This is a genomic window from Comamonas trifloxystrobinivorans, from assembly GCF_043359985.1.
Classification (GTDB): Bacteria; Pseudomonadota; Gammaproteobacteria; order Burkholderiales; family Burkholderiaceae_C; genus Comamonas; species Comamonas trifloxystrobinivorans.
In genome coordinates, this window is sequence record NZ_JBHZGV010000017.1 from 3,399 (window position 1) to 59,045 (window position 55,647).

General features: G+C 63.1%; 53 protein-coding genes and 1 pseudogene (1 of these 54 cut by a window edge). 27 read left to right on the forward strand and 27 right to left on the reverse strand.

Translation table 11 applies throughout. The features are described from left to right. From rpsL to ACFIQF_RS19525, 6 genes and pseudogenes are all read right to left on the reverse strand, one after another. Positions 1-162, reverse strand: a pseudogene (rpsL, locus tag ACFIQF_RS19500) (30S ribosomal protein S12); the annotation flags it as partial. Positions 163-519: 357 nt separating this feature from the next. Next, on the reverse strand, positions 520-1,692 hold the full coding sequence (locus ACFIQF_RS19505) for a D-alanyl-D-alanine carboxypeptidase family protein (protein WP_393945302.1): 1,173 nt from the start codon (positions 1,690-1,692) through the stop codon (positions 520-522). A gap of 91 nt (positions 1,693-1,783) precedes the next feature. Further along, positions 1,784-2,422 carry an alpha/beta hydrolase gene (locus tag ACFIQF_RS19510; protein ID WP_393945303.1) on the reverse strand — a complete coding sequence of 213 codons (639 nt, stop codon included), beginning with the start codon at positions 2,420-2,422 and terminating at the stop codon, positions 1,784-1,786. Positions 2,423-2,516: 94 nt separating this feature from the next. Continuing rightward, positions 2,517-2,870, reverse strand: coding sequence for a (2Fe-2S) ferredoxin domain-containing protein (locus tag ACFIQF_RS19515; protein WP_393945304.1), 354 nt, complete (start codon positions 2,868-2,870; stop codon positions 2,517-2,519). An 87-nt stretch (positions 2,871-2,957) separates the two neighbouring features. Then, complete coding sequence (locus ACFIQF_RS19520) at positions 2,958-4,115, reverse strand: VanZ family protein (protein WP_393945305.1); 1,158 nt, start codon at positions 4,113-4,115, stop codon at positions 2,958-2,960. Position 4,116: 1 nt separating this feature from the next. Further along, on the reverse strand, positions 4,117-4,536 hold the full coding sequence (locus tag ACFIQF_RS19525; RefSeq protein ID WP_393945306.1) for a CopD family protein: 420 nt from the start codon (positions 4,534-4,536) through the stop codon (positions 4,117-4,119). A gap of 138 nt (positions 4,537-4,674) precedes the next feature. Here ACFIQF_RS19525 and hemB point away from each other — a divergent pair, with 138 nt between their 5' ends. Then, positions 4,675-5,682 carry a porphobilinogen synthase gene (hemB, locus tag ACFIQF_RS19530; protein WP_393945307.1) on the forward strand — a complete coding sequence of 336 codons (1,008 nt, stop codon included), beginning with the start codon at positions 4,675-4,677 and terminating at the stop codon, positions 5,680-5,682. Positions 5,683-6,040: 358 nt separating this feature from the next. Continuing rightward, the gene (locus ACFIQF_RS19535) at positions 6,041-7,282 is read left to right on the forward strand and encodes a magnesium transporter CorA family protein (RefSeq protein ID WP_393945308.1); all 1,242 of its coding nucleotides are present in this window, start codon (positions 6,041-6,043) and stop codon (positions 7,280-7,282) included. A gap of 24 nt (positions 7,283-7,306) precedes the next feature. On the opposite strand, the gene ACFIQF_RS19540 is transcribed toward ACFIQF_RS19535, so the two are convergent. Beyond that, positions 7,307-9,358, reverse strand: coding sequence for a bifunctional 2',3'-cyclic-nucleotide 2'-phosphodiesterase/3'-nucleotidase (locus ACFIQF_RS19540; RefSeq protein ID WP_393945309.1), 2,052 nt, complete (start codon positions 9,356-9,358; stop codon positions 7,307-7,309). 154 nt (positions 9,359-9,512) lie between these two features. Beyond that, positions 9,513-10,202 carry a dienelactone hydrolase family protein gene (locus ACFIQF_RS19545; protein WP_393945310.1) on the reverse strand — a complete coding sequence of 230 codons (690 nt, stop codon included), beginning with the start codon at positions 10,200-10,202 and terminating at the stop codon, positions 9,513-9,515. Positions 10,203-10,262: 60 nt separating this feature from the next. Here ACFIQF_RS19545 and ACFIQF_RS19550 point away from each other — a divergent pair, with 60 nt between their 5' ends. The 5 genes from ACFIQF_RS19550 to ACFIQF_RS19570 all read left to right on the forward strand — a co-directional run bounded on the left by ACFIQF_RS19550 (position 10,263) and on the right by ACFIQF_RS19570 (position 14,888). Continuing rightward, entirely contained in the window at positions 10,263-11,009 is a 747-nt protein-coding gene (locus ACFIQF_RS19550; protein WP_393945311.1) for an SDR family oxidoreductase, read from the forward strand. A 3-nt stretch (positions 11,010-11,012) separates the two neighbouring features. Next, positions 11,013-11,726, forward strand: a complete 714-nt coding sequence (creB, locus tag ACFIQF_RS19555) for a two-component system response regulator CreB (RefSeq protein ID WP_393945312.1) — start codon at positions 11,013-11,015, stop codon at positions 11,724-11,726. A 9-nt stretch (positions 11,727-11,735) separates the two neighbouring features. Then, positions 11,736-13,202, forward strand: a complete 1,467-nt coding sequence (creC, locus tag ACFIQF_RS19560) for a two-component system sensor histidine kinase CreC (protein ID WP_393945313.1) — start codon at positions 11,736-11,738, stop codon at positions 13,200-13,202. A gap of 88 nt (positions 13,203-13,290) precedes the next feature. Further along, on the forward strand, positions 13,291-14,697 hold the full coding sequence (gene creD / locus ACFIQF_RS19565) for a cell envelope integrity protein CreD (protein WP_393945314.1): 1,407 nt from the start codon (positions 13,291-13,293) through the stop codon (positions 14,695-14,697). Then, complete coding sequence (locus ACFIQF_RS19570; RefSeq protein ID WP_393945315.1) at positions 14,694-14,888, forward strand: hypothetical protein; 195 nt, start codon at positions 14,694-14,696, stop codon at positions 14,886-14,888. The genes creD and ACFIQF_RS19570 overlap by 4 nt, the downstream gene beginning before the upstream one ends. Before the next feature lie 77 nt (positions 14,889-14,965). Here the strand turns inward: ACFIQF_RS19570 and ACFIQF_RS19575 are convergent, their stop codons facing one another. The 5 genes from ACFIQF_RS19575 to ACFIQF_RS19595 form a co-directional block, all read right to left on the reverse strand. Then, a complete protein-coding gene (locus ACFIQF_RS19575) occupies positions 14,966-15,511 on the reverse strand; it encodes a hypothetical protein (RefSeq protein ID WP_393945316.1) in 546 nt (181 codons plus the stop codon). Positions 15,512-15,606: 95 nt separating this feature from the next. Continuing rightward, on the reverse strand, positions 15,607-16,275 hold the full coding sequence (locus tag ACFIQF_RS19580) for an ABC-type transport auxiliary lipoprotein family protein (RefSeq protein WP_393945317.1): 669 nt from the start codon (positions 16,273-16,275) through the stop codon (positions 15,607-15,609). Positions 16,276-16,299: 24 nt separating this feature from the next. Continuing rightward, positions 16,300-17,265: an MlaD family protein gene (locus ACFIQF_RS19585; RefSeq protein ID WP_393945318.1), complete on the reverse strand. Its 966-nt coding sequence runs from the start codon at positions 17,263-17,265 to the stop codon at positions 16,300-16,302. A 2-nt stretch (positions 17,266-17,267) separates the two neighbouring features. Further along, a complete protein-coding gene (locus ACFIQF_RS19590) occupies positions 17,268-18,107 on the reverse strand; it encodes an ABC transporter ATP-binding protein (RefSeq protein WP_393945319.1) in 840 nt (279 codons plus the stop codon). A 2-nt stretch (positions 18,108-18,109) separates the two neighbouring features. After that, complete coding sequence (locus tag ACFIQF_RS19595; protein WP_393945320.1) at positions 18,110-19,234, reverse strand: MlaE family ABC transporter permease; 1,125 nt, start codon at positions 19,232-19,234, stop codon at positions 18,110-18,112. A 246-nt stretch (positions 19,235-19,480) separates the two neighbouring features. Here ACFIQF_RS19595 and ACFIQF_RS19600 point away from each other — a divergent pair, with 246 nt between their 5' ends. The 3 genes from ACFIQF_RS19600 (at position 19,481) to ACFIQF_RS19610 (ending at position 23,233) form a co-directional block, all read left to right on the forward strand. Continuing rightward, positions 19,481-21,163 carry a GMC family oxidoreductase gene (locus ACFIQF_RS19600; RefSeq protein WP_393945321.1) on the forward strand — a complete coding sequence of 561 codons (1,683 nt, stop codon included), beginning with the start codon at positions 19,481-19,483 and terminating at the stop codon, positions 21,161-21,163. A gap of 485 nt (positions 21,164-21,648) precedes the next feature. Next, positions 21,649-22,407, forward strand: coding sequence for a sulfite exporter TauE/SafE family protein (locus ACFIQF_RS19605; protein WP_393945322.1), 759 nt, complete (start codon positions 21,649-21,651; stop codon positions 22,405-22,407). A gap of 109 nt (positions 22,408-22,516) precedes the next feature. Beyond that, positions 22,517-23,233, forward strand: a complete 717-nt coding sequence (locus tag ACFIQF_RS19610) for a DUF3053 family protein (protein ID WP_393945323.1) — start codon at positions 22,517-22,519, stop codon at positions 23,231-23,233. 321 nt (positions 23,234-23,554) lie between these two features. Here the strand turns inward: ACFIQF_RS19610 and mrdA are convergent, their stop codons facing one another. The 4 genes from mrdA to ACFIQF_RS19630 all read right to left on the reverse strand — a co-directional run bounded on the left by mrdA (position 23,555) and on the right by ACFIQF_RS19630 (position 28,194). Continuing rightward, positions 23,555-25,507 (reverse strand): penicillin-binding protein 2, encoded by a 1,953-nt coding sequence (gene mrdA / locus ACFIQF_RS19615; RefSeq protein ID WP_393945324.1) that lies wholly within the window; start codon positions 25,505-25,507, stop codon positions 23,555-23,557. 24 nt (positions 25,508-25,531) lie between these two features. Next, complete coding sequence (gene mreD, locus ACFIQF_RS19620) at positions 25,532-26,050, reverse strand: rod shape-determining protein MreD (RefSeq protein WP_393945325.1); 519 nt, start codon at positions 26,048-26,050, stop codon at positions 25,532-25,534. Positions 26,051-26,078: 28 nt separating this feature from the next. Continuing rightward, positions 26,079-27,023: a rod shape-determining protein MreC gene (gene mreC / locus ACFIQF_RS19625; protein ID WP_393945326.1), complete on the reverse strand. Its 945-nt coding sequence runs from the start codon at positions 27,021-27,023 to the stop codon at positions 26,079-26,081. A 124-nt stretch (positions 27,024-27,147) separates the two neighbouring features. Then, positions 27,148-28,194: a rod shape-determining protein gene (locus ACFIQF_RS19630; protein WP_393945327.1), complete on the reverse strand. Its 1,047-nt coding sequence runs from the start codon at positions 28,192-28,194 to the stop codon at positions 27,148-27,150. Positions 28,195-28,407: 213 nt separating this feature from the next. Between ACFIQF_RS19630 and gatC the strand changes: the two genes are divergently transcribed. The 7 genes from gatC (at position 28,408) to ACFIQF_RS19665 (ending at position 35,577) form a co-directional block, all read left to right on the forward strand. Next, the gene (gene gatC / locus ACFIQF_RS19635) at positions 28,408-28,707 is read left to right on the forward strand and encodes an Asp-tRNA(Asn)/Glu-tRNA(Gln) amidotransferase subunit GatC (protein ID WP_393945328.1); all 300 of its coding nucleotides are present in this window, start codon (positions 28,408-28,410) and stop codon (positions 28,705-28,707) included. Between the two features lie 144 nt (positions 28,708-28,851). After that, the gene (gatA, locus tag ACFIQF_RS19640) at positions 28,852-30,327 is read left to right on the forward strand and encodes an Asp-tRNA(Asn)/Glu-tRNA(Gln) amidotransferase subunit GatA (protein ID WP_393945329.1); all 1,476 of its coding nucleotides are present in this window, start codon (positions 28,852-28,854) and stop codon (positions 30,325-30,327) included. Between the two features lie 19 nt (positions 30,328-30,346). Beyond that, positions 30,347-31,801, forward strand: coding sequence for an Asp-tRNA(Asn)/Glu-tRNA(Gln) amidotransferase subunit GatB (gatB, locus tag ACFIQF_RS19645; protein ID WP_393945330.1), 1,455 nt, complete (start codon positions 30,347-30,349; stop codon positions 31,799-31,801). 122 nt (positions 31,802-31,923) lie between these two features. After that, positions 31,924-32,661 carry an excinuclease ABC subunit A gene (locus tag ACFIQF_RS19650; RefSeq protein ID WP_393945331.1) on the forward strand — a complete coding sequence of 246 codons (738 nt, stop codon included), beginning with the start codon at positions 31,924-31,926 and terminating at the stop codon, positions 32,659-32,661. Between the two features lie 173 nt (positions 32,662-32,834). Then, entirely contained in the window at positions 32,835-33,569 is a 735-nt protein-coding gene (locus ACFIQF_RS19655) for a hypothetical protein (protein ID WP_393945332.1), read from the forward strand. A 169-nt stretch (positions 33,570-33,738) separates the two neighbouring features. Then, positions 33,739-34,197 carry a DUF2846 domain-containing protein gene (locus ACFIQF_RS19660; RefSeq protein ID WP_393945333.1) on the forward strand — a complete coding sequence of 153 codons (459 nt, stop codon included), beginning with the start codon at positions 33,739-33,741 and terminating at the stop codon, positions 34,195-34,197. Positions 34,198-34,590: 393 nt separating this feature from the next. Continuing rightward, a complete protein-coding gene (locus ACFIQF_RS19665; RefSeq protein WP_393945334.1) occupies positions 34,591-35,577 on the forward strand; it encodes a putative Ig domain-containing protein in 987 nt (328 codons plus the stop codon). A gap of 40 nt (positions 35,578-35,617) precedes the next feature. Here the strand turns inward: ACFIQF_RS19665 and ACFIQF_RS19670 are convergent, their stop codons facing one another. Beyond that, positions 35,618-36,433: a hypothetical protein gene (locus ACFIQF_RS19670; protein WP_393945335.1), complete on the reverse strand. Its 816-nt coding sequence runs from the start codon at positions 36,431-36,433 to the stop codon at positions 35,618-35,620. After that, positions 36,433-37,248, reverse strand: a complete 816-nt coding sequence (locus tag ACFIQF_RS19675) for a hypothetical protein (protein ID WP_393945336.1) — start codon at positions 37,246-37,248, stop codon at positions 36,433-36,435. The genes ACFIQF_RS19670 and ACFIQF_RS19675 overlap by 1 nt, the downstream gene beginning before the upstream one ends. On the opposite strand from ACFIQF_RS19675, the gene ACFIQF_RS19680 reads away from it, so the two are divergent. The 4 genes from ACFIQF_RS19680 (at position 37,247) to ACFIQF_RS19695 (ending at position 42,024) form a co-directional block, all read left to right on the forward strand. Beyond that, on the forward strand, positions 37,247-37,642 hold the full coding sequence (locus ACFIQF_RS19680) for a hypothetical protein (RefSeq protein WP_393945337.1): 396 nt from the start codon (positions 37,247-37,249) through the stop codon (positions 37,640-37,642). The genes ACFIQF_RS19675 and ACFIQF_RS19680 overlap by 2 nt on opposite strands. Positions 37,643-37,652: 10 nt before the next feature. After that, positions 37,653-39,062 (forward strand): GntP family permease, encoded by a 1,410-nt coding sequence (locus tag ACFIQF_RS19685; RefSeq protein ID WP_393945338.1) that lies wholly within the window; start codon positions 37,653-37,655, stop codon positions 39,060-39,062. Between the two features lie 96 nt (positions 39,063-39,158). After that, a complete protein-coding gene (locus ACFIQF_RS19690) occupies positions 39,159-39,977 on the forward strand; it encodes an alpha/beta hydrolase (RefSeq protein ID WP_393945339.1) in 819 nt (272 codons plus the stop codon). A gap of 67 nt (positions 39,978-40,044) precedes the next feature. Beyond that, positions 40,045-42,024: an ATP-binding protein gene (locus ACFIQF_RS19695; RefSeq protein WP_393945340.1), complete on the forward strand. Its 1,980-nt coding sequence runs from the start codon at positions 40,045-40,047 to the stop codon at positions 42,022-42,024. Between the two features lie 20 nt (positions 42,025-42,044). Here ACFIQF_RS19695 and ACFIQF_RS19700 read toward each other — a convergent pair whose 3' ends face one another. Continuing rightward, entirely contained in the window at positions 42,045-43,247 is a 1,203-nt protein-coding gene (locus ACFIQF_RS19700; RefSeq protein ID WP_393945341.1) for a hypothetical protein, read from the reverse strand. After that, on the reverse strand, positions 43,247-44,584 hold the full coding sequence (locus tag ACFIQF_RS19705; protein ID WP_393945342.1) for a hypothetical protein: 1,338 nt from the start codon (positions 44,582-44,584) through the stop codon (positions 43,247-43,249). Before ACFIQF_RS19705 ends, ACFIQF_RS19700 begins: the two co-directional genes overlap by 1 nt. Before the next feature lie 230 nt (positions 44,585-44,814). On the opposite strand from ACFIQF_RS19705, the gene ACFIQF_RS19710 reads away from it, so the two are divergent. Further along, positions 44,815-45,255 carry a PaaI family thioesterase gene (locus ACFIQF_RS19710; RefSeq protein ID WP_393945343.1) on the forward strand — a complete coding sequence of 147 codons (441 nt, stop codon included), beginning with the start codon at positions 44,815-44,817 and terminating at the stop codon, positions 45,253-45,255. Positions 45,256-45,313: 58 nt separating this feature from the next. Then, positions 45,314-45,865 carry a nitroreductase family protein gene (locus ACFIQF_RS19715; protein WP_393945344.1) on the forward strand — a complete coding sequence of 184 codons (552 nt, stop codon included), beginning with the start codon at positions 45,314-45,316 and terminating at the stop codon, positions 45,863-45,865. An 86-nt stretch (positions 45,866-45,951) separates the two neighbouring features. Here ACFIQF_RS19715 and ACFIQF_RS19720 read toward each other — a convergent pair whose 3' ends face one another. From ACFIQF_RS19720 to serA, 6 genes are all read right to left on the reverse strand, one after another. Continuing rightward, positions 45,952-47,046 (reverse strand): ABC transporter ATP-binding protein, encoded by a 1,095-nt coding sequence (locus ACFIQF_RS19720; protein ID WP_393945345.1) that lies wholly within the window; start codon positions 47,044-47,046, stop codon positions 45,952-45,954. A 1-nt stretch (position 47,047) separates the two neighbouring features. After that, positions 47,048-47,896, reverse strand: coding sequence for a carbohydrate ABC transporter permease (locus tag ACFIQF_RS19725; RefSeq protein WP_393945346.1), 849 nt, complete (start codon positions 47,894-47,896; stop codon positions 47,048-47,050). Next, positions 47,886-48,899 (reverse strand): carbohydrate ABC transporter permease, encoded by a 1,014-nt coding sequence (locus tag ACFIQF_RS19730; protein WP_393945347.1) that lies wholly within the window; start codon positions 48,897-48,899, stop codon positions 47,886-47,888. The genes ACFIQF_RS19725 and ACFIQF_RS19730 overlap by 11 nt, the downstream gene beginning before the upstream one ends. A 12-nt stretch (positions 48,900-48,911) precedes the next feature. Next, positions 48,912-50,273, reverse strand: a complete 1,362-nt coding sequence (locus ACFIQF_RS19735; RefSeq protein WP_393945348.1) for an ABC transporter substrate-binding protein — start codon at positions 50,271-50,273, stop codon at positions 48,912-48,914. Between the two features lie 56 nt (positions 50,274-50,329). Beyond that, a complete protein-coding gene (locus ACFIQF_RS19740; protein WP_393945349.1) occupies positions 50,330-51,280 on the reverse strand; it encodes a TauD/TfdA dioxygenase family protein in 951 nt (316 codons plus the stop codon). Positions 51,281-51,879: 599 nt separating this feature from the next. Continuing rightward, positions 51,880-53,109 (reverse strand): phosphoglycerate dehydrogenase, encoded by a 1,230-nt coding sequence (serA, locus tag ACFIQF_RS19745; RefSeq protein WP_393945350.1) that lies wholly within the window; start codon positions 53,107-53,109, stop codon positions 51,880-51,882. Positions 53,110-53,359: 250 nt separating this feature from the next. Here serA and ACFIQF_RS19750 point away from each other — a divergent pair, with 250 nt between their 5' ends. The 4 genes from ACFIQF_RS19750 to ACFIQF_RS19765 form a co-directional block, all read left to right on the forward strand. After that, entirely contained in the window at positions 53,360-54,487 is a 1,128-nt protein-coding gene (locus ACFIQF_RS19750; protein ID WP_393945351.1) for an alkene reductase, read from the forward strand. Between the two features lie 83 nt (positions 54,488-54,570). Beyond that, positions 54,571-55,128, forward strand: coding sequence for a hypothetical protein (locus ACFIQF_RS19755; protein WP_393945352.1), 558 nt, complete (start codon positions 54,571-54,573; stop codon positions 55,126-55,128). A gap of 13 nt (positions 55,129-55,141) precedes the next feature. Beyond that, complete coding sequence (locus ACFIQF_RS19760; RefSeq protein ID WP_393945353.1) at positions 55,142-55,492, forward strand: hypothetical protein; 351 nt, start codon at positions 55,142-55,144, stop codon at positions 55,490-55,492. Positions 55,493-55,580: 88 nt separating this feature from the next. Then, on the forward strand, positions 55,581-55,647 hold the start of the coding sequence (locus ACFIQF_RS19765) for a hypothetical protein (protein WP_393945354.1). It continues 164 nt past the right edge of the window; 67 of the gene's 231 nt are visible here — the first part of the coding sequence; it begins with the start codon at positions 55,581-55,583; the stop codon falls past the right edge of the window.

Sequence of the window (55,647 nt, forward strand, 5' to 3'; positions counted from 1 at the left end):
CTTGGCCACCTTACGCAAAGCCGAGTTAGGCTTCTTAGGCGTCGTGGTGTACACACGGGTGCACACGCCACGGCGCTGTGGGCAGTTTTCCATAGCAGGGCTCTTGGATTTAACAACTTCGACCGTGCGGCCCTGACGCACGAGTTGGTTAATGGTTGGCATTAATAAACGTCCCTAAACGTGAAATTACCGTGATTTGCTTTATTGAAAAAGCGCAAACGTGAATCCCTTCGGAAATTCCGAAAAGCCCTCTACTGTATCACCTTGCCCGAAATCCAGCAAATTTTTACGGGAGAACCCGCAGCACCTGCCTCGCCCCGATTGGCATTTTGGGCGCCAGCGCCTTGACTGACGCGCGCTGACTGCTCCTGTTTTTTCTAACCCCGGAAACCACAAAGCGTGCCTGAAGCACGCTTTGCGAAGGGCGAAATGGGCTGCCGAACTGCTCAGCGCCGCCCCAAAAGCCGGGGGCAGTGCGCCAAAGCAGCCCTCAGCAGCCGGTCTGCGCAAGCCCGTGGTTTACTTGATCCACAGGCGGATGGCATCCCAGGCGCGGCCGAAGATACCGGCTTCGCCCACATCTTCCAGCGCCACCAGCGGCACTTCGGCCACTTGCTGGCCGCCGGCCATCACCTTCAGCGTGCCCAGCTTCTGGCCCTTGGTGAACGGCGCCACCAGCGGCTCCTGGCTCACCACCTGGGTTTCCACCTTGCCGCCCGTGCCGGCGGGCACGTTGATGACGATAGGCGTGGGGCTGCCCATCTTGACCGTGTCTTGCGCGCCCTTCCAGGCCTTGGGCGTTGCCACGGCCTGGCCGCCGTCAAACAGCTTGACGGTGTCGAACGCCGTGTAGCCCCAGTTCAGCAGCTTCTGGCTTTCGTTGGCGCGGTCCTTGTCGCTGGCAGCACCCAGCAGGATCGAGATCAGGCGGCGCTCGCCGGCATTGGGCACCTGGCGCTTGGCCGTGGCCACCAGGCAGTAACCGGCGGCATTGGTGTGGCCGGTCTTGAGGCCGTCGACGGTCGGGTCGCGGAACAACAAAGTATTACGATTGGTGCCGTTGGACTTGGGCGTGCCGGGGTAGAACCACTGCTTGGTGGAGTAGTAGTGCATGTACTCCGGGAAGTCCTTCATCAGGCGGTTGGCCAGAATGCTCAGGTCCTTGGCCGTGGTGGTGTGGCCGGCCTCGGTCAGGCCCTCCGGGTTTTTGTAGCCGGTCTTGGCCATGCCCAGGGCTTTGGCCTGCTCGTTCATCAGGCGCACAAAGTTCTCGGCCGTGCCGCCCACGCCTTCGGCCAGCGCCATGGTGGCGTCATTGCCCGATTGCACAATCATGCCGTGCAGCAGATCGTCTACCTTCACCTGCATCTTGGGGTCAATGAACATGCGCGAGCCGGGCATCTTCCAGGCGCGTTCGCTCACCGGCAAGGTTTGCTCGAGGTTGATTTTCTTGGCGCGCAGCGCGTCAAACACCACATAGGCGGTCATCAGCTTGGTGAGCGATGCCGGCTCGATCTGCGCCTCCGGGTCCTTGGCGGCCAGCACCTGGCCGGTGGTCACGTCAAACAGCAGGTAATTGCGAGCAGCGATTTCGGGGGGCACCGGCGCTGCCAGCTGGGCAAGGGCCAGCGTGGGCACCAGCAAGGCTGCAGCAGCCCAGGTACGCAGGGTGGGCATCAGGGTCGATTTCATGTGGTCCAACTCATTCCAAGAAATTGCCTGCCAGCGCCCGTCCTATGCGCTGCAGGCCATCAAAATCCGTAGCGGTACTATACGATGGCGCTCAAACCACCGCGCTCAGGTGGCGCATGACCAAGCCTTTGAGCAAGGGCAATTGTCCGTGGAAGAAATGGGCCCCATCAGGAATGACCGTAACAGGTAGTATCTGCGGCCGCGCCCAGTTCATCACATCCGACAGCGGCACCACATCGTCTGCCTCGCCGTGGATGACCAAGCTGCGCTCGTGCGCCTCGGGCGGCACGGCGGCTACTGCAAAGCGCGTGGCAGCGGTGCCGACGAAGACCGCTTTTTCGATCTGCCGCTGCGGCCACAGCTCGGCCAGCACATGGCTCATGACAAAAGAGCCGAACGAGAAGCCGGCCAGCGCCAGCGGGCCTTCGCCGGCCAGTTGCTGCACCACGGCCAGCATGTCGGCCTGCTCGCCCGTACCCTTGTCGTAGCTGCCTTGCGACGCGCCTACGCCCCGGAAGTTGAAGCGCACGGCGTTCCAACCAGAGGCCACAAAAGCGCGCGCCAAGGTCTGCACCACCTTGTTGTCCATGGTGCCGGAGAACAACGGGTGCGGGTGGGCGATGACGGCGGTGCCACGCACCTGGCCATCGGGGGCGGCGGCCAGATCGCGGGCGATCTCCAGCACGCCGGCCGGGCCATTGATCGTGAAGCGTTCAGTCTGCGCGTTCATACGCTATCAACTCCATAGCTGTCAGCGCTTTCCTGCAAACGCTGCTGCTCAAAATTTCAGTCTATTAGCCAGGGCAGATGGCCCTGCTCTGCGCTCAGCGGCCCACGTCGGGCGGCGTTACCAGGCGCTCCACCACCTGGCCGTTCTTCAGGTGCGATTCGATGATTTCGTCGATATCGTCATTGTCGATATAGGTGTACCAGACGCCCTCGGGGTAGACAGCCATGATCGGGCCGCCCGCGCAACGGTCCATGCAGCCGGCCTTGTTGATACGCACCTTGCCGGGGCCGCTCAGGCCTTCAGCCTTGATGCGTGCCTTGCAGTGGTCGAACATGTCTTTGGCGCCATGATGGGCACAGCTGTCCTCGCCGTTGACACGGTCGTTCAGACAGAAGAACACGTGGTGCTTGTAGTACTGGCCGTTGTTGCCGGTGTTTTGCTCGCTCATGCCAAGCTCTCTTCTCAAATGCGATGGCCCGTATTGTGGCAGCTTGGCGTTACGCCGCAGCTGCACAAGCCTTTCGGCGCACCGCGCTCAACTGCGCTGGCGGCGCCGCGCCACCGCGTCGGCGGGCACACGCGCCAGGCGCATCAGCACATAGACGATGACGGCAAACGGCCACAACCAACCCAGCCACTGGCCCAGACCAAAAAAACGGATAAAGCGCCCCTGCTCCCAGGACTGCAAGGCGGTGGCGTAGTACGGGCTGGGCGGCGCCTGGTTGAGCAGGTTCACGTCGATCATCACGCCCATCAGCAGCAGCAGCACACAGTAGCGGCGCGGCAAGCCCACTTGCAACAGCGCCAAAGCCAGCGCCAGCCCCAGGCCCAGGCGGGTGGACTGGTCCAGCCAATCCCAGGCGAACACCGGCCCGTAGCTGAGCGCCGAGGACAGCGCCGACACGCCAATGCCCACCAAAAAGATCAGCGCCACCATCAGCATGCGGCGCGACATATCGCTCATCACGCTGAAAGCCAGCCAACACGGCACCAGCAAGCCCAGCAGCACCACCACCAGCTGGCCGATGGGCGACAGCGGCTCGGCCGCCTGCGCGAACTGCGGCATCCACTCTTCAAAAGCCGTGTTCTCCAGAAAATCGACCAGCCAGCCCTCCAGCCGCTCGAACACCTGACCCAGGCCAAACGGCAGCGGCGGCGGGAAAAGCAGGGCCAGCGGCCACAGCAGCAGCAGCACAATGGCGCCCCGCGCATCGGGCTCGAACCAGCGGTCACGCACATCGCTCCAGCGCTGCAAAACGCCCAGCCACGCCAGCAGCGGCACCAGCAAAGCGCCCAGCCAGGTACCTAAGGCATTGAGCAACCAGTCGGTATTGCTGGAGACGCGCTGCGGCAGAAAAATCTGCAAAAACTCCATCGCCAGCGACAGCAAGGCGCCCAGCAGCAAAGCCCAAAGCCAACCGGTTTTGCGCCAGCCATGGCGCCAAAAGCCCAGGCTCAGCAACAAGCCCAGCGGCGCATAGCCGGCCACGTTGATGAGCACGTCGAACCAGGTCCAGTACGGTGGCGGAATCTTGGCCAGCAGAAACTCGGCGGGCGATATACCCTGCGTGCGCCAGCCTTCAAACGGAAACAGGCTCGCAAAGATGATCAGCGCCACATACACCGGCACCAAGGGCCAGGCGATGGTGCGGTGGTTATCTGCCGCAGGCGGTGACGCAGGCTGCTCTTGCATCTCAGAAAGGTTTCACCACCACCAGCACCACGGCCACGATCAGCATCAGCACCGGCACCTCGTTGAACCAGCGGTACCAGACATGCGAATGCCGATCCGTTCCATTGGCAATCTTGCGCAGCAACACCGCGCAGGCATGGTGGTAGCCAATGATAAGCAGCACCACAAAAATCTTGGCGTGCAACCAGCCGCCCGCGCCGCGCCACCAGCCCAGCCACAGCCACAGACCCAGGCCAATGGCCAGCACGGCGATCATCGTCATGAAGCGCAAGAGCTTGCGCGCCATCAGCAGCAGGCGCTCGCGCTCGGCGGTCGATCCCGGCGGCACCATGGCCAAGTTGACGAAGATACGCGGCAGGTAGAACAGGCCGGCGAACCAGCTGGCCACAAACACGATATGAAAGGCTTTGATCCACAACATCAGCATGTTGCACAGTGTAGTGGTTTGGGCTGGCAGGGCAGTCGGTCCGCTCAGATCGGCCCGCCAAACTGCTGCTTGCCTTGCTGTCTTGGCAGCGGGCGACAGCCTGGTTTTGCAATCTGGCGCACAATCTTGGCCATGCATTTGTCCAGCCCTACCCCGTTTCCGCACAACCGTCCCCGGCGCCTGCGCCGCGACGCGTTCACCCGCAACCTGGTGCGTGAGAATGTGCTCACGCCGCACGACTTCATCTACCCGGTGTTCGTGCACGAAGGGCAGAACAAGCGCGAAGCCGTGCCCTCGATGCCCGGCGTCGACCGCCTGAGCCTGGACCTGCTGCTGCCCGTGGCCGAGGAATGCGTCAAGCTCGGCATTCCCGTGCTGGCCCTGTTCCCGCAGATCGACAGCGCACTCAAAGCGCCCGACGGCAAAGAAGCGCTCAACCCCGAGGGCCTGATTCCCCGCGTGGTGCGCGCCCTGAAAAAAGAGTTTCCCGAGCTCGGCGTGATGACCGACGTGGCGCTCGACCCCTACACCAGCCACGGCCAGGACGGCGTGCTCGATGAGACCGGCTACATCCTGAACGACGAGACGGTGGAGATTCTGGTGGGCCAGGCACTCAACCACGCCGAAGCCGGTGTCGACATCGTCGCGCCCAGCGACATGATGGACGGCCGCATTGGCGCCATCCGCGAAGCTTTTGAGGCCCAAGGCCACATCTACACCCGCATCATGGCCTACAGCGCCAAGTACGCCAGCGCTTTTTACGGCCCGTTCCGCGACGCCGTAGGCACACGCGGCGCGCTCGGCAAGGCCGACAAGAACGTCTACCAGATGGACCCGGCCAACAGCGACGAAGCCCTGCGCGAAGTGGCGCTGGACCTGGCCGAAGGCGCCGACATGGTGATGGTCAAGCCCGGCCTGCCCTACCTCGACGTGGTGCGCCGCGTCAAAGACGAGTTCAAGGTGCCCACCTTCGCCTACCAGGTCTCGGGCGAATACGCCATGCTCAAGGCCGCCGCACAAAACGGCTGGCTGGACCACGACCAGGTGATGATGGAATCGCTGCTCGCCTTCAAGCGCGCTGGCGCAGACGGCATCCTGACCTATTTCTCGCTGGAAGCCGCTCGCAAGCTGAAAGCTTAAAAAAACAATAGCAAACACCACCCAACGGGCCTGCGCAACTTGCACAGGCCCGTTTTTACGACAGCCTGGTTGACGAAAAACTGCCCCGGTATTGAAATAGCGGCCGGAGCAGCGGAGCGGGCCTCGGAACTGCCGCCCAATGGCGAGATGGCTGCGTAGGCGCGACGCCGAGCTGCAGACAGTACCTGGGTACGGCAAAGCTCGGTAACAAAGCATACGCAGCCATATCGCCACCCAAAAACGAAGACTCGCAACGCACGCACCGCCCCGCGCCTCGTCACGCTGGTGGATCACCCCGGTATTCCATCAGACAATATGTTTGCCATGCTGGCGCGGATCAGCTTTTGAGGGACCCAGGGTGAGCACACCGAGCATCCGCATCTTCCACATCATCGGCAACGAAGCCAGCGAACTCGCTGCCGTGCCCTACCAGTTGCCCGACAAAGGCTTTCTCTGGCTGGCTTGCGCGCGCAGCTATTTCAGCGAGCAGCTCGGCAGCCTGCAACTGGCGCTGCAAAAACTCACGGGCGCGCCGCTGGTCGATCTGCACGTGTCTGATCTGCTGAACGCGCAACTGCCCTCGCATTACGACTACACCTCGCAATACGATCTGCTGGTGATCCGCCGCCTGGCCACCACGCCCGCCCAGGCTGGCACGGCAGCGCTCACAGCGGCGCGGCGCAGCGCGGCGGCCAAGCCCTTGCCAGATGCGGTGCACATCAACACCACACCGGTAGGCTTTGTCGCTTGGGAGCGGGTGCTCTTGTCCGTCCACCCCGAAGACTGCACGGTGCGCGACGCCTATGCCCGCCGTCTGCTGCAGTTTGCCAAGACCGAGAGCAGCGTGCCCGCGCCCGACGCGCCTGATCTGGGCCAGATCTCCGACGCCACGCAAGAGCGGCTGGCCCGCGAGGACAAGGCCTTCCGCGCGCCAGCCGCTTCGGCCGCCCCCGGCCAAGGCGCCGTGCAGCCGATCCGCTTGCCCGCTTCGCCCGCCGATCTGATGATGCGCATCGTCAACCTCATCGTCGACAACTATCTCGATCTGCGCCGCGAGCTCTCGCGCCACCTCGACCAATGGCAAAGCGCCCTGCTCTCGCCGCGCAAGCGCATCGCCAACTGGCAAGCCCTGATGGAGGCGCGCCTGGGCCTGCACCAGCTCGACGAAATCTGCGAAGACCAGCGCGCCGCCGTACAAGATTGGGTGGATGCCGTCGAAACCTGGCCCGTGCCCGAGGCCGGCAGCGCCCAGCGCGAGCTGGAGGCGCTGAAAGTGCGCAGCCGCGATGTGCTCGAACACATCGAGCGCGTGGTGCACCACGTACGCCGGCTGGAGCAGAACACCGAAACCGCCGTGCAAATGCACTTTTCGGTGCAGAGCAACCGCGCCAACGACATCATGCGCACGCTCACCACCATCACCGCCATCTTTTTGCCGCTGAACCTGATCGCCGCCATCTTCGGCATGAACTTCGAGTACATCCCCTGGATCCACACGCAGAACGGCTTTTGGTGGGCCATGGGCGTGATGGCACTGATCTCGGTGTCGCTGATCATCTTTTTTTCGTACAAGCGCTACCTCACCCGCACGGGCCGGTAGCGCCTGCATGCTGCGGGCGGCAGCTTATTGGCCCAGGTCGATGCGGTAAATGCCGCGCTGCGTGCCCGTGCCGTCGTCAGCCTGCTCCACGCTCACATTCGCCAGCCCGGCCGCCTGCGCCACTGGCAAGGCATTCGCTGCCGATCTGAACAAGACCTTGCCGGCCGTCGGCGTCTTGGCAAAGCGCCAGCTCTTGGCCGCGCCGTTGCTGGCGCGGCTGATGTTCGGGTGGGCCTTGATATAGGCAATCACCACATCGCGGTTGGCGTCGGGCGAAGCGTAGATGGTGGCGCGGCCGTCCAGCTCGGGCAAAAAGCTCTTGCCGCTGGTGGCGCGGTAGTTGTTGGTGGCAATCACAAACTCCTGCGCCGGGTTGATGGCGGCGCCCTGGTACTGCAGGCCGACAATGCGGCTGCCCACGGGCTGGGTCACGTCAATCTGGTACTGCACATCGGCGCTGGTGAACACGTCGAAGTTGTAGCCCGGAAAACTGCTGATCAGCCACTGGTCAGCCGTGGCCGCCGGGTCGATGCGGTTGAAGCGCTGCGCTGCCGCTTCCAGCCAGCTCTTGATCTGAGCGCCGTTCACCTTTACCGCGTAGACCGTGTTCGGGTACAGGTACAGATCGGCCGCGTTGTTGATGGCCAGCGGGCCGGCAAGCACGTCGGTGTAATCCGCGCCGCCCTGGAAGCCCGATTTGAAAGGCGCGCTGACCGACAGCACCGGCAGCTGCGCGTACTGCGGCAGATTGGCCTGGATGTAGCGCTGCACATAGTCCTGCTGCGCCTGGTTCACCAGCTGGATGGCGCCAGGGTCGCCCACATCGGCAAACTGCGTGCCCATGCGGAAATCGGTCTGGCCGATCGGCGTCTTCACGTAGCGGATCGCGGCCTGGTGCTGGCTCTCGACCACCGGCGCAATGCTGGCGTCAGGCGCCACATAGGTGGTTTTGCCCGCCGCATCTTTGCCGGTGCTGGTGCTGCGCAGCTCTGACTTGCTCTTGGCCTTGTCCACCGACCAGGCCTTGCCGTCCCACACCAGCGACAAAGCCACCACGCCCAGCGCCTTGCCCCAGGAGCTGGCCATCACCGCCGGCACGCCGTTGATGGTGCCGGCCTTGTTGTCCACACCCGCCATGCTGAAGGCCGGCTTTTCTGCCGTGTCGGGGAAAACGCTGTGCTGGTGGCCCATCACCATGGCATCAATGCCGGCCACCTTGCTCAGGTGCAGACCAGGGTTTTCCATATCGGCGCGGTAGTCCGAAGCATCGAGCCCGCCGTGCAACAACGCCACCACGATATCAGCGCCTTTGCTGCGCAGCTCGGGCACGTATTTTTGCGCGGCTTCTACCGCGCCAGTCACGCGCAGCTTGCCCTCCAGATGGCGCTTGTCCCAGTTCATGATGCCGGGCGTGGTAAAGCCGATCACGCCAATCTTGATCGGCAGCTTCACGGCCTTGCCATCTTTGTCGGTGGCGTTCAGTTCGCGCTCCAGCAGCACATAGGGCGCCACCAGCGGCGCCTGGGTCTTGGTGCTCAGCACGTTGGCCAGCGCCATCGGGAAACCGGCACCAGCGCACTTTTTGCTGGCGTCCACGCCCTCTACCTGCAGGCCGCCGCCGAGTACCTGGTTGAGATAAGGCAGGCCGTAGTTGAACTCATGGTTGCCCAGCGTGCCCGCATCGAACTTGAGCACGCCCATGGCCTTGTACATGGACAGTTGCTGCTCGCAGGCGATGGGCGCAATCTGCGCCTCGTAATCGGCCAGCGCCGAGCCCTGGATGGTGTCGCCGTTGTCCACCAGCAAGGTGTTGGCGAAATCGCTGCGCGCCTTGCGGATGAGCGCTGCCGTGCGCTCAAAACCGTAGGAGGGATCGTCGGCCAGCTTGAAGTAGTCGTAGCTGCGGATGTTGAAGTGCAGATCGGTCGTCTCCAGCACGGCCAAAGTCGCCGTGGCCGGCTTGCCGCCGTCAGAGCCACCGCCGCCACAAGCGCTCAGCAGCGCAGCACCGGCCAGCGCGGCCAGCGTCCAGCGCAACGGAGTGGCTTGCGCATTCAAAGAAAAAGCTCGCATCATGGCTATCGTTGGTAGTTGGCGATGCGCTGCATCTTCTGGGCGGGTAATGACGGTGGCATTACAACGCGCCGCCCCAAATGCAACAAAGCCTTGCTGGCGTTGCACCAACAAGGCTTTGAGAGGTGAGCAGCCTGCGCTGCGTTTTACTGCGCTATCAGCCTACATGCTTGGCAAAGAAGGCTTGCGTGCGGGCGCGGGCTGCGGCGGACGCTGCAGCGTCGTAAGAGCCGCGCTGGTCGCAGTTGAAGCCGTGGTCGGCCTCGTACACAAACACCTCGATCTCGGCGTGCTTTTGCTTGAAAGCCTCCACCGATTCCAGCGAAATCCAGTGGTCCTTGTTGCCAAAGTGCGCCATGGTCGGGCACTGGGGCTGGCGGGCCGCTTCTTCGGGCGTGGTCATGCCGCCACCGTAGTAGGTGACAGCCGCTGCCAGGCCTTTGAGCTCGCAAGCCGCGCGCCAAGTGAGCAAGCCGCCCCAGCAAAAACCGGTAATGCCCACCTTGCCGCCGGTGCGCTTGGCGCCTTCGTTGATGGCGGCCTGGATATCTTGCAGCACGCCCGGCGCGGGCAATGCATCCACCTCGGTCTTGAGCGCGAAGCCGGCTTGCATGTCGGCATCGGTATAGCCGAGCTCCACATTCGCTTTCACGCGCGCGAAAGTTGCCGGTGCGATGGCCAGATAACCGTTTTGCGCCACGCGGTCCGCCACCGAGCGGATGTGCGAGTTCACGCCAAAAATCTCCTGCAGCACCACGATGGCGCCGCGCGGCTTGCTGGCGGGTTCGGCCACGTAGGCGGGGAAAACAAAACCGTCCTGGGATTTCAGTTCAACAACAGTGCCCATTGCCAATTCTCCTTTGCGTTGCTGTAATGGATTCAATCTGATGAATGAGAATACTACGGGATGACTTCGATTGTTTTGATCACGGGCGCAAGTCGTGGCATTGGTGCCGCCACCGCCGTACTCGCTGCCCGCAACGGCTGGGATGTGGCCGTTAACTACAGCCACAACGCGCAAGCCGCGGCCGAGGTAGTGCAACAGGTGCAGGCCCTGGGCCAGCGCGCCATGGCCGTGCAGGCCGATGTGGCCGACGATGCGCAGGTAAAAACCATGTTCGCCCAGGTGGCCGAGCGGCTCGGTCGCATCCGCGCCTTGGTCAACAACGCCGGTGTGGTGGATCGCGCCCAGCGCCTGCAAGAGATGGACATGGCACGCTGGCAGCGCATGTTTGCCATCAATGTGCTGGGCAGTTTTGCCTGCGCGCGCGAAGCCGTGCTGGCCATGAGCACCGCCCACGGCGGCGCAGGCGGCAGCATTGTCAATGTCTCCAGCGCGGCAGCGCGCCTGGGCGCGGCCAACCAGTATGTAGATTACGCCGCCAGCAAAGCCGCCCTCGACACCATGACGCTGGGCCTGGCGCACGAAGTGGCCAGCCAGGGCATCCGCGTCAACGCGGTGCGCCCGGGCCTGATCGAAACCGACATTCACGCCAGCGGCGGCCAGCCCGACCGCGTGGCCCGCCTGGCACCTGGCGTGCCCATGGGGCGCGGCGGCACTGCCGAAGAAACGGCCGAGGCCATTTACTGGCTGATGTCGGACAAGAGCAGCTACTCCACTGGCGCCATCCTCGACGTGTCTGGCGGGCGCTGAAGCATGCACACACAACCCCATGTTCTGCTGCTGGAAGACGACCCGGCCATTGCCCGCACCGTCTGCTATGCGCTCGAGCGCGACGGTATCCGCTGCACACACAGCCTGCTGATCGTCGATGCACGCCAGCAATGGGCCAGCGGCCGCTACGACGCGCTCTTGCTCGACGTTGGCCTGCCCGACGGCAATGGCCTCGACTGGTGCCGCCAGCTGCGCGCCAGCGGCGTCACCGCGCCCATGTTGGTGCTGAGCGCACGCGGTGAAGAGATGGACCGCGTGCTCGGCCTGGAGCTGGGCGCCGACGACTACCTGACCAAGCCCTTCAGCCCGCGCGAGCTGGTGGCGCGCACACGCGCCTTGCTGCGCCGGGTGCAGCAGTTCTCTGCGCCAGCGCCTGCCGTCCAGCAACCAGCTTCGTCAAGTACTTCTGTGCTGCAGGTGGACGAAGTCGGCCAGCGCATTTTGCTGCAAGGCCAGACGCTCGATTTGACGCGGCGCGAATACCAACTGCTCGCCAGCCTGGTGGCGGCCAAGGGCCGCATCCTCAGCCGCGAGCACCTGCTCGATACCGTCTGGGGCAGCGACAGCGACAGCACCGATCGCACGGTCGACACGCACATCAAAACCCTGCGCGCCAAGCTGCGCGCCGTGCTGCCCGAGAGCGATTTCATCAGCACGCACCGCGGCATGGGCTACAGCCTGCGCCTGCCGCAGTAAGGCTGCGCCATGCGTCTGGGCATCCGGCTGCTGTTCGCCTTTTTCCTGATCAATGGCCTGGCGGCCTTTTTTGTGCTGCGCGTGTTCATGGTCGAGATCAAGCCCAGCGTGCGCAAAGTGACCGAGGACACCTTGGTCGAAACCGCCTACCTGCTCGCACCCTTTGCCGGCGACGACATGGCCAACGGCAGCCTGGCCAGCGCGCCCGACAGCAGCCGCTTTGCGCGCCACGTGCAAGCCGTGGCGCAGCAAAAGGTGCAGGTCTGGATCTGGGACACGCGCAAATCCACCCTCGATCTGCGTGTGACCGTGACCGACGCGCAAGGCCGCGTGCTCTTCGATTCGGCCGGCCAAGATATAGGCGCCGACTACTCGCGCTGGCGCAATATCGCCCGCACCTTGCAAGGCGAGTACGGCGCCCGCACCACGCGCGATGTGGCCACGGACGAAGCCACCAGCGTGATGTATGTGTCTGCCCCCATCTTGCTCAATGGCAAGATTGCCGGCGTGCTGACGGTCTCCAAAGCCGCGCACGCGGTGCAGGCCATCATCGACCGCGGCGAAAGCAAAATGCTGCGCGGCGGCCTGCTTTTTCTGCTGCTCTCGGCCGCCGTCGGCTTTGCCATCACCTGGTGGCTGGTGGCCCAGGTGCGCAAGCTGCGCAGCTACGCCCAGCATGTGCAAGCGCCCACCTTGCACGAGGCCGATGGCAGCCAGCCAGCGCCCGCCACGCCGCCCGTGCCCGAGGTCCCGGGCGAGCTCGGCGACCTGGCCCAGGCCATGGATTCCATGCGCCGCCGCCTTGAAGGGCGTGATTACATCGAAGGCTATGTGCGCGCGCTCACGCACGAGCTCAAAAGCCCGGTGGCCGCCATTCGCGGCGCCGGCGAGCTGCTGCAAGACGAGCTGCCGCCCGCCGACCGCCAGCTGTTTGCCCAGCAGGTGGTAGACCAGAGCCTGCGCCTGCAAAACCTGATCGACCAGCTGATGCAGCTGAGCCAGCTGGAGCAGCGCCCGGCGCTCGCCCCGGCCAGCTCCCCCGCCAGTACCAGCCTGCGCCAATGCGCCGAACAAGCGCTGCGCCAGCTGCAAACCACGGCCGCCCAAAAAGGCATTGCCCTGCAGTTGCAGGGCGAAGGCAGCAGCGGCGCCTGGGACGCGCGCCTGGTGGAGCTGGCCATCAGCAACCTGCTGGCCAATGCGCTGGATTTCTCACCCGCCGGCAGCCAGGTGCTGGTGCAGCTGGGCCCAAACAGCGTCACCGTGCAAGACAGCGGGCCGGGTGTGCCTGATGCACTGATGCACAAGCTGGGCGAGCGCTTTTTCACCACGCCGCGCCCCAATGGCGAGCGCAGCGGCACCGGCCTGGGTTTGTCCATCGTGCACCGCATCATGCAGCTGCACAACGGCCAGCTGCGCTTTGCCAACACCCAGCCCGGCTTGCAGGTGGTGCTGGATTTTTCGCCACACAGCTAGCGCATTTCACCCTGGCTTCACACGCTTCATGCCCGGCTCACCGGCGTTTTGCAGACTCGCTCCACCGAACTGACAACGAGGTGAGAGCATGAAGAACAGACTGGTACAAAAAGCCTTCACGCTGGCCATTACCGTGGCTTTGCTGATGGTGGGGCTGATGCTGATCAGCGACGTGGTGCGCGACCGCATCAACAACCGCGACCGCGCCGTGCAAAGCGTGGTCAACAGCACGGCGGGCTCGCAAACGCTGTACGGCCCGGCGCTGGTGCAGCAGTGCACACGCGAAGTCACCGGCAAAGACAGCGAAGGCCGCGCCGAAACCCGCGTGGTGAGCTTTCAGCGCTACGCGTTGCCCGACGAAGTCAAGCACAACGCCGCAGCGCAAATGCAGCCCCGCGCCCGCGGGCTCTACCAGGTCAACACCTTCGTGCTGAGCGACCAGCTGGTGGCACGCTTTGCCCCCGGCAACCAACTGCAAGGCAAGCCCGAAGGCCATGGCGTGCGCCAGTGCGACGCGCCCCGCCTGATGCTACCGCTGAGCGATCCGCGTGGCATCCGCAGCGCCAGCTTGCGCATTAACGGCCAGGCCGTGGCGCTGGAATCAGGCACCGGCCACCCGGCCTACACGCGCGGCCTGCAGTCCAAAGCTTTGCCCGCCGTGGCCGCAGACAGCGCCGCCCCGCTGGAAGTGCAGATGGCGCTGGAGCTGGTGGGCACCGAGCAAGTGGGCTTTGTGCCACTGGGCGGCAGCAACGAGGTGAGCCTGAAAGCCGACTGGCCGCACCCTTCGTTTGGCGGCAATTTTCTGCCTTCGCGCCGCAGCATCAGCGAGAGCGCGTTTGACGCCAGCTGGAACATCTCGGCGCTGGCTTCGTCGGCACGCCAAGGCTTTCTGGGCGGCAAGCCCTTGTGCTCGCCCGCCGATCCCGATGCCGGTTTTACGCAGGAAGGCAGCCAGTGCCTGGAGCAGTTCGGCACCACCTTCATCGACCCGGTGAACCCCTACACGCTGAGCGATCGCGCCACCAAATACGGCCTGCTGTTTGTGGTGCTCACCTTTGTGGCCGTGGCCATGTTTGAGGTGTTGAAGAAGCTGCGTGTGCACCCGGTGCAATACCTGCTGGTGGGCTCGGCGCTGTGCAGCTTCTTTTTGCTGCTGATCAGTTTGTCCGAGCACATCGGCTTTGCCCGTGCCTACGCGGTGGGCGCTGGTGCCTGCGTGCTGCTGCTCGGCTATTACGCCACCTACATCCTCGGCAGCTTACGCCGTGGCCTGCCGTTTGCCGCCTTGATCGCGGTGATGTATGGCCTGCTGTTTGTGCTGCTGCAACTGGAGCAGACCGCCTTGGTGGTGGGATCGCTCGCACTGTTCGTCGTGCTGGCCATTGTGATGGTGGCCACCCGCAAGGTCGACTGGTATGCCTTCGGCAAGGGCGAGAGCACGGCGCCCACCAACCCCGCCCCAGCCTGGCCGCTGCCCAAGGAGCCCGCATGAGCACGAACGCCATCACCCGACAGCGCCAGCTCTGGCAACAGGCCGTGCAGCAACTCACGCGCCAGCAACTGCGTGAGCTGCGCCAGGACTGGCTGGCGCGCGGCGAGCGCCTGCCGCTGCCGGCCAACGCCAGGCGCATGCAGTGGCTGCGACTGCGCTGCTCGCTGCTGCTGAGCCAGCGCCGTTTCTAAACCACAAACCGCCAACAACAAGAGCTGCCTCGGCAGCTCTTGTTTCGTTCGCGATGGCGCTTTCGCACCGAGCGAGGTCAGTCTTTGCGTGCCGGGCCACCGCTGGCGCGCTCGGCTGCGCGCTGCCGCGCCTCGGGCGATAGAGCCCGCATGCACTGCAAGTTGGCATCGCCCAGCAGGCTGTCGCATTTGCGGATGGCGGTGTCCAGATCGGCTTCGCGCTGGCGCTCGGCTTCGCTCTTGGGCGGCGTGGCTACCGATGCCTGGCCCGCTGCGTGCTGGTGTGCATCGCGCAGGCCGCTAAAGCGCTCGGTCTTGGCTTTGTCGTTGCACTCCTTGAGTGCGGCTTTGGCCTCTTTGTCGCTGCCCGCGTGTTTGGTTTTGCAAGTGTCTTGCGCCAGTGTGTAGCGCATCTCCACATCAGCGGCTACGGCCTTGTAGCTGTTGTTGGCGCTGGGGTGGTAGCGCGCCTCCAGCACCGCCAGATCGATACGGCGGCGCCCGTCGGCCTGCAGCTTGCAGCGTGGCTGCGCGGCACCGCCCTCGGTTTTGCAGTGCGCCAAGGCCTTGTCGTGACGGGTGTTGATGGTGTCCCGCGCTTCTACAAATTCCGCTCTCGTCATGGCCGGCGTCACCGCGCCTGCCACTTGCAGGCTGCACAGCCCAGCCAACACGAGCAGTGCTTTTGCAGTGGCGGCAACAGCAAAGCGGGGCATGCTCAGCGCCCCAGCTTGCGCAGCCAGGCATCGAGCTGCTGGGCCACTTGGTCGGTGGCGGCGCCCAAAGCCGCAGCGCCACCGGCGGCATCGGCGCTGGTGGCGGGCTGCTGCGCCGTGAACACCTGCTGCCCCAGCCAGACTTCGCCCTTGGGCGTCACCTCGGTGAGCGTGGCACGCAGGCGCAGCACGCCGTGGCTGGAGGTGGTGGATTCAAACACCTGGTCGAACTCTTCCACATCCAGGCGCAGCATGGCTGGCACGGCGCCCCGGTTCAGGGCTTGCATGGCACCATCGTCCCCCAGCACCACGGCGCGCTGCGCACTGAGTGCATCGCGTACGCGCTGCTGGATCAGTTGGTCGAACTGCATCGTCCAGCGCGCTTGCGTGTAGGGGCGCAGCTCGCGCACATCGGCATACGCCAGGCGGTAGTGGATGGCCGTGCTGGAATCGGGCACACCGGCAGAGCGCACATTGGCCAGAATCAGCGGCATGGTGTTGGCTGGCACGGCCGCGTCGCTGGCTTGGCGCAATTGCGGGCCAAAGTCGTAGCGCGCCACCGGCGCCGGCTTTTGCGGCAGAGCCGAACAGGCCGCCAGCAGCGCCAGCGCTGCCGTGGCAACAGCCCAGCGGCCACAGCGCTGGACGAGGGGGGAAGCGGTTTCAAACATGGTGTCTTCCTATCGCTCTTGGCTTCAACGGGCGCCGGCCGCGGCCGGTGGCGCCACAAAGCCCTGTTCACCGGGGCCCGGCAGCGCAGTCGAGCTGCCGTAGATCAGCGACTGCGGGTTGTTCTTGAAATTGTCGGCCGTCTCGCCCAGGCGGCGAGCCGAGCTGCTGACATCGCCCATGGTGCGGTTGAGGTTGGGCAAGGTGCCACGGTTGAAGTTGTCCGCCGCATCGCTGACTTTCTCGACCGCCGTGCCCATCCGGTCGACCACGCCGCCCTTGGCGGACAGGCTGGTCATGGCCTTGCTGACATCGTTGGAGGTGTGCTGAATGCTGACCAGCGTTTTGCGTGCATCTTGCGCCACAGCAGGCAGCGAGGCCAGCGCCGGATCGAGCTTGGTCTCTACCGTCACCTGCATGCGCTTGCTCAGCGCGTCCAGGCTTTGTGCGGCCTGGCCCAGGCTTTGTACCGTGGCCATGAGCTGGCGCTGGTTCTCGGTGCCCAGCAGGTCGTTGACCTTGCGCGTGGCGTCTTCCACCTGCTGCATGATGACCGGGCCTTGCTCAGCAATCTGGCCAAACGGCGAAGGCCGCATGGGCAGGCGCGGCAGGCCGTCGGGGCCGGGCGGCAAGGGGGTGGTGATGTTGCTGTCATCGTCGAGCTGGATGTGCGCCAGGCCAGTCACGCCTTGGAAACCCAGCATCGCGTAGGTTGAAGGCGCAATCGGCGCTTCGGCGTTGACGGCAATCCGGATCAGCACCTGGCCGTTTTTCTCGGGGTCGAACTCGATGCCCACCACCTTGCCCACCGGCACACCCTTGTAGCGCACCGCCGCTTGCAGCTGCAAGCCACTGACGCTCTCTTGCGTGGACAGCTCGTAGCGCGTGTAGGCCGTGGTGTCCCGGCCCAGCCACAGGCTCAGCCCGATGACCAGCGCCATCAACACCACCACAAACAAGCCGGCCGCCAATGCATGCGATTTGTTTTCCATAGCTATTCCTTTGCTTCTGTCGCTGGCTGAGGCGCTACCGGCGCCATGGCGCGCCGACCGCGCTCGCCCAGGAAGAAATGTTCGATAAACGGGTGCTTGAAGTGCACCACCTCGGCGGGCGTGGCGCTGATGATCACTTTTTTCTCTGCCAGCACCGCCACCCGGCTCGACAGCGCGAACAAGGTGTCCAGATCGTGCGTGACCATCACCACCGTCAGGCCCAGCTCGCTGTGCAGGTTTTTGAGCAGTTCGCAAAACTCGTCCGAGCTGTTCGGATCGAGCCCGGCGGTGGGCTCGTCGAGCAGCAAGAGCGGCGGGTCCATGATGAGCGAGCGCGCCAGTGCCACGCGCTTGATCATGCCGCCCGAGAGATCGGCCGGCATGCGCGTGGCATGCTCGGGCTTGAGGCCCACCATCTGCAGCTTGACCATGGCCGCATCGCGCACCACCGATGCGGGCAGGGTGCCTTGTTCGTTGAGCGGAAAAGCAATGTTCTCCAGCACATTGAAGGCCGAGAACAAAGCCCCTTGCTGAAACAGCATGCCAATGCGCGAGGCAGCGCCCTGGCGGCTGAGCTCTTGCACCGGCGTGCCTTGCACCAGCACCTCGCCCTTGGCCGGTTGCAGCAGGCCCAGAATCTGGCGCAGCAGCACCGATTTACCGGTGCCCGAGCCGCCCACCAAGGTGAGAATCTCGCCCTGGTAGACGTCCAGATCGAGGTCCTGGTGGATCGAGAAAGCCTGATCGCCGCGACCAAACACGGTCCAGAGTTTGCGGATCTGCACCACCGGCTTGGCGGCAGCTGCGGGGCGGGTGGCGGCAGTAGCGGTGGCGGCAAGCATGGCTAGAACCCTACGTGGCGGAAAGCGATGGCAAAGATCGCGTCCAGCACAATCACAGCGGTGATCGAGATCACGACCGACGAGGTGGTGCCGCGGCCCAGGCTCTGGGTATTGGGCTCCACCTGCAAACCCCAGTGGCAGGCGATCAGCGCAATGGCCACGCCAAAGGTCACCGATTTGGCCAGCGCCAGGTACAGGTTGGCGATGTTCACCGCATTGGGCATGGCCTGGATGAAATACGCGGGCGATACGCCCATGGCCGCATCAGCCGCCAGCATGCCGCCCACCAGCGCGCACATCGTCGTCCACACTGCCACCAGCGGCATGGCCACCGCCAGCGCCAGCGCGCGCGGCATTACCAGGCGAAAGCCTTTGGGGATGCCCATCACCTGCATCGCGTCGAGCTCTTCGTTCACGCGCATCACGCCAATCTGCGCCGTGATGGCCGAGCCCGAGCGGCCAGCCACCAAAATTGCGCCCAGCAGCGGGCCCAGCTCTCGCACCAGCGAGATGCCCAGGATATTGACGATGAAGGCATCCGCGCCAAACTGGCGCAGTTGCAGCGACATCAGATAGGCCAGCACCACGCCAATCAAAAAACCGACCAGCGCGGTAATCGGCAAAGCCGTGGTGCCGGTGGAGTAGAGGTTGCCCGAGAAATCGCGCCAAGGCCCGCGCACCGGGTTGCGCAGCAGGCGCAACACATCGATCAGCAGCTGGCCCACCATCTCGACCATGGCGCGCACATGGCGGATAAAGCCCAGCAGCACCAGGCCCAGCTGGATCAGCCAGCCCAGCCAATTGACCTTGGGCGCCGGCGGGCAGGCAATGGTGAGCGCCGCAATGCGCTCAAGCATCTGCTGCTGCACGGGCGTCATGCGCAGCTGCGCCGGGCGCTGCTGGCGCCAGTGCTCCCACAAGAGTTGGGCGCCCACGTGGTCAAGCCAGTCGGCGCCCGTCAAATCCCAGCCCTGGTCGTCGGCTGCCGGGTGGGCGCGCAACTGGGCCCGCGCCTGCTTCCACTGCTTGCGGTCGCCCAGCTCAGCCGCGCCCCAGCGGCCGCGCAGCTGCGCCCAGCGCTGGCCTGCGTCGTTGGCATCGGTGATATGAGGTGCTGAATCCGCCATGGAGTAAGCGTGCTGTCTGTATTGTTGTGTACGCAATACGCGACTATAGCCGGAGTGTCGCCCAGGCGCAGCCTGCCCGTGTGCAGCAACCACAGCGCCCACTGTAGGTAAGCGTGCCGATTGTCTGCAGTGCCCTGCCCTGCATCGGTCTTTACCCGGTTGGCAAGTGCGGCCGCATTTCGCACACTGCAAGCTGTTTATCAGCATTGGGGGCGGCACCGGAGGCCCGAGGTATTGATTCAGAAAATGACACCCGGAGACAACACTTCTTTCGATTACATCGTCATCGGCGCAGGCACGGCTGGCGCCTTGCTGTGCAACCGCCTCTCAAAAAACCCGCGCAACCGGGTGCTGCTGATCGAGGCCGGTCGGCGCGACGATTACCACTGGATCCACATCCCCGTGGGCTACCTGTACTGCATTGGCAACCCGCGCACCGACTGGCTCTACAAAACCGAGCCGGATGCCGGCCTGAACGGCCGCAGCCTGCTCTACCCGCGCGGCAAAACGCTGGGCGGCTGCTCCAGCATCAACGGCATGATCTACATGCGCGGCCAGTCGCGTGATTACGACCACTGGGCCGAGCTGACCGGCGACGCCCGCTGGCGCTGGAACGAAACCCTGGGCTACTTCAAGCGCCACGAAGACCATTGGCGGCTCGACCACGAAGGCACGGCCAGCCCCAGCTTTGCACAATTGCACGGCAACCGCCGCACCGGCAGCGGCGGCGAATGGCGTGTGGAAAAGCAGCGCCTGCGCTGGGACATTCTGGATGCGTTTGCCGAGGCCGCGCAGCAAGCCGGCATTCCTGCCACCGACGATTTCAACCGCGGCAGCAACGAAGGCGTAGGCTATTTCGAAGTCAACCAGAAAGCCGGCTGGCGCTGGAACACGGCCAAGGCCTTTTTGCGCCCGACCTGCTACGGCCGCCCGAACGTCGAGATCTGGAACAACGCCCAGGTCAGCCGCCTGGTGCTCGCGCGCCAACCCGACGGCCAGCTCGCCTGCACTGGCGCCGAGGTCTGGACCGGCACCGAAACCATCACCGTGCAGGCCGACAAAGAAGTGATTCTGAGCGCCGGCGCCATCAACTCGCCGCAAATCCTGCAGCTCTCGGGCATTGGCCCCGGCGATCTGCTGCGCGAGCACGGCATTGCCGTACAGCACGATCTGCCCGGTGTGGGCGCCAATCTGCAAGACCATTTGCAGATACGCGCGGTCTACAAAATCGACGGCGCACCCACCTTGAACATGATGGCCAACAACCTGCTGGGCAAGGCGCGCATCGGCCTGGAATACGTGCTCAAACGCAGCGGCCCGATGAGCATGGCGCCGTCACAGCTGGGCGCCTTCACCCGCAGCAGCCCCGACAAACCCTACCCCAACATCCAGTACCACGTGCAGCCGCTGTCGCTCGATGCCTTTGGCCAGCCGCTGCACAACTTTCCGGCCTTCACTGCCAGCGTCTGCAACCTCAACCCCACCAGCCGCGGCACGGTGCAGATCAAGAACGCCGATTTCAAAACCGCACCCGCCATTGCACCCAACTACCTGTCGACGGACGAAGACCGCCAGGTTGCGGCCGACAGCCTGCGCGTCACCCGCCAGATCGCCGCGCAACCGGCGCTGGCCAAATACCACCCGGTCGAGTGGAAGCCCGGCGCGCAATACCAGAGCGACGAAGAGTTGGCGCGCCTGGCTGGCGACATTGCCACCACCATCTTCCACCCGGTCGGCACCACCAAAATGGGCGCAGACAACGACCCGATGGCCGTGCTCGACAGCGAAATGCGCGTGCGCGGCGTGCGCCGGCTGCGCGTGGTGGATGCCGGCGCCATGCCCACCATCACCAGCGGCAACACCAACTCGCCCACCTTGATGATGGCCGAGCGCGCCGCCGAATGGATTCTGGCCAGCCACGGGCCATGATGGTGCAGGCCCCGGTTTCAGCGCGGTTACCAAAGGCCGCGCTGCCAACCGGGCTCAGCAGCGCACCAATCCAGGCCATTTGCAGCCCAAAACCACAGATTCACACCAATTTCGTGCGCAACAACTGGGCAACTGCGCCGTTGTAAGACAAATTCCTGTCCCAAAACGGGTTTTGGCCGACTTTACACATTCCGAGTTACCTTGCGGGTAAATCCTGATGCACCATGCCGGTGCCATCGCCTATAGTAGAGGCACTCGAGGCACTGAAACAGTGCTCTACGAGAGGACCGAGGAGACATCTCGATAACTCAAACATATTGATAAAGCATCACAAAAAAAGAGATGCCCCTTCCAAAGCGCCTACGGGCGCTTTTTGTTTTTCTGGTGCAGCAGCATCGCCCGCGCCCGCTGTTCTGCCCGCCACCCCGCATTTAGCGCCTCTGGTACACAGGGTTACGCCCTGTTGCGGTGCGACAATCGCGGCCATGGAATGGATTTTTGTCACGCTGGCTTCGATGTTCGCCGGCTTTGTCGACGCAATTGTCGGGGGCGGTGGCCTCATTCTGGTGCCAGCGCTGTTTGGCGCTTTTCCTTCTGCGCCGCCGGCCACCTTGCTGGGCACCAACAAGAGCGCCAGCGTCTGGGGCACCATGATGTCGGCGCGCCAATACGCCAAACGGGTCGATATGCGCTGGGCCGCTATTGGGCCCGCAGCACTGGCCGGTTTTGCCGCATCGCTGCTGGGCGCCTGGACGGTCACCGTCATCGACCCGAGCATGCTGCGCAAGGCCTTGCCCATCATTTTGCTGGCCGTGCTGGGCTACACCTTGTACAAAAAGCAGCTGGGCCAAACGCATGCACCACGCTACAGCGGCCGCGTCGAAGCCTGGGTGGCCTGCGCCATTGGCGCCAGCATCGGTTTTTATGACGGCTTTTTCGGCCCTGGCGCCGGCAGCTTTTTTGTCTTTCTGTTTGTGCGCTGGCTCGGCTACGACTTCTTGAACGCCTCGGCCAGCGCCAAGATTTTGAACATCGCCACCAATGTTGCCGCGCTGATTCTGTTCACCGCCAAAGGCCATGTGTGGTGGCATTTTGCGATTCCGCTGGCTGTGGCCAATGTGCTGGGCAGCATGCTGGGCACCTGGATGGCACTCAAAAAAGGCTCGGGCTTTGTGCGCGGCATGTTCATCGTCGTGGTGAGCGCGCTGATCTTGAAAACCGGCTACGACGCATTTATCCGCTGAGAGCGCAGCAGCACGGCTGACGCCACCGCACAACGCCCACCGCGATCTTGTTGGCCGCTCGTCAGGCAGTGCGGCTACGATGCATGCATTGCAACTATCGGTTTGCGGCATGCATTCAATTCACCAATCTCGCTTTTTGCGCCTGCTGGCGTTACTGTGGTTCAGCGCCGCGCTGCTGGCTGCCTGTTCGCAAGAGCCCAAGCAGCGCGCCGCCTTCATCGGCTTTTTGCAAACCCGGGTCATCGATGTGAAAGGCCCCGTGCTGCCGCTGCTGACCAAGCAGGACCGCGACACGCTGGGCGACGATTACGCCAAGCAGTACGAGGTGATCCAGAGCTTCCACCAGGAGCTCAACCAGGTGATCAACTCCCCCGCCAACAAGCTCACATCCATGGGCAACCTCGGCTCGCTGAGCGCCATCGTCCAGCGCCGTGGCGATCTGCAAGGCGCCCGCGAAAACCTCAAGCAGCTGCGCAGCACCTTGGACGCCAGCCTGGCCAAGGCCGACGCGGCACGCGCCAGCTTCCAACAGCCCGAAGACCTCAAGCCGGTTTACGACAAGGCCTACGAAAAGTCGGTGAGCAAGCCGGCCGCCGCCTTCAAGGAAATGCTCCCGCTGCTCGACGAGATGTTCACCAGCGTCGACAAAGTGGCCGATTACGCCGAGCAGCACAAAGAGCAGATCAAGATGCTGGGTTCCATCTTCCAGGTGAGCGATGCCAAGGTGCTCATGGAGATCAATGCGCTGATCGACGAGTCCAACAAAAAGGGCCAGGCCGTCATGGCTGCACAGAGCAAGTTCATGCAAGTCATCAACGGCGGCTGAGGCAAACCCAATTCCTTTGCATCACGGGTTTCCTAGAGGCGCAAGCGCGGTGACAAAGCCAGCTGCACGCCGGTGTTGAGAGTCTTCGTTTCGAGGTGGTGATATGAACCCGTATGCGTTGTTGCTGGGCCTTGCCGTACACGTGTACTGTCTGCGCCCCAGACGCCTAGCCTACGGGTCCATCTCACCATTGGGGTAAGCATTCCCAATGCCCGCTTCACTGCGAAGTGGTGCTGTTTGAATACCCAATATTCCGAGAATATCCCAGGAAAAAGCCGCTGGCGTTATTCACACGCCAGCGGCTTTTTTGAGCGTGCGGCCTTACTGCGGCGGCTCGTTCAGCGGCTGCATGGGAATGTCTTGCACCCGGCGCGGCGTGCCAATCGGCGCCGTCGCCTGGCCGCGCTGCATGGCGGCCATGTCGGCTTCGCTGGGGTAATCGCCCAGCAACCAGTAGTCGATGATGCGGCGGGCAATTGGCGCTGCGCTACCCGCGCCGAAACCGGCGTTTTCCACGATTACGCCCACGGCAATCTTGGGGTCGTCAGCAGGCGCGAAGGCGATGTAGAGCGCGTGGTCGCGCTGGCGCTCGGCCAGCTTGGAGGCGTTGTACTTTTCCTTCTGGCCAATGGTGATGGCCTGCGCGGTCCCCGTTTTGCCGCCCGCCGAATAGCGTGCGTTGCCAAACGAGCCACGGCCTGTACCGCCCGTCACCACCGACACCATGCCGCGCTTGACCGCGTCAACATTGCTTTGCTTGTAGCCCAGGTTGTTGGGCGGAGGCTGCTCTATCGGGTGACGCGCGGCGGTCACCGGGTCGATCAGCGCACGGCCCACGTGCGGCACGCGGCTGTTGCCGTTGTCCACCAAGGTGGCCAGCGCATGCGTCAGCTGCAAGATGGTGAAGTTGTTGTAACCCTGGCCAATGCCCAGCGAAATGGTCTCGCCAGCAAACCACTTTTTCTGCTCGGGGCGCTTGTAGGTTTCGCGCTTCCAGGTGGTGCTGGGCAGCACGCCGCGCACTTCGCCGGGCAGGTCGATGCCGGTGATCTGGCCAAAGCCCAGCGGCTTCATGAAATCGTGGATCGCGTCCACGCCCATCTCATTGGCCAGCGTATAGAAGTACACATTGGACGAGTGCTGGATGGCGCGGTTCAGATCGACCGGCCCCAGCGCGTGGCCCGAGCGGAAGGTATGGCCGCCAAAGGTCCAGCTGCCGCCGTCCTGAATGATGGACGATGGCGTGCGCTTGCCCGTCTCCAGCCCGGCCAGGCCCATGAAGGGCTTGTAGGTGGAGCCGGTCGGGTAGGTTCCGCGCATGGCGCGGTTGAGCAGTGGGCGGTCAATAGATTCGTTCAGCGCTTTCCAGCTCTCCTGATCGATCCCTTCGACAAACAGGTTCGGGTCATACGTGGGCTTGCTCACCATGGTGAGCAGCTCGCCGCTGCGCGGGTCGATGGCAATGGCCACGCCCCGGCGCTCGCCATACAGCTCTTCCACCATTTTTTGCAGCTTGATGTCGATCGACAACACCACGCTCTCGCCCGGCGTGGCGGGCGCGCTGCCCAGCTTGCGCACGGCGTGGCCGCCGGCCGAGGTCTCCATGCGCTCCACGCCAGTCTGGCCGTGCAGCTCTTTCTCGTAGCTGGCCTCGACGCCGGTCTTGCCGATGTATTCGGTGCCGCGGTAGTTGGCAGAGTCGTCCGAATCGTCGATGCGCTCTTTCTCGCGCTGGTTGATGCGGCCGATGTAGCCAATGATGTGCGCGCCGGTTTCGCCCATCGGGTAGGTGCGGAACAGGCGGGCCTTCACATCCACGCCCGGGAAACGGTAGCGCTGCGCAGTGAACTTGGCCACTTCCTGGTCAGTCAGGCGCGAGCGGATCGGCAGCGAATCGAAGTTGCGCGAATCCTCGCGCAAGCGCTTGAAGCGGCGGCGGTCACGCTGCGTGATGTCGATGATCTCGGACAGCGCGTCAATCGTCTCCTCCACATCGCTCACCTTGTAAGGGGTGATCTCCAGCGTATAGGCCGAGTAGTTGGTGGCCAGCAGCACGCCGTTGCGGTCGTAGATCTGGCCACGGTTGGGCACGATGGGCACCACCGCCGTGCGGTTGCTCTCGGCCTGGGCCAGCAGATCGTCATGGCGCTCCACCTGCAGCACATACAGACGCGAGACCAGAATGCCAAAGCAGATGAGCACCACCAGGCCGATCACCACCACCCGCAGCTTGAACTGGCTGAGGTCGCGTTCGGAGTTGTGGATCTCGGTCATCGCGTTGGGCTGCTGGCAGCGGGCTTACAAAGGCCGGTTCTCGTCGTGGTCGGGCGGCTGGCGTTGCGGCAGCAGCAGCAACCAGCTCACCACCGGCCAGAGCAAGGCGCACCACAGACTAGGCGTGATAAAGCCCCAACCCGGGAAGCCGCCGCGCAGCAGCATGCGCATAAGCATCTGCACCACATCGGCGGCCATGAAAAGCGGCAGCACCTGCACCGCCTGCGCCAACACGCTCAGCCAGGTGATGCGCCGGCGCAGCATGGCCACGCCATACATCACGCCCGAATAGACCAGCGCATGCTGGCCCAGCAACGAAGACTGGTGCACATCCATGCACAGCCCCAGCACAAAGGCCCAGGCCATGCCCACCTTGCCCGGCTCGTGCACGCCCCAGAACACCAGCACCAGCAGCAGCATGTCGGGCAGCCACACACCGCGGCCCAGCGGCAGCAGGTTGAACATCAGCGCCAGCAAAATGCTCAGCGCGATAAACCAGGGGTTGACCGGCAGCAGCAGCGGCTGCCCACGCGGCATGATCATCGCTGCTCTCCTTGTGTCTGGCGTATCGTCATCCGCGCTTGCCCTTTCGCGGCGTCGAGGACGGGCCTTCCGGTTTTTTCGACGTATCGGGCGCAGGGCGCGGCGGCAGCGCGTCTTCGGGCAACGGGTCGATCACCATCACAAACTGCGCGCCATACATCTGCGCCAGCGGTTCGCAATACACGCGTGAGAAGGGCGAATCCGCACGGCGCTCAATCTTGATGATGCGAGCAATCGGCAGGCCGGGCGCATACACGCCGTCCACACCGCTGGTGGTGAGCAGATCGCCCTCTTGGATATCGGCATTGCTGGGCATGAAGCGCAGCTCGATGCCGCCGCCATAGGAGCTGGTCGGGTCGCCATAAGCCACGGCGCGGGCGCCGGTGCGCGGGTTGAGCACGGGAATCGCCTGCTCGCGGTCAGTCAGCAAAGTCACCTCGGCCGACATCGGGAACACCCGCGTCACTTGGCCAAGCACGCCGCCTTCGTCCATCACTGGCGAGCCGCGCTTGATGCCGGCCACCTCGCCTTTGTCGATCACCACACGGCGGTTGTAGGCATCGGCGGTCTCGTACACCACCTGCGCTGGCGTGCCCTTGGTGGCCAGGCGCGGCGTGAGATTGAGCAACTGGCGCAGGCGCTGGTTTTCGTGGTCCAGCGTCTCTACCAGGTTGGCGCGTTGCGCCAGCTGCACGGCTTTTTTCTCGGCCTCGGCAGCGGCCGTCTGCGCGGTATGCAGGTCTTCAAAATACTTGCTGCCGTGCTGCACCATTTGCACCGGTTGCAGCATCACCCATTGCAGCGGGTACAAGGCCGTGCCCACCACTTTGCGCAGCGGCTCGGTGAGCTTGAAGCGCACGTCCGCCACCATCAGAAAAACGGCCAGCGCCACACACAAGGCCAAGCGCACATTGGGGCTGGGGCCTTGCGGGCGGAACGTCGGTACGCCGCTATCGAAGGAATTGCTGGACATGCTGGAGCCGGGTTGGAAAGCGCCCGCCAGAGGCTAAAACACCAATGGCGAGCATGCAGCTTGCTATGTTAAACATAGTAGCTGGCGCTCGCCATTATTGCGCAAACCGCTGTTTGGGTGGTTTTTATTCGCTGGTGAAGATGGTGACGCCCTTGCGATCGAGCGTTTCGAGCGCCATACCGCAGCCGCGCACCACGCAGGTCAGCGGCTCTTCGGCCACCAGCACGGGCAGACCGGTTTCTTCGGCCAGCAGGCGGTCCAGATCGCGCAGCAGCGCGCCGCCGCCGGTCAGCATCATGCCGCGCTCGGCGATGTCGGCGCCCAGCTCGGGCGGGGTTTGCTCCAGCGCATTCTTCACGGCCGAGACGATCTGGTTGAGCGGCTCGGTCAGCGCTTCCAGCACCTCGTTGGAGCTGATGGTGAAGCTGCGTGGCACGCCTTCGGACAGGTTGCGGCCCTTGACCTCAATCTCTTTGACCTCGGAGCCGGGGAAGGCCGAGCCGATGCTTTTCTTGATGAGCTCAGCGGTGGGCTCGCCAATCATCATGCCGTAGTTGCGGCGGATGTAGTTGATGATGGCTTCGTCGAACTTGTCGCCGCCCACGCGCACACTGCCCTTGTAGACCATGCCGCCCAGCGAGATCACGCCCACTTCGGTGGTACCGCCACCAATGTCGACCACCATCGAACCCGAGGCCTCGGACACCGGCAGGCCAGCACCTATGCCGGCGGCCATCGGCTCTTCGATCAGCTCCACCTGCGTGGCGCCGGCCTTGAGGGCGGCATCCTTGATGGCGCGGCGCTCAACCTGGGTCGAACCGCAGGGCACGCAGATGATGATGCGTGGGCTGGGCGACAGCAGGGTGCGCGGATGCACCATCTTGATGAACTGCTTGATCATCTGCTCGGTGATCAGGAAATCGGCGATCACGCCGTCCTTCATCGGGCGAATGGCTTCGATATTGCCGGGCACCTTGCCCAGCATGGCCTTGGCTTCGCGGCCGACGGCCTGGATCACCTTGCGGCCGTGGGTGCCGCCTTCGTGGCGGATGGCGACTACCGATGGCTCGTCGAGCACAATGCCTTTGTCACGGGCAAAAATCAGCGTGTTGGCCGTGCCAAGGTCAATGGCCAGATCGGTGGAAAAGTAGCGACGGAACGCTCCGAACATTCAGATTTCCTCTAGGGCATGGGCCGCGCTTCGACGATCCATCGCCCGTCATTGGGGGTAAGGGGGTGGCTAGCAGGGGTTTTCGATGCGCAATGACCGACGTTGCAGTGTTATTGCGTCAAAGACGGGATAATACCGCATCCCCTGTGAATAACTTGCAGGGCAACGCTTTCCAGCCTCGTTTTTTTACGACTGGTTTACATACCTAGTTCTATGGCACTGACTAAAGACGACATTGCCCGTATTGCCAACCTGGCGCGGCTCGAATTATCAGACTCCGAGAGTGAGCGCATGCTCTTGCAGATGAATAACTTTTTCGGCATTGTGGAAAAAATGCAGGCTGTGGATACCACCGGCATCACGCCGCTGTCGCACCCGGTGGCCGCCATCGAAGACATCGCCCTGCGCCTGCGCGACGATGTGGTGAGCGAGCCCAACAACCGCGAAGCCAACCAGCGCAGCGCCCCTGCCGTGGAAAAGGGCTATTTCCTGGTGCCCAAGGTCATCGAGTAATTCACAGCATTTTCCATGCTTCCCCGGCGCAAGTGCCCTGGCAATCCAGACCAGCCGCTATCACAGATATAGCAGCCGCTGGTGGCGCCCAGCCCGCACCACGCCCCTCCCCTTTACCGAGATCGCCAAGATCGCGAGATTTGCATGAGCACTCCTACCGAATTGCATGACTTGAGCCTGGCCCAGCTGGCCGCCAAGCTCCAAAGCCGTGAAGTCTCCTCTGTCGAGGCTGCACAACACTTTCTGGCCCGCGCCAAGGCCCACCAGGATCTGGGCGCCTTTGTCCACATCAACGAAGCCGTCACCCTGGCCCAGGCCCAGGCGGCAGACGCCGCCATTGCCGCCGGCACGGGCGGCAAGCTCGCAGGCGTGCCGATTGCGCACAAAGACCTGTTCGTCACCAAAGACTTCCCCACCACCGCCGGCAGCAAGATGCTGGCCGGCTACCAGTCGCCGTTTGACGCCACCATGGTCAGCAAGCTGGCCGCTGCTGGTGCGGTGACGCTGGGCAAGCTGAACATGGACGAATTCGCCATGGGCTCGTCCAACGAGAACAGCGCCATCGGCAAGGTGAGCAACCCCTGGGACAAAACCCGCGTGCCCGGTGGCTCGTCCGGTGGCTCGGCCGCCGCTGTGGCTGCGCGCCTCACGCCCGCTGCCACCGGCACCGATACTGGCGGCTCCATCCGCCAGCCCGCCTCGTTCTGCGGCATCACCGGCATCAAGCCCACGTACGGCCGCGCCAGCCGCTACGGCATGATCGCCTTTGCCTCCAGCCTCGACCAGGCCGGCCCCATGGCCCGCAGCGCCGAAGACTGCGCGCTGCTGCTGTCCGAGATGTGCGGCCCCGATCTGGACCGCGACTCGACCAGTCTCGACAAGCCGGCCGAAGACTTCAGCCGCCACCTCAACGACAAACTCGACGGCCTTCGCATCGGCGTGCCCGCCGAGTTCTTTGGTGACGGCCTGAGCGCCGACGTGCGCGCCGCCGTAGATGGCGCCTTGAAAGAGTACGAAAAGCTCGGCGCCAAGCTGGTGCCCATCAGCCTGCCGCGCACCGAGCTGTCGATCCCCGTGTACTACATCATTGCGCCGGCTGAAGCTTCGTCCAACCTGAGCCGCTTTGACGGCGTCAAGTTCGGCCACCGCGCCAAGGACTACAGCGACCTGGTCGACATGTACAAAAAGACCCGCGCCGAAGGCTTTGGCGACGAGGTCAAGCGCCGCATCATGACTGGCGCCTACGTGCTCTCGCACGGCTACTACGACGCCTACTACCTGCAGGCGCAAAAAATCCGCCGCATGATCGCCGACGACTTCCAGGCCGCGTTCAAGGATTGCGACATCATCGCCGGCCCGGCTGCGCCTACCGTCGCCTGGGCCTTGGGCGGCAAGAGCGACCCGCTCGCCAACTACCTGGCCGACATCTACACCCTGCCCGCATCGCTGGCCGGCCTGCCGGGCCTGAGCGTGCCCGCCGGCTTTGGCGAAGGCGGCATGCCCGTGGGCCTGCAGCTGATCGGCAACTACTTTGGCGAAGCCAAGCTGCTCAACGCCGCGCACCAGCTGCAACAAGCCACCGATTACCACCTGCGCCAGCCCGCTGGCCTGAGCCAGTAAGCAGGGAGAACAACAAACCATGACCGAAACAAGCATCAAGCTCATCAACGGCTACGAAGTGGTGATTGGCTTTGAAACCCACGCCCAGCTGGCCTCCAACAGCAAAATCTTCAGCCGCGCCAGCACCGCCTTTGGCGCAGAGCCCAACACGCAAGCCTGCGCGGTGGACCTGGCCCTGCCCGGCACGCTGCCGGTGATGAACAAAAAAGCCGTCGAATGCGCCATCAAGCTCGGCCTGGCGCTGGGCTCGCACATTGCGCCCGTCAGCATCTTTGCGCGCAAAAACTACTTCTACCCCGACCTGCCCAAGGGCTACCAGATCTCGCAGTTCGAGATTCCGGTGGTGCAAGGCGGCGAGGTGAGCTTCTTCGTCGGTGACACCAAGAAGACCGTGCGCCTGGTGCGCGCCCACCTGGAAGAAGACGCCGGCAAATCCGTGCACGACGAATTCATCGGCCAATCGGGCATCGACCTGAACCGCGCCGGCACGCCGCTGCTGGAGATTGTGACCGAACCCGACATCCGCAGCACCGAAGAAGCCGTGGCCTACGCCAAAGAGCTGCACAAGATCGTCACCTGGATCGGCATCTGCGACGGCAACATGCAAGAAGGCTCGTTCCGCTGCGACGCCAACGTCTCCGTGCGCAAGCCCGGTGCGCCGCTGGGCACTCGCCGCGAGATCAAGAACCTGAACTCGTTCAAGAACATGCAGATCGCCATCGATTACGAAATCCGTTGGCAGATCGAAGAAATCGAAGACGGCCGCGCCATCCAGCAGGCCACCGTGCTCTTCAACCCCGACACGGGCGAAACCCGCGCCATGCGCACCAAGGAAGATGCGGCCGATTACCGCTACTTCCCCGATCCCGATCTGCCGCCGCTGGTGGTTGCCGACAGCTGGGTGCAAGCCGTCAAGGCCGACATGCCCGAGCTGCCACGCCACCGTGCGCAGCGCTTTGTCGATGACTACCAACTGCCCGAATACGACGCCACCACGCTGACGCAAAGCCAGGCCATGGCCGACTACTTTGAGGCTGCCGCCAAGGTCTGCGGCCAGCCCAAGCTGGCCTCCAACTGGGTGATGGGCGAAATCTCGCGCCGCCTGAACATGGAAGAAATCGGCATGGACCAGGTCAAGGTCAGTGCCGAGCAGCTGGGCCAGCTCATCGCCCGCATCCATGGCAACGTCATCAGCAACAACGCCGCCAAGCAGGTGTTTGAAGTGCTGTGGAGCGGCGAAGGCTCGGACGTGGATGCCGTCATCGAGGCCAAGGGCCTCAAGCAGATGAACGACACCGGCGCACTCGAAGCCATCATCGACGAAGTGATCGCCGCCAACCCCGGCAACGTCGAGCAGTACAAGGCCGGCAAAGACAAGGCCTTCAACGCCCTGGTCGGCCAGGTCATGAAAGCCTCCAAGGGCAAGGCCAACCCCGGCCAGGTCAATGAGCTGTTAAAGGCAAAACTCGCCTGAGATTGCTCTAAGCTCTAGCCCCGTGTCATTGGCCGCAGGCAGCACATGCCTGCGGCCTTGTTGTTGTTGCTACTTGCCTTTGCCTGTTAACCGCCTGCGCGGCCCGCGCAGCACCACTGCCTGTGATCTTCTCGAACGCCTCCCTCATCGAATCCGAAAAAGAACGCAACCTCTGCACCAAGTTCTTTGCCGGCTACTTCTTCAATGAATTCACGGCCGGCTATGCCAAGCGCATCGTGCAGTTCAACCGCTACCTGCAGGAAGTCACGGGCCGCGACGACCTGGCCCTGCAAACCCCCAACGTCTCCTTCGACACGCACGCCTACCTGTGCCACGAGCGCCTGCGCAGCAAGCTCTCCGACGTGCTCGTCTCCGACCCGGCGCGCCAGGTGTTTTTGTTCATCGAAACCAAATACCTCACCAACTGGAGCTACGCCGCCGACGTGGCCAAGGCCCAAGAGCGCCTGGGCAAAATCTTCGACGCCGAGAAAAAGCCGCATCTGGAAAACGCCAAACAGCACTACTTTGTGCTCACCTCCAAACGCAAAGAAGAAGCCGCCGGTCGCCCCATCAATCCCTGGAGCACGACAGCGACCGCAGCGCCCACTGATCTGGCTCAGCCCGCCGATGGCACCGTTGGCCCAGACAGCTCCCAGACCACCGAGCCAGACGCCCCAGCCGAAGTGCCAGCGCCCAAAAAGCCCGCACCGCCCAGCTTCACCAGCCTGCTCTACTGGGAAGACCTGGCCCAAATGTGCGACCGCTCCGAAGTACGCCAGTACATGGAAGCCCGCCTCAAGCTCTGCATCAGCAGCAGCCGCAATCAACACAAATCGGGGTATTTTTTGCCGGGGGTGTGAGCAGAGGGCTGAGCATCTCCATGCAAAGCGCATTGCGCTCCCATGCAAGCACCACCGCTCGTGGTGTAACCCCGGGGATACCCACAGCCTGACCTGATGGCCATTGGCATCTACGCTCCTGTACATTTAGATACATAGCTTGCCCATGATCAGGGCGAGCGCCCAGGGGAACCATGCCGAAGATCTACGCCCAGAGCCTTATCGCCATCACAAGCACCATGCTTTTGAACGGCTGCATCCAAACCATCCCCAATGCGGATGGCACCACCACGCTTCGGGTCGGCCCAGCAGCCACGATGCGCCAGGAAGCAAGCGCCCCCCATCCTGCGCCAGCGAGTAACCCGGTGCCGGTCAACAACCCACCGGCCCAGCCCGCAGCCGCCGCGGAAGTGACTGCGCCCAAAGCCAAAACATCGACCAAGCAAGTGCTGGATGGTGTGGACTGGACGCCGCTGTTCAAAGGCATGGAAAAAGGCTGCGAATCCAGCACCGCTTTGAACGCATTGAGAGAACAGATCGAGCGCACACGCGAATCCAAAGAATCCGGCAGCAAGCGCTTCACCTCGGCATTCAACATCAACAACGTCGCGCGCCCCTACCGGACGGCAGTAGACAAAAAAGTCGCTATTACTCAGTCCAGTGATTCCCTGCTCTTCACCTTGCCGGTGAAAAAAGGTTCTTACTACGGCATGCCGGTCAACAACATCTTCAGCTACCAGGGCCTCGAAAACGGCATCAACGGCTATGGCTTGGTGCTGGACATCAGTCCGGACCAAGCCAGAAAGCAGCTCAGCGCCATCCGCTTCCGTTCATCAATCGATGGATGCAGTGAAAGCAAGATGGAAATCAAGCCCATCCGCATCAACTCCAAGCCGATGACCCGTATGGTTTGCGATAGTTCTTGTTAACCGCTTAACAGCCCAAGAAGCCATTCCTGCATGGGCTCTGACTACCGTGGCGATTAATGCCTTGGTCACCCAAAGCACACTGCAAGCACGAAGCAATCTGCTTGAATGCCTCAAGTCGCATTGAATTTTGTTACACTTGTTAACAAGACAACTTATTCAAGCAAACTTCATGTCCAGCAAAATTATTTTATCGCTCGCATTGGCATCGGTGCTGACCGGATGCGCTTCCGTGAATATGGCATCCAAAGCGGAATCTGCCCAAGCCAAAGCCTTCAACGCGCCCAGCAAAGGCAAGGCAGCCGTGTATATTTATAGAAATGGTGCCTTTGACGGGTCCTCCAAAAAAGATATTTTCATCAATGGAAAATGCCTGGGCGAAAGCGTTGCCAATGTATTCTTCTATACGGAATTAGAAGCGAATAAAACGCACAAGATTGAGACAGAATCCGAATTCTCGCCCAATGGTATTGATTTGCCCACCCAGCCAGACGCCACCTATTTTGTTCGCCAGTATATAAAAATGGGGGCTTTTGTTCCTGGTGCCAATTTGGAAATTGTTTCTGAGGCACAAGGCAAGGCCGATATTGCTCCATTGGAAATGGCCCAGCCAGGCCAGTGCGGAGGCTAAGCCCCGCTGCGGCCCAGCGCACTGGGCCGCTCACAAGGGGCGGGCGCCTTGCCGAGCCGCCCCACACAGCCAAAGCCGCTCGAACCCACTACTCCCCTGCCACCATCAGTCTCGCTGCAGAGATGTCACCGCGCTGCGGGCGCAGCATTTGCCCGCAAGCACCAGCGGACTGCCAACACCCCCCAACAAATCCCCATTGCGCCCCAGCCAACACCATGGCGGACAAGGCACATCAAATATTGCGGACACAGGCATTCCAACAAAAACACTTATTGCGGCATATCAAAAAACGCCTCACTTTCGAACTTAGGATAAATCCAGCGTCGATTATCTATTGATAGAAATATCATATGACGCTATTGGTTTTAAATATTTATCCAGGAGTTCAAAGCCGTGAAGAAGCATATACCGCCACCCAAAGCTGTATTCAGCGCCTTGTGTTTATCGCTGGCACTCAGCAGTGTTGCCCATGCACAGGTATTTGATTTTACTGATTTTGAAACCCAGGGCAAGACTTGGTCGGCCGAGCTGGAAAGAGGGGCGCCCGCCAATCGTGTGGAAGTCTTGGATGATGTGACTATTGAGCGCTTTGAACTCTTCACCAACAGCCGGGTAGATCACCAGCTTCGTTTCTTTATTTACGATATTAATAATGACATCTGGATATATAAAAGCAACCCATTAGAGATGAAAGGCTCCAATTATTTCCATTGGAGATCCTCCGAATCATTCTCGCCCATCACCTTAAAAGCCGGTGGTGCTTACTATATGGGCGCCATCCCTTCGCAAGGGCCAACGATAACGCCTTACCAGGACATGGCCTGGCCCTACACGGGGAAGAGCAAGATGCCGGAGTTTGCACAAGGCAACTTCAAACTGGTGGCGGCCAATGCCGTGGTCAAGAACCACCTGGATCCCTATATCGACGCCACGGCTTCCGCCATATTTCCACTGCGCTTGTACGAGCCCCTGGCGGTTACCACCACCGCGCTGCCAGATGCCGCGCAAAACGAGGATTACGGCCCTGTTACGCTCAGCACCAACGCCGACAAATCCTGGCTCGCCAAAACCTGGACCCTGCTCTCCGGGCCTGCGGGTTTGACGCTTACGCCAGAAGGCGTGCTGAGCGGCACGCCCACACAATCGGGCTCGCTCAACGTGGAGGTCGAGGTGTCGTTCACGCAAGGATCAGGGGTCGTTGCCACCACCCGAGAAAGCCTGCCTCTCAACGTGAATCCCGTGCCGCCGGTCAATCCCCCGCCGCCATTGCCAGGCACCACCGCGCAGCCCGTTCCCTTGCTTGGGAAGGCTGGGCTGGCTCTGCTGACGGGCCTCAGCCTGCTCGCCGGGCTGTTCAGCATCCGCCGCCGCCAGCGCTGAATCTGCACTGCCGCGCCAGCGACCAGCCGCTCTCAAAAACCTACGCCGCCTCGTCCGCCCAATCGGCCATGTTCTCGGTGTAGCCCAGCAGCAAGGTGCAGCGCGTTGTGAGCAGCTCCGCCAACGCGGACCAAGCGGGGTTTTGTAGCACCTCTTCGTCCTTGTCGGTGGCATACAAATCGCGCAACTCCGCTACCAGCTGTGCCGCCTGCTCGCTGTTCAGCGGCGTGGCGCGCACAAAGCCCATCCAGGCCGCCCCCATGCCAAAGAAGCGGTAGCCCCATTGTGTGGCGAGGTGACCGATGACAGCGTGGTTTTGGAACGTGTCCCAATCGTCGCCGAAGTAGCCGTTGGGCTGGCCGGCAATCATCAGCTCGTCGCTCGGCACGGGCAGGCGCTGGATGTAGATCACCTCGTCGAGCAGCTGATCAGGCTCGCGGTTGGCCGCCAGCAAGCCACTCACGGTTTCGGGCGCTACCCACAGCGTGCCGCAAACACTCGCCCAGTTTTGCACCACATCGGGATTGGCCAGTTGCTGCGCACGGTGCTGCAGGCAATCCAGTTCCCAAGTGGCCAGTTTCGCCGGGTCGTCCCAATCCATGTCTTCGGGTGCATCGAACTCCAAGCGCTCATCTTGGCCCGCATGGCCGCTGGTGTAGCTGCATTGCGCAGTGTCGTCCAAGGTGCACAGGTAGCGGTGGCCCGGGTCGGCTGCGCGCAGGGCATCCAGGTGCGCCAGCAGAGCGTCCAGGCTGTCGGCGTTTTCTACCCATTCGTAGGCAAAGGCGTAGTTCAGGCGGCGGAAGGGCGCGCCATCCTGCGACTGCCCGGGTTCGGGGAAGCGTCCGGTTTGCATCAGCGGCTCTCCTGTTTTTTGCCAGCTTTGGCCAAATCAGGCCGCTGCAAAGGGTTCTGGTTGCGCGCCAGGTAGGGCAGAAAAATCTCGCCCGTGGCCACGCCAAATACATGCGGGTCGCCTTCGGCGCTTTTGAGCAGTGCTTTCCACACCGGCGCAATGAACAGCTGGCTCGCCTGCGCATGGCTCAGCGTGTTGGGTTCGTCCGATCCCAGGTGGTAGCGGGCCGTGAGCTTTTTACCGAACGACATGGAGTGGTCGGAGTTGTAGACCATATACGCCTGCGTTTGCCCGCCTACGCGCAGCGCGCCATGGTTGTAGTCGCCCACCAGCAGGTTGTGTACCGTCAGGTTGCCGGCAATCTCGACCCAGGAGCCGCCGAAGAAGGCGTTGTCTGCCGTGAGGTTGCCTTGGAAAACCAGGGTCGGGCCGTAATCGGATTCGGGCTGGATCAGGTTGCCCTGCATCTGCACATCGCGCAAAAAGATGATGGTGTTCACCTGGTGCTGCGCGGCCAGCGCATCCACGTCCAAGCTGCCCAGTGTGACTGCCTGCGGGTACACCAGCACCTGCGCCAGTGAGCGCGGAATCAGGTCTTTGACCTCCAGCTTCAGCGGCGCCCCATAGGTTTTGAGGTACTGGCTGTAGCGCATTTTGATTGGCTGTGCGGCTGCCTTGGCTGGTTCGGATTTGCTGGCCACGCCGGCTGCGGGTGCAGCGGCGTGCTCCGCTGGAGCGCTTTGTGCATGCGCAGCCAGCGCCCATGCTCCCCAGCATGTGCACAGTGCAAGCGTTTGTGCAAATCCCAGACCCATGCCACATTCCTCCGACAATGATTCGCCTGCCATTCTGGTGGCAAATGCGGCCCGCGCCAGTTGCTCTGTCACTGGCTTTGCAACCAAAGGCTGCAGCAAAAAATACAGTGCCGCCCGGCTGCATGCCAGCGCCGTGACCGTAGGAGCCAGCCGCAAAATATCTGCTGACAGCGCTGACCAAGGGCGTACCCAGCGAAAAAACACACGGCCTGCAATCCGCTACTGCTATCAAAACAATAGTGTATTCTCTGCCAATCCGTCGGCTTTTGGCTGGACTGCACGCACAAGTTTGGCTATGGTCTGGCACTCAACCATTGCCGCCCACCACCAACAACACTTACAGCGCGGCAACGCTCTAACCCGGCACCGCGTCTGGCGCGTGTCAAAACAATAGGAGACCTGCCTTGAGTACCTTGGCAATTGTTCTGTCCCTGGCGCTGCTGATGTTCTTTGCCTACCGGGGCGTTACCGTGCTGCTGCTGGCGCCGCTCATGGCCGCCGTGGCGGTCATTTTGTCGGGCGATATGGGCCAGATGCTGCCCATCTATACCGACACCTTCATGCGGGCGCTGGGCAACTACATCCTGGCCTTCTTCCCGATCTTTTTGCTGGGCGCGCTGTTTGGCCAGTTGATGGCCGATTCGGGCGCAGCCACGGCGATTGCCAAGTGGGTGGAGCGCACGCTGGGCACCAAGCACGCGATTTTGACCGTGGTGCTGGCCTGCGGCATCTTGACGTATGGCGGCGTGTCGCTGTTTGTGGTGGCGTTTGCGATTTACCCGATTGCCAAGACGCTGTTCCGCGATGCCGATATCCCCAAGCGCCTGGTGGCGCCCGCCATTGCGCTGGGCTCGTTCACCTTCACCATGACGGCGCTGCCCGGCACGCCGTCGATCCAGAACGCCATCCCCATTCCTTACTTCGGCACCAACACGTTCTCGGCGCCATTCCTGGGTTTGCTGGGCGGCGCGATCATGTTCACGCTGGGCATTTTGTGGCTGCGCTCGCGCGAGAAGCTGGCACGCGCCCATGGCGAAGGCTACGGCGACCACCCCGATGACGAAACGCCCGCCGGCCAGGTGGGCGAGGCCGACATGAGCGGCGACGCCAACCGCACCATGCCGCTGCTGCTGGCATTGCTGCCGCTGGTGCTGGTGATCGGCATCAACGCACTGTTCACCTATGGCGTGTTCCCCGGCATGAGCTGGGATTTTCTGCAAGAGCGCTTTCCCAACCTGGATGCGCGCCGCCAGACCGGCATGTGGGCGCTGATCATTGCGCTGTCGGTGGCCTGTCTGACCTTGGTGCTGGTGCGCCTGGGCCATTGGCAGAATCTGCAACAAAGCATCAACAAGGGCTCGCTGGGCTCGATGCTGCCCATTTTCAACACCGCCTCCGAAGTGGGCTACGGCGCCGTCATTGCCAGCCTGGCCGGTTTTGCACTGATTCGCGATGCGGTGCTGAACGTGTCGAGCAACCCGCTGATCTCCGAGGCCGTGGCCATGAACGTGTTGGCCGGCATCACCGGCTCGTCCTCGGGCGGCATGTCGATCGCGCTGGCCACGCTGGGCGCAGATTACCTGCGCATGGCCCAAGAGGCGGGCATCAGCCCCGATCTGCTGCACCGCGTGGCGGTAATGTCGGCAGGCGTTTTCGACACGCTGCCGCACAGCGGCGCCATCATCACCTTGCTGTCCATCTGCAAGCTCACGCACAAGCAGTCCTACGGCAATATCGCGATGATGACGATCGTGGTGCCGCTGTTCGCGCTGTCCGTGGTGATCACGCTGGGCACGCTGTTTGGCTCGTTCTGACGCAGCTCTCGCATCGCCGCCATGTCAGCCCAGCCCATGCTGGGCTGCTTCGTTTTTGGGACAACCTTTGCCCGGCCAATCCGCTATAAACAGTGCATGACCAATCTGTTTGCCAAGATCGCGGTGTGGGGCGTGGCGCTGGCGGCCCTGCTGTATGTGGCCGTTTGCGCGCTCATGTACTTCCAGCAACGCAGGCTGATGTATTTTCCGCAATTCACCCGGGTGGAGGCAGCGCAAACCAATTTTGCTTTGCAGCGCGACGGCCTGACGTTGCGCGGCTGGCAACAGCACCCGGGCGCAGCCGCTGCTCCGGCGGGCGAGGCTCTCATTTACCTGGGCGGCAATGCCGAGCGGGTAGAGCAAGCCCTGCCGCTGCTGCACCAATGGTTGCCCACGCACAGCATTTACAGCCTGGCCTACCGCGGCTATGGCGCCAGCGAGGGCCAACCGACCGAGGCCGCGCTGGAGCAAGACGCCTTGGCGCTGTACGACGCGGTGCAGCAACTGCACCCGCAAGGCCGCATCACCGTGATGGGCCGCAGCCTGGGCACGGGCGTGGCCGCTGCGGTGGCGGCGCAACGCCAGCCGAGTCGTCTGGTGTTGGTTACACCTTTTGACAACATGACCGCCACCGTGCGCGACCACTACGGCTGGCTGCCCGTCGCGTTGTTGCTGCGCGACCGTTATCCCTCGGTCGAGCGCCTGGCGCAGTACCGCGGCCCAGTACTGGTGATGCGCGCAGGGCGCGATACGCTGGTGCTGCCCGCCCGCACCGACGCCCTGGAGCAAAGCCTGGCCCGGCGCCAGCAAGGGCGCTTGCAGGTGCACAACGAGCCGGCGGCCGACCACATCAGCATCTTGCAGGCCAGCGGTCTGGGGGCGGCGCTGCAAGCATTTGCGCAAGCCGCGCCATAGCGATAAGCTGACGCCCTATCAGCACTGATAGCAATCTGTCCGGCGCCAGCAGCCGCAGAAAAAAACCATGCTCGAGCACACGACTGCCCCCAGCGCCCTGACACCACAGCAAGCCACGCAAGCGGCCTTGATCGCCATGGCCGAGAGCATGGAGAAATACTCGGTACCGTATGCCTGCATCGATCCGCAAAGCGGCCAGATCGCCTTCATGAACCAGGGCTTTCGCGAGCAGCTGCGGGAGCTGGGCGACAGCAACGGCCAGCGCTTTCTGAGCGACGACGCCGCCACCGCGCAGGCTTTGCAGACTTGCTTGCAAAATCGTGACCCGGTCTCGGTCGTCAACCACCTGATTGGCCGCGTGGTGCAACTGGTGCCCATGCTGGACGGCGAGCAGCTGCTGGGTGTGCAGTGCTTTTTGTTCACACACACCGGCACCCAGCATCCGCCTGCGGCCGCGCCCGGCCTGAGCCATGGGCTGGGCCACGGCCTGGCCGATTTTCAGCTGGTGCTGCAACAGCTGCCGGCCATGGTGTGGCTGTCGCTGCCCAATGGCGATGTGTTCTGGATGAACGCGCTGCTGCGCGAGTTTCTCTACGAGGACCCAGCCCATGCCGACGCCAGCGATGGCCGCTGGATCGAGGCCATCCACCCCGAGGACATCACGCGCACCAACTCCTGGTTTTTGCAGTTTCTGATCAACCAGGTCGAAGGTGGCGTGGAATACCGCCTGAAAAATCGCCAAGGTATCTACCACTGGTTCCACACCACGGGCCGCGTGTTCAAGCAGGGCGAGCAGGTCTATATCGCCGGCATCAATGTCGACATCACGGCCTACAAAGAGCGCGAGCTACACAACCAGCGCGCACTGGAGCAGGAGCTGCGAGCCCACGAGCAGCAGCTCAAAGACATGCAGACGGTGCAGCAGGAGCTGGTGCGCAACCAGAAGGTGGAACTCGTCGAGAGCATTGCCGGCGGCATCTCGCACGACCTGAACAACCTGCTGTTCGTCATCAACCTCAACACCAATCTGCTGAAAAAACACCTCGCCAACGACCAGGCGCGTGGCTACCTGGATGTGATCAGCAAAACCATCAAACGCGCCAACCGCCTGTCTTCGCAGCTGGTGGCTTTCAGCGGCCGCAAGCCGCAGTCGACGCAGGCCTTCCAGCCGCTGGAGCTGATTGACGATATCGAAGAGCTGCTGCTCAACGCCGTGGGCGCCGAGGTGGATTTTCACCTGGAGGCGGCCGACGATCTGGGCGTGATCCAGACCGACAAGCACTACTTCGAGAACGCGCTGTTGAACATGGCGATCAATGCGCGCGATGCGGTATCGGGCCGCGGCAAGGTGCAGATCCGGCTCTACAACCAAAAGCGCCAGAGCGAAGGCGAAAGCCGCAACTATGTGGTGGTGGAGGTGTCAGACGACGGCTCGGGCATTCCGCTCGAAGTGCAAAGCCGCATCTTCGACCCCTTCTTCACCACCAAGGACGTGGGCAAAGGCTCGGGCCTGGGCCTGCCAATGGTGCAGAACTTTGCGCGCCAAAGCGGCGGCTTTATCGAGGTGGATTCCACCCCCGGCGCAGGCACGCATTTCTTTCTGGGCATTCCGCACTGCAACCTGGCGGCCGCCGCTGCAGAAATGGCCGAGCCCGTGGCCGATGTCGGCCATGAATCGATCCTGATCGTCGAAGACGACATGACGGTGCGCGACAGCCTGGCCCAGTCGCTGTACGCGCTGGGCTACCAGGTGACGGCGGCCTCCAATATCGACGTGGCGGTGAAATACCTGCGCAGCGGCATTGCGGTCGACATGGTGCTGAGCGACATCCGCATGCCGGGCACACTGAAGGTGCCCGATCTGCTGCGCATCATGGAAGAGGAAAAGTTCGACATTCCGGTGCTGCTGGCCACCGGATATTCGGGCGATATCCTGATCGAAGACGGCCTGCTCGACCACAAGCACCAGGTGCTGTTCAAACCCTTCTCGATGGACACGCTGGGCGTGAAAATCCGCGAGGTGCTGGACCAGGCGCGCAAGCGCTGAAGTGCCGCTGGCGGCGGTGCTCAATCACCATCGTCACCCGGCGTGGCCATGCGCTCTTGCGGGCGAAAATCTTGCAGCAGCACGCCATCGTTGCCCAGCACCAAAGCTGGCAGGTTCTGCACTGTGGTCAGGTAAAAACCGCCGTTGAAGCCTTGCGCCGCCAGCTGCTGGCCGTCTTGCAGAATCTGCGGAAACTCGCGCAGCGGCCGTATCCAAAGCGGCTGCAAACTGCGTGCATCGAGCATCTCCAGCTCCCCCTCGTTGGGCGCATACGGCCTGGGCTCGTAGCGCAGCAACACCCGCTCGGCGTTACGCGCCAGCACCTCGCCACCAAACTGCACAGGCACCTGGGCCACCGGCGCCACCTGGGTGATGCCGGCCTCTTGCAGGCTTTGGCGCTCTACCACGTAGCCCTCGCTGATCGCCTGGAAACGCTTGGGCGCCGCGCGCACCACCGCATCCGAGGTCGAATGCACGGCCAGCAGCGGCAACTGCTCAAACGCGCCCGGCTGCAGCTTCTGCTGGTAGTGCAGCAGTATGCGCGGCACGCCGTATTTGGCAACGTCGGTGCGGAAATCGGCGTAGTCGATGCGGGAAGTTGTGGCGCCGTACTGCGCCCAGGGGCGCTCGCGCAGCTGCTGCAGTTGCTCACCCCAGCGGAAGATTTCGCCGCTGTTCCAATACACGGCATAGCGGTCGCCGGTGTTGCTGGTCACGGCCAGCAAACCCGGCTCGCGCTGGCCGCCAAAGGCCAGCTGCGAAATACCGGTGCCCAGCTGCGCGGCAAAGCGCTGGGTGAGCGCCTCGTTCATCGGCTCAAACTGCTGCCGCGTTGCATCCCAGCGCCACCATTCGCGCGCCTGCAGCAGCAAATCCATCTGCTGACCGGCCTCTACCCGTATTTGAGCGGCCTGACGCCCTGGCGCCTGCGGCCTTGGCAGGGTCTGCGGTTCGCCGATCAGCTGCTTGCCCTGCAAATCGTTGTGAAAAACCTGAAACACGGTCTGCGACGACTGGGGCTGCACGTACTGGGTGACCCGCAACATGCGCAGGCCGCCGTTATCACCGGCATACACGGCCGAGGCCACCACCTCGCCCAGCGGCAGGCTTGGCACTTCGCCACGCTGAAAAACAGGTTTGAAAAAAGGCGCAAACCACAGCACAAAAAACAGCGCGAACAGCACCATGCCCCAGCGCGACCAGCGGGTGGCGGCGTCGGCCATCAGCGGGCTGCTCCGCGCGGGCTGACAAAGTCTTGCAAGATCTGTCCGTTGTCGTCCAGCAGCAAGGCGGGCTCGCGTATATCGTTGAACAGCAAAAAGCCACCAGGCACCACCTGGCCGGTGACATAGGCGCCGCCTTCGCGCTGGCCCAGCTGCGGCAGCTGGTCGGCCGTGCGGCTCCACGCTATCTGGTTGTTGCTCTTGTCCAGCAGCTGGATCACCCGGCCCTCGTTGCGCAAAGGCGTGGGGTTGTAGGCCAGCAAAACCCGCGTGGGGCTCTCGCCCATGACCTCGGCATGGAAGCGCAGGCTTTGCGGCTGCACCACTTGCACTTTCAGCAGGCCCTGTTCCTTGACGTACCAATGCCTGGTCATCAGGCCGCCGCCCACGTCGAGGTAGCTGCCTGGCTGCGCCTCGCGTACTTCTTTGCTTCCTGCAGGGTGCAGGCTGAAGTAGCCGTTGTAGTACGGCTGACCGGGTTCGTAGCGCGCCCAGAACCGCACCAGGTAGCTCGCCGTCTCTTGCCCGGCTTCACGCGGCATCTCGATAAAGCGGTACTGCGCCCGTTGCTGGCTATAGCTTGGCAACGCCTGGGCGTAGACCTTGCTGGCATCGCCATAGGGCACGATTTTTCCGGCCAGCCAGTACACATAGTATTGGGCGCCGCTGCGCGTGGTGACCAGCAGGCTGTCGGGCCGGTCGCGGCTCTGCAGCTCCAGCTTTATCAAGCCTTCGCCCAGCTGCGCAGCATGGCGCTGGGTCAGCTCCGGCAGCAGGTCGACAAAGCGCAGCGTTGCCGGGTCCAGCCGCAGCAGCGAGCGCTCCTTAAGCTGCAGATAAAGCTGCCCATCCGAGAAATACTGCAGCTTGGTCTGCGCTCCACCGCCCGTCCCAGGTGTTGCCAAACGCTGCGGCTCGGCCACACGTTTGCCGCTGGCAGCATCGGTCAGCACGACTTGGGACACGGTTTGCTCGTTCTCGCGCGCCTCGTACAGGCGCAGCAGCAAGCGCTGGCCATCGCGCAGCACCACGTTGCCAGCCTCGACACGACCCAGATTGCGCGCTTCTTCCACGGCCCGCTGCGCCGGCGAATCCTGCATCTCCTTGCGCAGCAGCGGCAACAGCCAAGGCAACATGAGCAAGATCACCACCAGCGGCAGCACCCAGCGCAGATGCGGCCACCAGGCCGAGCCCTGCGCCTGCAAAGGCGCGTAGCCGTACTGCAGCGTGAACTGCGCACCACATTGCTGGCAAGCCCAGCTGTTGGCTGCGCCGGCAGGCTGGCAATGCGCCGCGCCACAGCGCGGACAGAACGGCGAGTTGCTTGCGAAAAACATGTGTTGCAGTTGGTACGGCCCAGAACTGCGCCAAGCTTAATGGAGCGCGGGCAAAAAAGCCGTGGCGCAGCGGGAGGCAATTGGTAACAATTCCCCTGCAAAGCGCCGAGCACTATTCGGTAGTCGCTATCATTTTTAGCTCTGGCGATTCGCCTGTGCGTCAAGCGCTTGCCCCCGCGCCGCTGCACTGCGGCTAGGATCGCTGTCAACTTTCACTTTGCTTCGCTGCCATGACCGACCACGCCGCCATTCCCGCCTACACCACCGAAGAGCCCGCCCACATGATCTTCGGCCTGCCGATGGCGATGGCCGAATCCTTTTTGCTCAAAGGCGAAGCCATCGGCAACGACCGCGCCCGCGTGCGCATGCCCTACCAGGAAAAATTCACCAACAGCCGCAAAGACATGCACGGCGGCGCCATCGCCACCTTGCTCGACGTGGGCCTGTCCTGCGCCGCCCGCGCCCACGACCCGCTGCGCTACGGCGTGGCCACCGTGGACTTGACCATCCACTTCATGGCGCCCGCTGCTGGCGATGTGATCTGCACCTCGGTTTGCGAGCGCCGGGGCAAGAGCCTGAGCTTTGTGCGCGGCGAGCTGCGCGACGACGCCGGCAAACTGCTGGGCATGGCCACCGGCACCTTCATGCTGGTGGATCGGCAAAAAAGCTGAGCCTGCACGGCCTTGGCGAATATGGCATGCTGGCGGCCTTGTTCACTGCCTATTGACCATGACTCGCCAAGCTACCCACCCTATCCAGGCCGCTTTTGTAGAGCGTTTCTCGCCCCGTGCTTTTTCCGGCAAAAAGCTGAGCGCACAAGACATCGAGACCATTGTCGAAGCCGCTCGCTGGGCGCCTTCGGCCAGCAACAAGCAGCCTTGGCACTTTGCCTACGCGCTCAACGGCGATGCCAACTGGGCCGCTTTCTCGACCATCCCCAACGAAGGCAACCGCCGCTGGTGCCTGAACGCCGGCGCGCTGCTGGTGGTGCTGTCGGACAAGACGGCCTCGGGCAAGCACAGCTTTGACACCGGCTGCGCCTGGGGCTACCTGGCGCTGCAAGCGCACGCCATGGGCCTGGCCACGCACGCCATGGCCGGCATCGAGGCCGAAGCCGCCCGCCAGGTGCTCAAGCTGGCCGACCACTGGCAGGTGGAATGCCTGGTGGCCATTGGCGAGCGCGGCGACAAGGCCACGCTGCCCGCCGATCTGGCCGAGCGCGAAGAACCTTCGCCACGCAAGCCGCTGAGCGAAATTCTGAGCGCCGGCCCGCTGGCCTGATAGCGCCACGCCGAGCCAGCTTGCGCTGGCTTTGCCAAACGACAAGGGCTCCTGCGGGAGCCTTTGTCGTTTGGGTTGAACATGGTTCAGTTCAACCTGGCGCCGCTGGCCCGGTCGAACACATGCCAGTGCGCCGGGTCGGCTTGCAACTGCAAGCTTTGGCCCGGCTGCAAAGCGCGCCTTTGCTGGATGGTGGAAGTAAGCTGGTGCGCACCCAAACGCGCTACCACCTGCGTCTCGGCCCCCGTAGGTTCCACCACTTCCACCGTGGCCGGCCACGCAGGCACAGCACTGTCCGCGCTGTCAGCAATGCGGATGTGCTCGGGCCGCACGCCCAGCCAGATCTCTCGGTCTTGCAAAGGCGCCAGGTGGGTGCTGCTGGGCGGCACGGGCAAGCGCAGGCCGTCGTCCGTCACCAGTTGCAGCCGACCGTCGGCCCAATGCGTGCGGGCTGCAATCAGGTTCATCGACGGCGAGCCGATGAACTGCGCCACAAACGCATTGCGCGGCCGGTCGTACAGCTCCAGCGGCGTGCCCACTTGCTCGATCACGCCGTCGCGCAACACCACAATGCGGTCGGCCATGGTCATGGCCTCGATCTGGTCGTGCGTGACATACACCGTGGTGGTGCGCAAGCGCTGGTGCAAGGCCTTGATCTCGGTGCGCATCTGTACGCGCAGCTTGGCGTCCAGGTTTGACAAAGGTTCGTCAAACAAAAATGCCTGCGGCTCACGCACAATGGCGCGCCCCATGGCCACACGCTGGCGCTGCCCACCCGAGAGCTGCGCGGGCAAACGGTCCAAGAGCGGCGCCAGCCCCAGCACATCGGCCACCCGCTGCACGCGCTGCTGAATAGCGGTATCGCTTTGGCGCTGCAGCTTGAGCGCAAAGCCCAGGTTCTGCGCCACCGTCATATGCGGGTAGAGCGCATAGTTCTGGAACACCATGGCGATATTGCGATCACGCGGCGGCACCTGGTTGATGCTGCGCTCGCCCAGCCGTATCTCGCCGCCGCTCAGCTCTTCCAGCCCCGCCAAAATGCGCAGCAAGGTCGATTTGCCGCAGCCCGAGGGGCCGACCAGGGCGACAAACTCGCCGTCCGCCATCTCCAGTGATATGCCTTTGAGCACATCCTGGCCGTTGAAGTGCTTGCGCACGCCGCTCAAAGAGATCGAAGCCATATCAGTCCTTCACGCCACCGGCCGTCAGGCCGTGGACCAGGTATTTGCGCACCAGCACGGTAAACAGCAGCACCGGCAGCATCACCAGGGTGCCGGCGGCCGCGATCTTGCTCCACTCCCAGCCGTCGTACTGCAGAAAATTGACGATCGCCACCGGCGCCGTCACCGCCTGGGTGCGCGTCAAAATCAGGGCAAAGAAAAAATCGCTCCACGAGAAGATGAAGCACAGCACCGCCGTGGCCACCAGGCCGGGCCGGGTGAGCGGCAGCGTCACATGCCAGAAGGCCGACCAGATGCCGCAGCCGTCCAGCCAGGCGGCCTCTTCCAGCGCGGCGGGAATGGCCTCGAAAAAGCCCTGCATCATCCAGATCACGATGGCGAGGTTGAAGGTGAGGTAGACCAGCACCAGCGCCCACACCGTGTCCAGCAAGCCCAGCCAGCGAAAGGCCAGAAAGAACGGAATCGTGAAAGCAATCGGCGGCGCCATGCGCGTGCACAGTACCCACAGCGCCACCTGTTTGCGCGCCTTGAAGCGCCAGCGCGACAAGGCATAGGCCGCAGGCACGCCCAGCAACAGCGACAAGGCAGTGGACAGCACACTCACCAGCAAACTGTTGCTAAACGACTTGGCAAAACTGTCTTGCCACAGGCCGCGAAACGCATCGAGCGTGGGGCGAAAAACCAGGTCCAGCTCCAGCGCATCGGCCGCCGGGCGAAAGGCCATCAGCACCATCCACAGAAAAGGCAGCAACACCAGCACCAGCAGCACAACCGCTACCGCACTGCGCAGATGGCGCTGCAACCAACGATGCGCGGCCACGCTGGGCGCAAGCAAAGCATCAGCGGCCATGGCTGGCTCCTCCGCGTTGGCCCAGGCGGCTGATGAGTGCACTGAGCGCAAAGATGATCACCAGCATCACCACCGCAATCGCGCTGCCGTAGCCCCAGTACGAAAAGTTGAATGCCTGGATGAAGCCGTAGAAATTGGTCACCTCGGTCACCGTGCCGGGGCCGCCATTGGTCAGCACATAGAGCAGCGGGAAAGCCTTGAAACTGTCGATCAACCGGAACAGCGCGCACACCACCAAGGTGTTCTGCAAATACGGCAGCACGATGTAGCGGAACATCTGCCAGCGGTTGGCGCCGTCAATGCGCGCCGCATCGAGCGGGTCACGCGGCACCATCTGCAACTGCGCCAGCACCATGAGCATGGTGAAAGGGAACCACTGCCACACATCGGCCGCCACAATCGCCCACAGCGCGGTGTCCGGGTTGGCGATGAGCGAGCGCACAGGCCAACCCCATTGCTCCAGCAGCGCGTGCGCGGGGCTGATGTCGGGCGTGTAGATGATCTTCCACACCAGTGCCACCACGATCGGCGGCAACACCATCGGGATCAGAAACAAAGTGCGCACTCCGCTGGCCACGCGGCTCGTGGTGTTCAGCAGCAAAGCCATGCCCAGGCCCACCAGCAGCTGCAAAACCACGCCCACCACGGACAGCTTGGCCTGCACCCACAGCGAATGCAGAAAACGCTCGTCATGCAGCAGTTGTGCGTAGTTGCCCAACGGTGCATCGAAGTGGAAAGTGGCGGCCGGGTTGGTGAGGCTGAACGGCGTGAGGCTGACGACGATGAGCGTGATCAGCGGCAGCAAAGTGATGGCGCCCAACACCACCAGGGCTGGCGCGAGCCCCCAGCCGTAGGCGCGCGAGGCCTCGCGTTGCCAGGAGCGCGCGTGCTGTGCCGGCGGCACTGCTGCTGCACTTGGCGCAACCGGCTTGCTGGGCGCTGGCACACGCGCCAAGCCAGCCTCCAGCGCTGGCTGGCCGGCCCAAGATGCGGTGGGTGGCATGCGCAGCCCTCCTTACACAGCCACGCCAGCGCGGCGTAGCTCGGCCAACGAGCCGGCCTGTGCCTGCTTCATGGCTTGCTCGGGTGTGCTCTGGCCGCTGACGATCAGGGCAATCGCCTTGTCGATCTGCTGATCGACCTGCGGATACGGGGCCACCGTGCGGTAAGCCATATGGCCTTGCTTGGCCGCCAGGTCCAAGCCCTCGGACACCAGCTTGCCCAGGTCATAACCATTGACGCGCATGCGCTGCTGGTAGGCCGCCGACTCCAGGTTGGAGCGCCGCGTGGGCGCGCTGTAGCCGTCGGCCACCACCCTTTGCAAAGTGGCTTTGGACGTGGCCCAGCTGATGAACTGCCAGGCCGCATCCTTGTTCTTGCTGCCCACCGGAATGCCCCAGCCATGCACGGCCGTGCCGGGAAAGCGCCCCGCCGGCCCGGCTGGCACATGGCCCCAGGCGGTGGTGCCGGCAAACTTGCCGCCTTCTTTGTCGGCCAGCTGGGCCAGATACACCTGGCCTTGCACGCCGTAATGGCCGCGCCCGGTTTTGAGCGATTGCAAGGCCTGGTCGGGCGTGAACGACACCACGCCATCGGGGCCGAACTCGCGCAGCAGACGCGCAAAGTAATCGGCTGCGGCAATGGCCTGCGGCGTGTCCAGCGCGGGGTACAGATCGTGCGGCGCCTTGCGGAAAACATCGCCACCAAAGGCTTGCAGAAACGGGATGAAAGTCCAGCCGTAATGGTTCTCGGCCACAAAGCCGGCCGCGCGCTCTTTGCGGTTGAGCTTTTGTACCGAGGCCAGCAGCGCATCGGTGGTGCCGGGCAGGCCCAGGCCTTCGCGCTGCCACAGATCAAAGCGCGGCGCCGCAGCCAGCATCACTTCGGCCAGCCAGGGCAGGCCGTAGAGCTTGCCGTCCGAGCCTTTTTCGGGCGCCAGCGCGCCGGGCAAAAAGTCTTGCGCATCAAAGCTGGCCGGGGTTTTGCTCGGGTCGCGCAGGTAGTCGTCCAGCGGCGTGAGCCAGCCGGAGTTGATCCAGCGGCTGGAGTAGATGAAGGTCACATTCACCGCGTCAAAAGCCGAGCCCTTGGTGGACAGCTCCAGATCGGTGCGCTGGTTGTAGACCGGGAAACTGGGCGTGTCAAAGTTGATTTTGGCACCGGTAGCCTCTTCAAACTCCGGGATCAAAGGACGCAACTGTTTGGAATACGCAGTGCTGAACAGCGAGGCATTGAGCGTGACGCCCTTGAGCGGCTTGTTATTGCCCAGCGCCGGGAAACCCAGCGTGGCGCCGGCACCGGCGGCCAGAGCCGACAGCAGCAGCTTGCGGCGCGGCACAAGCACGCCGCCTTCGTAGTGGTAGGTGGTTCGGGTCATGGTCGGAAAATTCTTCTGGTACCCGCGCCTGCCCGGCAAGCGCGGTGGGATGGGGTTCAGGCCGCTACGGGATCAGCAGCCGTGATGTCGACGCTGCTGCGACCATCGACGCTGGTAGCAGTGGTGCCGCTGACGGTGACGCGGCGCATCACGCGGTGCGCATCGCCGTAATCGTTGATGGCGTAATGCTGCGTGGCGCGGTTGTCCCACACGGCCACATCGCCTTCTTGCCAAGACCAGCGCACGGTGTTTTCGAGGCGGATGATGCGCTCGTTGAACAGCTGCAGCAGCGCCGCCGATTCGCTGCTGCGCAGACCTTTGATGCGCTTGGCAAAGTGGCCCAGCAGCAAGGCTTTTTCGCCCGTTTCCGGATGCACATGCACCAGCGGTTGCTCGGCCTCGATGGTCTTGCGCGTGAAGATCTTGCGGTAGCTGGCGCGGCCGGCGGTTTCGCTGTCGCTGGCTGCGTTCTGGCGGAAGTTTTCCGCATAGTCGTAATCGTTGCCATGCACGGCCCACAGCTGCTCGGCCAGCAGTTTCAGAGGCTCGGGCAAACCTTCGTAAGCGGCCACGGTATTGGCCCAAACAGTGTCGCCACCATGGCCGGGCAAGGTGACGGCACGCAACACGCAAACCTGCGGATACGCGGCCTTGAAGGTGACATCGGTATGCCAGGAATCAGCACGGCCGCCGTGTTGCGAGTTCAGCTCCAAAAACGCGGTGCCATCGGGCGCAGGCACCGTTGGGTGCGGCTCAATCTCGCCAAACAAACGGCCAAAGGCCTGGTGCGAGCTGTCGCTCAAATGCTGCTGGCCACGAAAGAACAGCACGCGGTGTTTCAACAACGCAGCCTTGATCTGCGCAAACAGGGTTGGCGACAAATCGCCCCCCAATTGCACGCCGAAAACCGCCGCCCCAATGCGGCCAGCCAATGGCTCGATCTGCAAGCCGGATGCTGCGGCATCGGCTGGGTTGGACAGGTGGCGGGCGTCGGTAACGGCGTTCATCGGTGCTACTCCTCGGGCTTGGTGTTGTCAGTGAGGAGTTCATGCTAAGAACGCAGCAGCGCGCCGCCAACGAAGCAATTCGCGCATGGATATACGGAATTTGCAGATTGCGGATATCTGCAAATTTCGCGTTAACTGCGGAGCTGTTTTCTAACTGGCGTTGGTGTTTTTTGCTGGCTGCAGCTGGCCGGGTCTCGCAGGCCGTTGGCTGTTGGCTGTTCCTCCCCCACCCTTTCAGCCAGCGCCTGCGATCGGAGAAAACGGCGGCGGTTTGGCTGCCGCAGGACAGCCAAACTTCGTGCTCTGACTTGCGTCATCTGTTTGAGCGCAGCGCCTTGGCGCGGAGCGAGTTATGACGCACGCCGCCGTTTTCTCCGAGCGCAGGTTGCCCCGAAAGATTCGCTTTGCGAAGCTTTCGGGGTCGATGGATGCAGGGCACGTTTCTTTGCCGACTTTCTTGCCGTGTAGCAAGAAAGTCGGTCGCCCGCCGGGGCGAGACCCGGCCAGCTGCAGCATGCAAAAGCCCAGCAGCGCCAATTGAAAAACAGACCCGCAAAAAAGGGGCCTACGCCCCTTTGCTACGCGCTGCCAACCAGCGCTTAAAACAACACCCGGCAACGGATGGTGCCGGGAATCTTCGACAGCTTTTCCAGTGCCAGTGCCGACGACTGCGCGTCGATGTCGATCACCACATAGCCGACCTTCTCGTCGGTGCGCAGGTACTGGCCGGCCACATTGATGCCGTTGTCGGCAAACACCTGGTTGATGGCCGAGAGAATGCCGGGGCGGTTTTCGTGCACGTGCAGGATGCGGTTGTGGCCGGGGTGCTCGGGCAGCGCCACTTCGGGGAAGTTGACGGCCGATGTGGTGGTGCCGTTGTCGCTGTACTTGACCAGTTTTTCTGCCACTTCCAGGCCGATGTTGGCCTGCGCCTCCATGGTCGAACCGCCGATGTGCGGCGTGAGGATGACGTTGTCCATGCCGCGCAGGGGCGAGAGAAACTCGTCCTTGTTGCTCTTGGGCTCTTTGGGGAACACGTCGATCGCTGCGCCCAGCAGCTTGCCGGCACGCAGCGCTTCGGCCAGCGCGTCGATATCGACGACGGTGCCGCGCGAGGCGTTGATCAGAATGCTGCCAGGCTTCATCGCCGCGATCTGCGCTGCGCCCAACATGTTGTGGGTGGAAGCCAGCTCGGGCACGTGCAGGGTGACGATGTCGGCCTGGCCCAGCAGCTCGTTCAGGTTGGCGGCCTGGTGCGCATTGCCCAGCGGCAGCTTGGTCACCACATCGTGGAAGACGACCTTCATGCCCAGGCCTTCTGCCAGCACCGACAGCTGCGTACCGATGGAGCCGTAGCCAACAATGCCGAGCGTCTTGCCGCGAATCTCGAAGGAGTTGTCAGCGCTCTTCTTCCAGCCGCCCCGGTGGGCGACAGCGTTCTTTTCCGGAATGCCGCGCAGCAGCAAGATCGCCTCGCCCAGCACCAGCTCGGCGACCGAGCGCGTGTTGGAAAACGGCGCGTTGAACACCACCACACCGCGCTCGCGGGCAGCGCCCAGATCGACCTGGTTGGTACCAATGCAAAAGCAGCCTACGGCTACCAGCTTGTGCGCAGCGGCAAAAACATCGGCAGTGAGCTGGGTGCGCGAGCGGATGCCAACAAAGTGCACATCGGCGATTTTCTTCTTCAGCTCTTCGCCGTCGAGCGCGCCGGTCAGCGCCTCGACATTGGTGTAGCCCGCGTTGTGCAGCACTTGCAGCGCAGACGGGTGAATGCCTTCCAGCAGCAAAAACTTGATCTTCGATTTATCCAGCGATGTCTTGGCCATAGATTCCCCTCGGTCATGCCGCCATGCGGTGCGCATGGCACTGCAGACGATCATGGCGGCAAAAGCTTTTCATTACAGCGTGTCGGGTTGAATTGAACCATGACCCAAGTCACGCCCTGCTGCAGAGCGCAATGAATCATTGTTTACAGCTATTTATTTGATAGCTTTCAGCACCACTTAACACCAGCCCGGCAGCCTTTTTGCACCCGTGGTAAAACTGTTTATTGCCTTTTGCCTGGAGTGTTTTCCCATGTCCGAATCCCGAGCCCATAGCCTGTTCGATGCCGTCCGTGTTGGCGATCTGGCGCTGAGCAACCGCATCGCGATGGCACCGCTCACGCGCAACCGCTCGCCCAACGCTGTGCCCTTGCCGCTTACCGCCACCTACTATGCGCAGCGCGCCACGGCCGGCCTGCTGATCACCGAAGGCACGGCCATCAGCCACCAGGGCCAGGGCTATTCCGACGTGCCCGGCCTGTATGGCGAAGACCAGATCGAAGGCTGGAAAAAAGTGACCGATGCCGTGCACGCCAAGGGCGGCAAGATTGCCTGCCAGCTGTGGCACGTGGGCCGCGTCTCGCACGAGCTGCTGCAGCCCCAGCTGCAAGCGCCCGTGGGGCCGTCGGACATTACCGCGCAAACGCGCACTTACCTGATCGACCCGGCCAGCGGCAAGGGCCAGTTCGTGCCCACCACGCAACCGCGTGCGCTGCGCGCCGACGAGCTGCCCGGCATTGTGCACAGCTACGCCACCGCAGCACGCAACGCGGTCGAATCAGCGGGCTTTGATGCGGTGGAAATCCACGCGGCCAACGGCTATTTGCTCGACCAGTTCATGAAAACCGGCGCCAATGCCCGCACCGACATGTACGGCGGCTCTATCGAGAACCGCTGCCGCCTGACGCTGGAGGTGGTACGCGCGGTGGTCGATGCGGTGGGCGCTGGCAAGGTGGGCATTCGCCTCTCGCCCGTCACGCCAGCCAACGGCATTGAGGACAGCGATGCGCAATCGCTGTTCGAATACCTGGCACGCCAGCTGGCACCGCTGGGCCTGGCCTTTATCCACGTGATCGAGGGCGCCACCGGCGGCCCGCGCGAAGTGGAAGGCCGCCCGTTTGACTACCCGGATTTCAAATCGGCCTACCGCAACGCCGGCGGCAAAGCCGCCTGGATGGTGAACAACGGCTACACCCGCGCCAGCGCCGAAGAAGCCGTGGCCAGCGGCTGGGCCGATGTGGTGGCCTTTGGCCGCGCCTTCATCGCCAACCCCGATCTGGTCGAGCGCCTGCGCAAAAACGCCGCGCTCAATGCTGGCGACAGCAGCACCTTCTACGGCGGCAGCGAACACGGCTATACCGATTACCCGACGCTGGGCTGATACGGCCCAGCCGCGTTTGCGGCTCATCACCGGCGGCAGTGGGCCCAACGGGCCTGCTCCGCTTTTTTGCTAGAGTGCCAGCCATGCCCTTGACCACCCTGCTCCGCCCGCTTGTTTACCTGCTCGCCCTGCCAGCGCTCACGGCCTGCTCCAGCCTTTGGCCGTTTGGCAAGAAAGAGGCCGAGCCAGCGCCCAAAGCCACGGCAGCCGCCAGTGCGGCCCAAGCCGCCAAGCCTGTACAGCTGCAGGCGGAAGATCTGCACGGCACCTGGGAGTGCCGTTTCCAGATCCAGATGGGCCAAGACCAGGCCAGCTTTACCTATACCGACCAGTTCAACCCCGACGGCACGCTCAAAGCCCAGGCCTACCTGGTGTACGAGCTGCCCAGCACCCAGCAGCAATACAGCTTTGTGGTGCAAGGCAACGGCCATTGGCGCCTGGAGGGCGACACCATCACCTTGATCGTGCCCGAGGTCGTCAAGCAAGACCGCTCCACACAAAAGCACCCCGAGCTCATCAACGACAAAGACCTGGTGCCCGAAGACCTGAGCGACACCTGGACGCTGCAAGCCCGCCAAGGCAAAAACATGCGCGTGCAGGTGGGCAGCCTGGCCGACGAAATGCTGTGCAACAAGGAATAAAGCGCCTGCACCGATGAACAGCTGGAACCTCTCCTGGTTGCCCTTGCCGCTGTGGTGGCCGACGGCAGCCTTGGTATCTGCCGCCCTGGTGCTGGCCGCCGTGTTCTGGCTGTGGCGCCGGGCTCAGGCACAAACTGGTAGCACCGCACCACGCCAGATTGCGCTGGGCTTTGCGCTGTTTGCCTGCTTGTGGGGCTTGTTTGCGGGCGCCTTGGCCTTGTGGCCGCTGCAGGGGCTCGACGAGTTCTCGCAATGGGCGCGCGCCAGCAGCTATGTGACCATACCGCTGTGGATAGGCGGCATTGCCTGGATAGCGGCGCTGCTGGTGGCGCGCCTGCTGGCGGCCGTTGGGCGCAAGGTCTGAAAGATGGCGTCCGATTGCTGACTTTTGCCGATTGACAGCCCTTGCGTTTGCGCCAACCATGGAGAGCATGGTTTTCAGGAGGCTCGCCATGACCGACATCCACAGCATCAATCTCGACAAGCTGCGCAATATTGTGCAAAAGTTTGCCCACAGCG

What these genes read in the sequence shown, in the direction of transcription:
- ACFIQF_RS19505 (WP_393945302.1), bottom strand. Translation starts at nt 1,692, where the DNA reads ATGAAATCGACCCTGATGCCCACCCTGCGTACCTGGGCTGCTGCAGCC.
- ACFIQF_RS19510 (WP_393945303.1), bottom strand. Translation starts at nt 2,422, where the DNA reads ATGAACGCGCAGACTGAACGCTTCACGATCAATGGCCCGGCCGGCGTG.
- ACFIQF_RS19515 (WP_393945304.1), bottom strand. Translation starts at nt 2,870, where the DNA reads ATGAGCGAGCAAAACACCGGCAACAACGGCCAGTACTACAAGCACCAC.
- ACFIQF_RS19520 (WP_393945305.1), bottom strand. Translation starts at nt 4,115, where the DNA reads ATGCAAGAGCAGCCTGCGTCACCGCCTGCGGCAGATAACCACCGCACC.
- ACFIQF_RS19525 (WP_393945306.1), bottom strand. Translation starts at nt 4,536, where the DNA reads ATGTTGTGGATCAAAGCCTTTCATATCGTGTTTGTGGCCAGCTGGTTC.
- hemB (WP_393945307.1), top strand. Translation starts at nt 4,675, where the DNA reads ATGCATTTGTCCAGCCCTACCCCGTTTCCGCACAACCGTCCCCGGCGC.
- ACFIQF_RS19540 (WP_393945309.1), bottom strand. Translation starts at nt 9,358, where the DNA reads ATGATGCGAGCTTTTTCTTTGAATGCGCAAGCCACTCCGTTGCGCTGG.
- ACFIQF_RS19545 (WP_393945310.1), bottom strand. Translation starts at nt 10,202, where the DNA reads ATGGGCACTGTTGTTGAACTGAAATCCCAGGACGGTTTTGTTTTCCCC.
- ACFIQF_RS19550 (WP_393945311.1), top strand. Translation starts at nt 10,263, where the DNA reads ATGACTTCGATTGTTTTGATCACGGGCGCAAGTCGTGGCATTGGTGCC.
- creB (WP_393945312.1), top strand. Translation starts at nt 11,013, where the DNA reads ATGCACACACAACCCCATGTTCTGCTGCTGGAAGACGACCCGGCCATT.
- creC (WP_393945313.1), top strand. Translation starts at nt 11,736, where the DNA reads ATGCGTCTGGGCATCCGGCTGCTGTTCGCCTTTTTCCTGATCAATGGC.
- creD (WP_393945314.1), top strand. Translation starts at nt 13,291, where the DNA reads ATGAAGAACAGACTGGTACAAAAAGCCTTCACGCTGGCCATTACCGTG.
- ACFIQF_RS19570 (WP_393945315.1), top strand. Translation starts at nt 14,694, where the DNA reads ATGAGCACGAACGCCATCACCCGACAGCGCCAGCTCTGGCAACAGGCC.
- ACFIQF_RS19575 (WP_393945316.1), bottom strand. Translation starts at nt 15,511, where the DNA reads ATGACGAGAGCGGAATTTGTAGAAGCGCGGGACACCATCAACACCCGT.
- ACFIQF_RS19580 (WP_393945317.1), bottom strand. Translation starts at nt 16,275, where the DNA reads ATGTTTGAAACCGCTTCCCCCCTCGTCCAGCGCTGTGGCCGCTGGGCT.
- ACFIQF_RS19585 (WP_393945318.1), bottom strand. Translation starts at nt 17,265, where the DNA reads ATGGAAAACAAATCGCATGCATTGGCGGCCGGCTTGTTTGTGGTGGTG.
- ACFIQF_RS19590 (WP_393945319.1), bottom strand. Translation starts at nt 18,107, where the DNA reads ATGCTTGCCGCCACCGCTACTGCCGCCACCCGCCCCGCAGCTGCCGCC.
- ACFIQF_RS19595 (WP_393945320.1), bottom strand. Translation starts at nt 19,234, where the DNA reads ATGGCGGATTCAGCACCTCATATCACCGATGCCAACGACGCAGGCCAG.
- ACFIQF_RS19600 (WP_393945321.1), top strand. Translation starts at nt 19,481, where the DNA reads ATGACACCCGGAGACAACACTTCTTTCGATTACATCGTCATCGGCGCA.
- ACFIQF_RS19605 (WP_393945322.1), top strand. Translation starts at nt 21,649, where the DNA reads ATGGAATGGATTTTTGTCACGCTGGCTTCGATGTTCGCCGGCTTTGTC.
- ACFIQF_RS19610 (WP_393945323.1), top strand. Translation starts at nt 22,517, where the DNA reads ATGCATTCAATTCACCAATCTCGCTTTTTGCGCCTGCTGGCGTTACTG.
- mrdA (WP_393945324.1), bottom strand. Translation starts at nt 25,507, where the DNA reads ATGACCGAGATCCACAACTCCGAACGCGACCTCAGCCAGTTCAAGCTG.
- mreD (WP_393945325.1), bottom strand. Translation starts at nt 26,050, where the DNA reads ATGATCATGCCGCGTGGGCAGCCGCTGCTGCTGCCGGTCAACCCCTGG.
- mreC (WP_393945326.1), bottom strand. Translation starts at nt 27,023, where the DNA reads ATGTCCAGCAATTCCTTCGATAGCGGCGTACCGACGTTCCGCCCGCAA.
- ACFIQF_RS19630 (WP_393945327.1), bottom strand. Translation starts at nt 28,194, where the DNA reads ATGTTCGGAGCGTTCCGTCGCTACTTTTCCACCGATCTGGCCATTGAC.
- gatC (WP_393945328.1), top strand. Translation starts at nt 28,408, where the DNA reads ATGGCACTGACTAAAGACGACATTGCCCGTATTGCCAACCTGGCGCGG.
- gatA (WP_393945329.1), top strand. Translation starts at nt 28,852, where the DNA reads ATGAGCACTCCTACCGAATTGCATGACTTGAGCCTGGCCCAGCTGGCC.
- gatB (WP_393945330.1), top strand. Translation starts at nt 30,347, where the DNA reads ATGACCGAAACAAGCATCAAGCTCATCAACGGCTACGAAGTGGTGATT.
- ACFIQF_RS19655 (WP_393945332.1), top strand. Translation starts at nt 32,835, where the DNA reads ATGCCGAAGATCTACGCCCAGAGCCTTATCGCCATCACAAGCACCATG.
- ACFIQF_RS19660 (WP_393945333.1), top strand. Translation starts at nt 33,739, where the DNA reads ATGTCCAGCAAAATTATTTTATCGCTCGCATTGGCATCGGTGCTGACC.
- ACFIQF_RS19670 (WP_393945335.1), bottom strand. Translation starts at nt 36,433, where the DNA reads ATGCAAACCGGACGCTTCCCCGAACCCGGGCAGTCGCAGGATGGCGCG.
- ACFIQF_RS19680 (WP_393945337.1), top strand. Translation starts at nt 37,247, where the DNA reads ATGCCACATTCCTCCGACAATGATTCGCCTGCCATTCTGGTGGCAAAT.
- ACFIQF_RS19675 (WP_393945336.1), bottom strand. Translation starts at nt 37,248, where the DNA reads ATGGGTCTGGGATTTGCACAAACGCTTGCACTGTGCACATGCTGGGGA.
- ACFIQF_RS19690 (WP_393945339.1), top strand. Translation starts at nt 39,159, where the DNA reads ATGACCAATCTGTTTGCCAAGATCGCGGTGTGGGGCGTGGCGCTGGCG.
- ACFIQF_RS19695 (WP_393945340.1), top strand. Translation starts at nt 40,045, where the DNA reads ATGCTCGAGCACACGACTGCCCCCAGCGCCCTGACACCACAGCAAGCC.
- ACFIQF_RS19700 (WP_393945341.1), bottom strand. Translation starts at nt 43,247, where the DNA reads ATGGCCGACGCCGCCACCCGCTGGTCGCGCTGGGGCATGGTGCTGTTC.
- ACFIQF_RS19705 (WP_393945342.1), bottom strand. Translation starts at nt 44,584, where the DNA reads ATGTTTTTCGCAAGCAACTCGCCGTTCTGTCCGCGCTGTGGCGCGGCG.
- ACFIQF_RS19710 (WP_393945343.1), top strand. Translation starts at nt 44,815, where the DNA reads ATGACCGACCACGCCGCCATTCCCGCCTACACCACCGAAGAGCCCGCC.
- ACFIQF_RS19715 (WP_393945344.1), top strand. Translation starts at nt 45,314, where the DNA reads ATGACTCGCCAAGCTACCCACCCTATCCAGGCCGCTTTTGTAGAGCGT.
- ACFIQF_RS19720 (WP_393945345.1), bottom strand. Translation starts at nt 47,046, where the DNA reads ATGGCTTCGATCTCTTTGAGCGGCGTGCGCAAGCACTTCAACGGCCAG.
- ACFIQF_RS19725 (WP_393945346.1), bottom strand. Translation starts at nt 47,896, where the DNA reads ATGGCCGCTGATGCTTTGCTTGCGCCCAGCGTGGCCGCGCATCGTTGG.
- ACFIQF_RS19730 (WP_393945347.1), bottom strand. Translation starts at nt 48,899, where the DNA reads ATGCCACCCACCGCATCTTGGGCCGGCCAGCCAGCGCTGGAGGCTGGC.
- ACFIQF_RS19735 (WP_393945348.1), bottom strand. Translation starts at nt 50,273, where the DNA reads ATGACCCGAACCACCTACCACTACGAAGGCGGCGTGCTTGTGCCGCGC.
- ACFIQF_RS19740 (WP_393945349.1), bottom strand. Translation starts at nt 51,280, where the DNA reads ATGAACGCCGTTACCGACGCCCGCCACCTGTCCAACCCAGCCGATGCC.
- serA (WP_393945350.1), bottom strand. Translation starts at nt 53,109, where the DNA reads ATGGCCAAGACATCGCTGGATAAATCGAAGATCAAGTTTTTGCTGCTG.
- ACFIQF_RS19750 (WP_393945351.1), top strand. Translation starts at nt 53,360, where the DNA reads ATGTCCGAATCCCGAGCCCATAGCCTGTTCGATGCCGTCCGTGTTGGC.
- ACFIQF_RS19755 (WP_393945352.1), top strand. Translation starts at nt 54,571, where the DNA reads ATGCCCTTGACCACCCTGCTCCGCCCGCTTGTTTACCTGCTCGCCCTG.
- ACFIQF_RS19760 (WP_393945353.1), top strand. Translation starts at nt 55,142, where the DNA reads ATGAACAGCTGGAACCTCTCCTGGTTGCCCTTGCCGCTGTGGTGGCCG.